Source organism: Caballeronia calidae (assembly GCF_900044055.2).
GTDB lineage: Bacteria > Pseudomonadota > Gammaproteobacteria > Burkholderiales > Burkholderiaceae > Caballeronia > Caballeronia calidae.
Map to the genome: position 1 here is coordinate 57,061 of NZ_FCOX02000028.1, position 53,659 is coordinate 110,719.

At 63.5% G+C, this 53,659-nt stretch carries 46 protein-coding genes, 1 tRNA gene and 2 pseudogenes; 17 read left to right on the plus strand and 32 right to left on the minus strand.

Going from position 1 to position 53,659, the window contains the following annotated elements; all coding sequences use genetic code 11:
* Positions 1 to 43 precede the first annotated feature (43 nt).
* The 6 genes from AWB78_RS23615 to AWB78_RS23640 all read left to right on the plus strand — a co-directional run bounded on the left by AWB78_RS23615 (position 44) and on the right by AWB78_RS23640 (position 6,923).
* A complete protein-coding gene (locus AWB78_RS23615; protein ID WP_062608409.1) occupies positions 44 to 1,108 on the plus strand; it encodes a tartrate dehydrogenase in 1,065 nt (354 codons plus the stop codon).
* 13 nt (positions 1,109 to 1,121) lie between these two features.
* Entirely contained in the window at positions 1,122 to 2,594 is a 1,473-nt protein-coding gene (locus AWB78_RS23620) for an NAD-dependent succinate-semialdehyde dehydrogenase (RefSeq protein WP_062608410.1), read from the plus strand.
* Entirely contained in the window at positions 2,591 to 3,559 is a 969-nt protein-coding gene (locus tag AWB78_RS23625) for a M14 family metallopeptidase (protein WP_062608411.1), read from the plus strand. Before AWB78_RS23620 ends, AWB78_RS23625 begins: the two co-directional genes overlap by 4 nt.
* A 10-nt stretch (positions 3,560 to 3,569) precedes the next feature.
* The gene (locus AWB78_RS23630; protein WP_062608412.1) at positions 3,570 to 3,914 is read left to right on the plus strand and encodes a cupin domain-containing protein; all 345 of its coding nucleotides are present in this window, start codon (positions 3,570 to 3,572) and stop codon (positions 3,912 to 3,914) included.
* A 198-nt stretch (positions 3,915 to 4,112) separates the two neighbouring features.
* Positions 4,113 to 5,174: an ABC transporter substrate-binding protein gene (locus tag AWB78_RS23635; RefSeq protein ID WP_062608413.1), complete on the plus strand. Its 1,062-nt coding sequence runs from the start codon at positions 4,113 to 4,115 to the stop codon at positions 5,172 to 5,174.
* A gap of 24 nt (positions 5,175 to 5,198) precedes the next feature.
* Positions 5,199 to 6,923, plus strand: coding sequence for a GMC family oxidoreductase (locus AWB78_RS23640; RefSeq protein ID WP_062608414.1), 1,725 nt, complete (start codon positions 5,199 to 5,201; stop codon positions 6,921 to 6,923).
* Here the strand turns inward: AWB78_RS23640 and AWB78_RS23645 are convergent.
* The 6 genes from AWB78_RS23645 to AWB78_RS23670 all read right to left on the minus strand — a co-directional run bounded on the left by AWB78_RS23645 (position 6,911) and on the right by AWB78_RS23670 (position 13,260).
* Positions 6,911 to 8,338 carry an aldehyde dehydrogenase family protein gene (locus AWB78_RS23645; RefSeq protein WP_062608415.1) on the minus strand — a complete coding sequence of 476 codons (1,428 nt, stop codon included), beginning with the start codon at positions 8,336 to 8,338 and terminating at the stop codon, positions 6,911 to 6,913. The genes AWB78_RS23640 and AWB78_RS23645 overlap by 13 nt on opposite strands.
* A gap of 20 nt (positions 8,339 to 8,358) precedes the next feature.
* Positions 8,359 to 9,156 carry an ABC transporter permease gene (locus AWB78_RS23650; protein ID WP_062608416.1) on the minus strand — a complete coding sequence of 266 codons (798 nt, stop codon included), beginning with the start codon at positions 9,154 to 9,156 and terminating at the stop codon, positions 8,359 to 8,361.
* The gene (locus AWB78_RS23655; RefSeq protein WP_232477842.1) at positions 9,153 to 10,022 is read right to left on the minus strand and encodes an ABC transporter permease; all 870 of its coding nucleotides are present in this window, start codon (positions 10,020 to 10,022) and stop codon (positions 9,153 to 9,155) included. The genes AWB78_RS23650 and AWB78_RS23655 overlap by 4 nt, the downstream gene beginning before the upstream one ends.
* A gap of 38 nt (positions 10,023 to 10,060) precedes the next feature.
* On the minus strand, positions 10,061 to 11,395 hold the full coding sequence (locus AWB78_RS23660; RefSeq protein WP_062608418.1) for an NAD(P)/FAD-dependent oxidoreductase: 1,335 nt from the start codon (positions 11,393 to 11,395) through the stop codon (positions 10,061 to 10,063).
* Between the two features lie 2 nt (positions 11,396 to 11,397).
* Positions 11,398 to 12,111: an HAD-IA family hydrolase gene (locus tag AWB78_RS23665; RefSeq protein ID WP_062608419.1), complete on the minus strand. Its 714-nt coding sequence runs from the start codon at positions 12,109 to 12,111 to the stop codon at positions 11,398 to 11,400.
* 72 nt (positions 12,112 to 12,183) lie between these two features.
* Positions 12,184 to 13,260: an ABC transporter ATP-binding protein gene (locus AWB78_RS23670; RefSeq protein ID WP_062608453.1), complete on the minus strand. Its 1,077-nt coding sequence runs from the start codon at positions 13,258 to 13,260 to the stop codon at positions 12,184 to 12,186.
* Positions 13,261 to 13,360: 100 nt separating this feature from the next.
* Between AWB78_RS23670 and AWB78_RS23675 the strand changes: the two genes are divergently transcribed.
* Positions 13,361 to 14,332, plus strand: coding sequence for a LysR family transcriptional regulator (locus AWB78_RS23675; RefSeq protein ID WP_062608420.1), 972 nt, complete (start codon positions 13,361 to 13,363; stop codon positions 14,330 to 14,332).
* Here the strand turns inward: AWB78_RS23675 and AWB78_RS23680 are convergent.
* From AWB78_RS23680 to AWB78_RS23730, 11 genes are all read right to left on the minus strand, one after another.
* Positions 14,246 to 14,662, minus strand: coding sequence for a helix-turn-helix domain-containing protein (locus AWB78_RS23680; RefSeq protein WP_062608421.1), 417 nt, complete (start codon positions 14,660 to 14,662; stop codon positions 14,246 to 14,248). The two genes, AWB78_RS23675 and AWB78_RS23680, sit on opposite strands and share 87 nt — an antisense overlap.
* Entirely contained in the window at positions 14,659 to 15,828 is a 1,170-nt protein-coding gene (locus tag AWB78_RS23685; protein WP_062608422.1) for an NAD(P)/FAD-dependent oxidoreductase, read from the minus strand. The genes AWB78_RS23680 and AWB78_RS23685 overlap by 4 nt, the downstream gene beginning before the upstream one ends.
* On the minus strand, positions 15,825 to 17,213 hold the full coding sequence (locus tag AWB78_RS23690; RefSeq protein ID WP_062608423.1) for an FAD/NAD(P)-dependent oxidoreductase: 1,389 nt from the start codon (positions 17,211 to 17,213) through the stop codon (positions 15,825 to 15,827). Before AWB78_RS23690 ends, AWB78_RS23685 begins: the two co-directional genes overlap by 4 nt.
* Entirely contained in the window at positions 17,198 to 17,512 is a 315-nt protein-coding gene (locus AWB78_RS23695) for a (2Fe-2S)-binding protein (RefSeq protein WP_062608424.1), read from the minus strand. The genes AWB78_RS23690 and AWB78_RS23695 overlap by 16 nt, the downstream gene beginning before the upstream one ends.
* Positions 17,509 to 19,332, minus strand: a complete 1,824-nt coding sequence (locus AWB78_RS23700) for an ABC transporter ATP-binding protein (RefSeq protein WP_062608454.1) — start codon at positions 19,330 to 19,332, stop codon at positions 17,509 to 17,511. The genes AWB78_RS23695 and AWB78_RS23700 overlap by 4 nt, the downstream gene beginning before the upstream one ends.
* An 8-nt stretch (positions 19,333 to 19,340) precedes the next feature.
* On the minus strand, positions 19,341 to 20,273 hold the full coding sequence (locus AWB78_RS23705) for an ABC transporter permease (RefSeq protein WP_062608425.1): 933 nt from the start codon (positions 20,271 to 20,273) through the stop codon (positions 19,341 to 19,343).
* A complete protein-coding gene (locus AWB78_RS23710) occupies positions 20,270 to 21,226 on the minus strand; it encodes an ABC transporter permease (protein WP_062608455.1) in 957 nt (318 codons plus the stop codon). The genes AWB78_RS23705 and AWB78_RS23710 overlap by 4 nt, the downstream gene beginning before the upstream one ends.
* 80 nt (positions 21,227 to 21,306) lie before the next feature.
* Positions 21,307 to 22,929, minus strand: a complete 1,623-nt coding sequence (locus AWB78_RS23715) for an ABC transporter substrate-binding protein (protein WP_062608426.1) — start codon at positions 22,927 to 22,929, stop codon at positions 21,307 to 21,309.
* An 80-nt stretch (positions 22,930 to 23,009) separates the two neighbouring features.
* Positions 23,010 to 24,284 (minus strand): NAD(P)/FAD-dependent oxidoreductase, encoded by a 1,275-nt coding sequence (locus AWB78_RS23720; RefSeq protein WP_062608456.1) that lies wholly within the window; start codon positions 24,282 to 24,284, stop codon positions 23,010 to 23,012.
* Positions 24,285 to 24,312: 28 nt separating this feature from the next.
* On the minus strand, positions 24,313 to 24,981 hold the full coding sequence (locus AWB78_RS23725; RefSeq protein ID WP_062608427.1) for a haloacid dehalogenase type II: 669 nt from the start codon (positions 24,979 to 24,981) through the stop codon (positions 24,313 to 24,315).
* Positions 24,982 to 25,188: 207 nt separating this feature from the next.
* Positions 25,189 to 26,667: an aldehyde dehydrogenase family protein gene (locus tag AWB78_RS23730; protein WP_062608428.1), complete on the minus strand. Its 1,479-nt coding sequence runs from the start codon at positions 26,665 to 26,667 to the stop codon at positions 25,189 to 25,191.
* Positions 26,668 to 26,857: 190 nt separating this feature from the next.
* Between AWB78_RS23730 and AWB78_RS23735 the strand changes: the two genes are divergently transcribed.
* On the plus strand, positions 26,858 to 27,787 hold the full coding sequence (locus AWB78_RS23735; RefSeq protein ID WP_082883407.1) for a GNAT family N-acetyltransferase: 930 nt from the start codon (positions 26,858 to 26,860) through the stop codon (positions 27,785 to 27,787).
* A 30-nt stretch (positions 27,788 to 27,817) separates the two neighbouring features.
* Here AWB78_RS23735 and AWB78_RS23740 read toward each other — a convergent pair whose 3' ends face one another.
* Entirely contained in the window at positions 27,818 to 29,395 is a 1,578-nt protein-coding gene (locus AWB78_RS23740) for an ABC transporter substrate-binding protein (protein ID WP_062608430.1), read from the minus strand.
* 50 nt (positions 29,396 to 29,445) lie between these two features.
* On the minus strand, positions 29,446 to 31,500 hold the full coding sequence (oye, locus tag AWB78_RS23745; protein ID WP_062608431.1) for a multifunctional alkene reductase/demethylase OYE: 2,055 nt from the start codon (positions 31,498 to 31,500) through the stop codon (positions 29,446 to 29,448).
* A 96-nt stretch (positions 31,501 to 31,596) separates the two neighbouring features.
* Here oye and AWB78_RS23750 point away from each other — a divergent pair, with 96 nt between their 5' ends.
* Positions 31,597 to 32,592 carry a LysR family transcriptional regulator gene (locus AWB78_RS23750; protein WP_062608432.1) on the plus strand — a complete coding sequence of 332 codons (996 nt, stop codon included), beginning with the start codon at positions 31,597 to 31,599 and terminating at the stop codon, positions 32,590 to 32,592.
* Here AWB78_RS23750 and AWB78_RS23755 read toward each other — a convergent pair.
* Positions 32,587 to 33,789, minus strand: a complete 1,203-nt coding sequence (locus AWB78_RS23755) for a mechanosensitive ion channel family protein (RefSeq protein WP_062608433.1) — start codon at positions 33,787 to 33,789, stop codon at positions 32,587 to 32,589. The two genes, AWB78_RS23750 and AWB78_RS23755, sit on opposite strands and share 6 nt — an antisense overlap.
* Positions 33,790 to 33,970: 181 nt before the next feature.
* On the opposite strand from AWB78_RS23755, the gene AWB78_RS23760 reads away from it, so the two are divergent.
* The 3 genes from AWB78_RS23760 to AWB78_RS23770 all read left to right on the plus strand — a co-directional run bounded on the left by AWB78_RS23760 (position 33,971) and on the right by AWB78_RS23770 (position 35,570).
* A tRNA-Leu gene (locus AWB78_RS23760) sits at positions 33,971 to 34,055 on the plus strand.
* A gap of 285 nt (positions 34,056 to 34,340) precedes the next feature.
* On the plus strand, positions 34,341 to 34,907 hold the full coding sequence (locus AWB78_RS23765; protein ID WP_157697605.1) for a hypothetical protein: 567 nt from the start codon (positions 34,341 to 34,343) through the stop codon (positions 34,905 to 34,907).
* A gap of 198 nt (positions 34,908 to 35,105) precedes the next feature.
* Entirely contained in the window at positions 35,106 to 35,570 is a 465-nt protein-coding gene (locus AWB78_RS23770; protein WP_062608435.1) for a hypothetical protein, read from the plus strand.
* An 18-nt stretch (positions 35,571 to 35,588) separates the two neighbouring features.
* On the opposite strand, the gene AWB78_RS23775 is transcribed toward AWB78_RS23770, so the two are convergent.
* Entirely contained in the window at positions 35,589 to 36,524 is a 936-nt protein-coding gene (locus AWB78_RS23775) for a LysR family transcriptional regulator (RefSeq protein ID WP_062608436.1), read from the minus strand.
* A gap of 139 nt (positions 36,525 to 36,663) precedes the next feature.
* Here AWB78_RS23775 and AWB78_RS23780 point away from each other — a divergent pair, with 139 nt between their 5' ends.
* Positions 36,664 to 38,016 carry an NAD(P)/FAD-dependent oxidoreductase gene (locus AWB78_RS23780; protein WP_062608437.1) on the plus strand — a complete coding sequence of 451 codons (1,353 nt, stop codon included), beginning with the start codon at positions 36,664 to 36,666 and terminating at the stop codon, positions 38,014 to 38,016.
* Positions 38,017 to 38,022: 6 nt separating this feature from the next.
* Here AWB78_RS23780 and AWB78_RS23785 read toward each other — a convergent pair whose 3' ends face one another.
* The 3 genes from AWB78_RS23785 to AWB78_RS23795 form a co-directional block, all read right to left on the minus strand.
* The gene (locus tag AWB78_RS23785) at positions 38,023 to 39,426 is read right to left on the minus strand and encodes an ATP-binding protein (RefSeq protein ID WP_062608438.1); all 1,404 of its coding nucleotides are present in this window, start codon (positions 39,424 to 39,426) and stop codon (positions 38,023 to 38,025) included.
* Complete coding sequence (locus AWB78_RS23790; protein ID WP_062608439.1) at positions 39,423 to 41,084, minus strand: FAD-dependent oxidoreductase; 1,662 nt, start codon at positions 41,082 to 41,084, stop codon at positions 39,423 to 39,425. The genes AWB78_RS23785 and AWB78_RS23790 overlap by 4 nt, the downstream gene beginning before the upstream one ends.
* A 91-nt stretch (positions 41,085 to 41,175) precedes the next feature.
* A complete protein-coding gene (locus AWB78_RS23795; protein ID WP_062608440.1) occupies positions 41,176 to 42,630 on the minus strand; it encodes an ATP-binding protein in 1,455 nt (484 codons plus the stop codon).
* Between the two features lie 361 nt (positions 42,631 to 42,991).
* Here AWB78_RS23795 and AWB78_RS23800 point away from each other — a divergent pair, with 361 nt between their 5' ends.
* Both AWB78_RS23800 and AWB78_RS23805 read left to right on the plus strand, forming a co-directional pair.
* Positions 42,992 to 44,299: a dicarboxylate/amino acid:cation symporter gene (locus AWB78_RS23800; protein WP_062608441.1), complete on the plus strand. Its 1,308-nt coding sequence runs from the start codon at positions 42,992 to 42,994 to the stop codon at positions 44,297 to 44,299.
* 12 nt (positions 44,300 to 44,311) lie between these two features.
* Complete coding sequence (locus tag AWB78_RS23805) at positions 44,312 to 45,259, plus strand: amino acid ABC transporter substrate-binding protein (protein ID WP_062608442.1); 948 nt, start codon at positions 44,312 to 44,314, stop codon at positions 45,257 to 45,259.
* 22 nt (positions 45,260 to 45,281) lie between these two features.
* Here the strand turns inward: AWB78_RS23805 and AWB78_RS23810 are convergent, their stop codons facing one another.
* Complete coding sequence (locus AWB78_RS23810) at positions 45,282 to 46,802, minus strand: sensor domain-containing diguanylate cyclase (RefSeq protein WP_062608457.1); 1,521 nt, start codon at positions 46,800 to 46,802, stop codon at positions 45,282 to 45,284.
* Between the two features lie 191 nt (positions 46,803 to 46,993).
* Here AWB78_RS23810 and AWB78_RS23815 point away from each other — a divergent pair, with 191 nt between their 5' ends.
* Positions 46,994 to 47,479 carry a helix-turn-helix domain-containing protein gene (locus AWB78_RS23815; protein ID WP_198399332.1) on the plus strand — a complete coding sequence of 162 codons (486 nt, stop codon included), beginning with the start codon at positions 46,994 to 46,996 and terminating at the stop codon, positions 47,477 to 47,479.
* Positions 47,480 to 47,600: 121 nt separating this feature from the next.
* On the plus strand, positions 47,601 to 47,804 hold the full coding sequence (locus AWB78_RS43810) for a SymE family type I addiction module toxin (protein WP_232477833.1): 204 nt from the start codon (positions 47,601 to 47,603) through the stop codon (positions 47,802 to 47,804).
* Positions 47,805 to 47,850: 46 nt separating this feature from the next.
* Here the strand turns inward: AWB78_RS43810 and AWB78_RS23820 are convergent, their stop codons facing one another.
* From AWB78_RS23820 to AWB78_RS45860, 7 genes and pseudogenes are all read right to left on the minus strand, one after another.
* A complete protein-coding gene (locus AWB78_RS23820) occupies positions 47,851 to 48,099 on the minus strand; it encodes a hypothetical protein (RefSeq protein WP_062608443.1) in 249 nt (82 codons plus the stop codon).
* Complete coding sequence (locus tag AWB78_RS23825; protein ID WP_198399333.1) at positions 48,096 to 49,985, minus strand: hypothetical protein; 1,890 nt, start codon at positions 49,983 to 49,985, stop codon at positions 48,096 to 48,098. Before AWB78_RS23825 ends, AWB78_RS23820 begins: the two co-directional genes overlap by 4 nt.
* 138 nt (positions 49,986 to 50,123) lie before the next feature.
* The gene (locus AWB78_RS43815) at positions 50,124 to 50,336 is read right to left on the minus strand and encodes a DUF4926 domain-containing protein (RefSeq protein ID WP_074173526.1); all 213 of its coding nucleotides are present in this window, start codon (positions 50,334 to 50,336) and stop codon (positions 50,124 to 50,126) included.
* A gap of 5 nt (positions 50,337 to 50,341) precedes the next feature.
* Positions 50,342 to 51,235: a DUF6883 domain-containing protein gene (locus AWB78_RS46705; RefSeq protein ID WP_157697607.1), complete on the minus strand. Its 894-nt coding sequence runs from the start codon at positions 51,233 to 51,235 to the stop codon at positions 50,342 to 50,344.
* A gap of 77 nt (positions 51,236 to 51,312) precedes the next feature.
* Positions 51,313 to 52,932, minus strand: a pseudogene (locus AWB78_RS45355) (two-partner secretion domain-containing protein); the annotation flags it as partial.
* A gap of 294 nt (positions 52,933 to 53,226) precedes the next feature.
* Positions 53,227 to 53,481, minus strand: a complete 255-nt coding sequence (locus tag AWB78_RS23835; protein ID WP_062608446.1) for a hypothetical protein — start codon at positions 53,479 to 53,481, stop codon at positions 53,227 to 53,229.
* A 49-nt stretch (positions 53,482 to 53,530) separates the two neighbouring features.
* Positions 53,531 to 53,659, minus strand: a pseudogene (locus AWB78_RS45860) (pimeloyl-CoA dehydrogenase small subunit); the annotation flags it as partial.

Genomic DNA, 53,659 nt, shown 5'->3' on the forward strand with positions numbered 1-53,659 from the left:
CGCGCGTGCTTTTTAACGTCCTTCGACTTTACCGGAGTAACCCATGTCCAGCACCTATCGTATTGCCGTGATTCCGGGCGACGGCATCGGCAAGGAAGTGATGCCCGAAGCCGTGCGCGCACTCGACGCCGTGAGCAAGCGGTTCAATATCGCGCTCGAATACCGGCATATCGAGTGGGCGAGCTGCGACTACTACGCGAAGCACGGCAAGATGATGCCCGACGACTGGAAGGCGCAACTGCAAGACGCCGACGCGATTCTGTTCGGCGCGGTCGGCTGGCCGGACACGGTGCCCGACCATATCTCGCTGTGGGGCTCGCTTTTGAAGTTCCGACGTGAGTTCGATCAGTACATCAATCTGCGCCCGGCGCGTCTCTTCGACGGCGTGCCCTCGCCCCTCGCGAATCGCAAGGCGGGCGACATCGACTTCATGATCGTGCGCGAGAACACCGAAGGCGAATACTCGTCGGTCGGCGGCGTGTCGTTCGAAGGCACCGAGCGCGAGTTCGTGTCGCAAACGTCGATTTTCACGCGCAAGGGCGCGGAACGCGTGTTGAAGTTCGCATTCGATCTCGCGCAGAAGCGTGAAAAGAAGATCACCGTCGCCACCAAGAGCAACGGCATTTCGATCAGCATGCCGTGGTGGGATGCACGCGCCGCCGAAATCGCCGCGCACTATCCCGAGATCAAGTGGGACAAACAGCACATCGATATTCTGTGCGCTCGTTTCGTGTTGAACCCCGACCGCTTCGATGTGGTCGTCGCGACCAATCTCTTCGGCGATATTCTTTCGGACCTCGGTCCGGCGTGTACCGGCACCATCGGCATTGCGCCTTCGGCTAACATGAATCCGGAGCGCAACTTCCCGTCGCTCTTCGAACCGGTGCACGGTTCCGCGCCGGATATCGCGGGCAAGGGCATCGCCAATCCGGTCGCGATGATCTGGTCCGCCGCGATGATGCTCGACTTCCTCGGCGAGCGCGACGCGCACGACGCGATGCTCGCCGCAATCTCCGCGGTATTGAAGGAAGGTCCGCGCACCGGCGATCTCGGCGGCAAGGCAAAGACCACGGAAGTCGGCGCGGCCATTGCGCAATTGCTCGCCTGACACGGAGTCCATCATGACCCAACGATACGAACTGCGCGATCTGATTCGCGCCGATAACTTCATCGACGGCAAATGGGTGCCTGCCGCGAACGGCAAGCGCTTCGCCGTCACCGATCCCGCAACGGGCGAAGTCATCACGCAAGTCGCCGACAGCGGCCCCGCCGATGCGCGCGCCGCCACCAACGCCGCCGCGCGTGCCTTCCCCGCATGGCGCGATACGCTGGCGAAGGATCGCGCGGCCGTGCTGCATCGCTGGCACGCGCTGATCGTCGAGAACGCCGATGCGCTCGGACGTCTCATCTCGCTCGAACAAGGCAAGCCCTTCGCGGAAGGACGCGGCGAAGTGATGTACGGCGCGTCCTATGTCGCGTGGTTCGCCGATGAAGCCACGCGCATCTACGGCGACATCATTCCGCAGCAGCAGCGCGGCAAGCGCATGAGCGCAGTGAAGGAACCGATCGGCATCGTCGCCGCGATCACGCCGTGGAATTTCCCGCTCGCGATGATCGCGCGCAAGATCGCGCCCGCGCTCGCGGCAGGCTGCACGGTCATCGGCAAGCCCGCGGAAGACACGCCGCTCACGGCGCTCGCGCTGGTGATGCTCGCGCATGAAGCGGGCGTGCCGGCGGGCGCGTTGAACCTCATCAGCGCATCGCGCGAGAACGCGCAGGAAGCCGTCGCCGACTGGCTCGAAGACGGCCGCGTGCGCAAGATCACCTTCACGGGCTCGACGCCGGTGGGCAAGTATCTCGCGCGCGAATCGGCGGGCACGTTGAAGAAGCTATCGCTGGAACTCGGCGGCAACGCGCCCTTCATCGTGTTCGACGACGCCGATCTCGATGCGGCTGTCACCGGCCTCATGGCATCGAAGTTCCGCAACGGCGGGCAGACGTGCGTGTGCCCGAATCGCGTGTATGTGCAGTCGTCCGTCTATGACAAGTTCGCCGACTTGCTGGCGAAGCGCGTCGGTGCATTGAAGGTCGCGCCCGCCACTGACTCCGACGCGCAAATCGGCCCGATGATCAACGCGCGCGCGGTCGAGAAGATCGAGCGTCACGTTAATGATGCGATGAAACGCGGCGCACGCGTGCTCACGGGCGGCAAGCGTCTTTCCGATCTCGGCCCGAACTATTACGCGCCCACGGTCCTCGCCGACGCCACGCCCGAGATGCAACTGAGCTGCGAGGAAACCTTCGGCCCGGTGGTGCCGCTCTTCCGTTTCGACGACGAAGCCGAAGTTATCCGCGCCGCGAACGACACGCCCTTCGGCCTCGCATCGTATTTCTATAGCGATAACCTGAAGCGCATCGACCGTGTGTCGCGTCTGCTGGAAACGGGGCTCGTCGGCATTAACGAAGGCGCGATCTCCAGCGAAGCCGCGCCGTTCGGCGGCGTGAAGGAATCGGGCTACGGACGCGAAGGCTCGAAGTACGGCCTCGACGATTACCTCTCGATCAAATATCTCTGCCAGGGCGGCCTCGAATGAACGCGTATCCGATCGAGATCGCGTTTCCCGATATAGGCGCGCATGCATCGGGCAATGCGGGCGTGCAGTATGTGCATACGTTCGATTCGGGCATCGACGGTCCGCATGTGATGATCAACGCGCTCACGCACGGCAACGAAGTGTGCGGCGCGATCGTCGTCGATGAACTGCTGCGTGCTCAATTGAAACCGAGGCGCGGCAGGCTCACGCTCGCTTTCGCCAACGTCGACGCCTATAACAGCTTCGATGCGAGCAAGCCCGATGCGTCGCGTTTCGTCGATCAGGACTTCAATCGCGTATGGACCGCGCAGACTCTCGATGACACGTCGCTTGATTCGAGCGAGCTGCGTCGCGCCCGCGCGATGCGGCCTGTCATCGATACCGTCGATCTGCTGCTCGACCTGCATTCGATGCATGAGAAGAGCAAGCCCCTGATCGTCGCGGGACCGCTCGATAAAGGCATCGAATTGTCGGCGAAGCTCGGCACGCCCGCGACCATCATCTGCGACGAAGGCCATCCCGAAGGCCGGCGCATGCGCGATTACGAAGGCTTCGGCGATCCGGCGAGCGCGAAGAACGCATTGCTCATCGAATGCGGACAGCATTGGGAAGCGGGCGCGGTGACGGTTGCGCGCGATGTGACGGCGCGTTTTCTCGTGCTGTCCGGCGTGCTGGACAAACACGACTTGCCGTCAGGCTGGATTCAGGAATCACCGCAGGAAATGCTCGTCGTGCGCGTGACGGAGCCCGTCGTCGCGAAGAGCATGGACTTCCGTTTCGCCGATGACTACACCGGCCTCGAAGTGTTTCCCGAGGCGGGCAGCGTGATCGCCTTTTCGGAAGGCGAGCCCATCGAGACACCCTACGACGACTGCATGCTCGTGATGCCCTCGCTGCGTCAGTTGCGGCCGGGCGTGACGGTCGTGCGGCTCGGCAAGATCGAAAGACGCATTCAATCCACATAAGGGCTAGCCCATGAAAGTTCAGCAGATCAGGCAGAGCATCGCGATACAAGGACTGGAAGACTGGGGCACGGCGGGCTTGCCGGGCACGCAGGAAATCAGGGTATCCGGCGTGCAGAAGGTGATTCCGGGCAGCGAGGCCATCGATACCGGCGTGTTCGAATGCACGCCCGGCACCTATCGCCGCGCGGTGAAACAGGCCGAAGTGATGCATTTTCTGGCGGGCAGCGGCCGCTTCACGCCCGACGGCGAAGACACGATTCACTTCACCGGCGGCGACACGCTCTTCTTCGCGGCGAACACCGAAGGCACATGGGAAGTCGATGAAACCATGCGCAAGGTCTACGTGATCTTCTGAGAGCGCGGCATCCGCGACCATTGCACTGACATAACATCAGGTCATGGTCACTCCAACAATTCCGGCGTTGCCGCCGCCTATTTGACTCGATATATTTTTAGTTATCCCCGCGCCGTCCCCGCTTGCGGCTGAAGCCGGGCGGGACCGCGCGACCTGCAAGACGTCCGCTGCTTCAATCTTGTCGAGGAAAACGCCGTGATGAAGATTGCAAGGTTCCGCTGTCCGCACTTCCCCGTTCGCCCGCTCGCCATGACTTTGCTGCTATCGATCGCGGGCACGGCGCCGGCGTTCGCCGCGGGCAAGATCACGTTCGTATCGCAAGGCGGCGCGTATCAGGAAGCGCAGACCAAAGCGATTCTCGATCCCGCCGCGAAAGAGCTCGGCATCACCATCAACCAGGACAGCATTCCGGATGCGTGGCCGCAGATCAAGGCGCAAGGCTCGACGGGCAAGCCGATCTGGGACGTAGTCGATACGCCGACATCGAACTGTCTGCGCGGCGGTCGCGAAGGCCTGCTGGAGAAGCTCGATTTCTCGAAGATCCCCAACGCGGCGGCTATCCCCGAGAAATACCGCACGCCGTATTCGGTGGCCTACGAGTTCTATTCGACCGTCATCGGCTATAACAAGAAGACGCTGAAGAAGGTGCCGCAAAGCTGGAAGGACTTCTGGGACGTGAAGAACTTCCCCGGCACGCGCGCGCTGCGCAACGACCCGATGACCGTGCTCGAAGCGGCGCTGCTCGCGGACGGCGTGCCGCGCGAGAAGCTCTATCCGCTCGACGTGGATCGCGCGTTCAAGAAGCTCGAGGAGATCAAGCCGAATGTCACCGTGTGGTGGACCTCGGGCGGCCAGTCGGCACAATTGCTGCACGACGGCGAAGTCGACATGACGATGATCTGGAATGGCCGCGCAAGCGCCGTGATGAAGGATGACCCGGACATCGCCTTCACGTTCAACGACGGCATTCTTCAGAACACGCAGCTTTGCATCCTGAAGAACGCGCCGAATCTGAACGATGCGGTGCGCTTCCTGAATGCAGCGGTGTCACCGCAATTGCAGGCGAATCTGCCGCTCTATATCGACTACGGTCCTGGCAATCCGGCCGCATTCAAGACCGGCAAGATCACCGACAAGCGCGCGGCGGAATTGCCGAGCGCGCCGGCGAATGCGGCGAAGCAGGCGCTGTTGTCGGAGGAATGGTGGGCGTCCGAGCCCGGCATTCAGGCGAAGGCGCGCTGGCTCAAGTTCATGCAATAAGAGCACGGCTTAGCGTTCGCTAACGTGTTCGACTATCTGATCCTGGGCGGCGGCTCGGCCGGCTGCGTGCTGGCCGCCCGCCTTTCCGAAGATGCACGCGCGAACGTCTGTCTCGTCGAAGCGGGCCGAGATATTTCCGCGCATACGATGCCCGATGCGATTCGCAGCCGCTATCCGGGCCGCGCGTATCTCGACACGCGCAATATCTGGCAACAACTGAAAGCGCGCATGAGCGCGAGCGCCACGTTGCGCCGCTATGAACAGGCGCGGCTCCTCGGCGGCGGCTCGGCGATCAATGCGCTGATGGCCAATCGCGGCTCGCCCGCCGACTACGATGAATGGGAAACGCTGGGCGCCGATGGCTGGAACTGGCGGACGTGCCTGCCCTACTTTCGCAAGCTCGAAACGGATTGCGATTTCAGCGGCCCCTTGCATGGCGATGAGGGTCCCGTGCGCGTTCAACGCACGCCGTGGCCGCGTATATCACCATTCGTGCATGCGGTGCTCGCTGCACTCGCCGATAGCGGCCATGCGTTGCACGACGATCAGAACGGCCCGTGGGAAGACGGCACGTTCATCGGTTCGATCGCCGTGAGCGCGAAGGGTGAACGCATCCCCACTTCCGTCTGCTATCTCGACGATGCCGCGCGTGCACGCGCCAATCTGAGCATCCGCACGGGTGACGTGGTCGAGCGCATTCTGTTCGACGGCAAGCGTGCAATTGGCGCGTGCATCGTGCGCGCTGACGGCACGCGTGAAGAACTGAAAGCGCATCGCGTGATCGTATCGGCCGGTGCGATTCATAGTCCCGCGCTGTTGATGAGAAGCGGCATCGGACCCGCCGATGAACTCGCCGCACTCGGTATCGATGTGCGCGCGGATCGGCCGGGCGTAGGGCGCAATCTGATGGAGCATCCGTCGATTGCCGTGTCCGCGTTTCTGCCGCGCAGCGCACGCACGCCGTTTGCGAACGAGCATCACGAGCAGGCGATCGTGCGCTTCTCGTCCAACTTGCCGAATACCGTTCAGGGCGATATGCACGGCGCGATCCTGTCGCGCTCGGGCTGGCATTCCGTTGGCTATCGGCTCGGCACGATCTTCTTCTGGGTCAACAAGTCGTATTCGCGCGGGCGCGTGACGCTGGCATCGGCGAATGCGTTCGATGAGCCCAAGGTCGATTTCGCGATGCTCTCCGATTCGCGCGATCTCGAACGCCTCAAGCTCGCGTTGCGCTTCGGCGCTTCGGCGCTGGCGTCGCCTGCGATGAACGCGCATCGCGATGTGATCTTTCCATCGAGCTATTCGCCGCGCGTGGCGGCCGTCGCGGTGCCGGGCATGTGGAACGCCGCGCAGCGCGGCGCGTTGAGCGCGATGCTCGATATCGCCGGGCCTTTGCGCCGCGCGTTGATCGAAAGGGTCGTGACGCAGGGCGTGACCATCGGCAGCCTGCTCGCCGACGATCAGGCGATGACCGAGTTCGTCATGCGTTCGGTCGGCGGGACGTGGCATCCTTCGGGGACGTGCCGCATGGGTTCATCGAACGATCCGCACGCCGTGACCGATGCGCGCGGCGCCGTCTATGGCGTCGAGGGGCTGCACGTATGCGACGCATCGCTGATGCCTTCCATTCCCTGCGCCAACACGAATGTGCCGACGATCATGATCGCGGAGCGCGTGGCGGATGCGTTGCGCGGCAGCGCGCATGACGCACGCGAAGCCGCCGCGCGCGCCGTGAACTACGCGCCGTAACCCACGATCCCCTTCACTTCGAGAAACGCCTCCAGCCCCCATTCGCCGTATTCGCGCCCATTGCCCGACTGCTTGTAACCGCCGAACGGCGAGCCGGGGTCCCACGCCGGATAGTTGACGTAGACGCTGCCCGCACGCATCCTCATCGCGACACGCCGCGCGTGCTCCTGATCCTTCGATTGCACATAGGCCGCCAGTCCATAAGGCGTGTCATTGGCAATGGCGACTGCTTCCTCTTCATCGCGATACGGCATGATCGCGAGCACCGGCCCGAAGATCTCCTCGCGCGCGATGGTCATCGACGGGACCACGTTCGCGAACACGGTCGGCTTCACGTAATAGCCGCGCGTGAGACCGTCGGGACGTCCGAGGCCGCCCGTCACCAGCGCGGCGCCTTCCTCGATGCCGATGCCGATCAGCCGCTGCACGCGACCGAACTGCACATCGCTGACGACGGGGCCCATCGTGGTGTCGGAAGCGTCGGCCGGTCCCACGCGATGCTTCTGCGCCGCGCGCAACGCGATCTCCACCGCCTCGTCGTGACGCGATGCAGGCACGAGCATGCGCGTCGGCGCATTGCACGATTGACCGCTGTTGCTGAAGCACGAGTTCACGCCCGCCGTCACGGCAGCCTCGAAATCGGCATCGTCGAGCAGAATGTTCGCCGACTTGCCGCCGAGCTCCTGATGCACGCGCTTCACGGTCGGCGCGGCGAGTTTCGCGATCTCGATGCCCGCGCGCGTCGATCCGGTGAACGACACCATATCGACATCCGGATGCGCGGACAGCGCCGCGCCGGCGGTCGGACCATCGCCGTTCACGAGATTGAAGACGCCTTTGGGCACGCCCGCCGCATCGACGATCTCCGCGAACAGCACCGCGTTCATCGGCGACACTTCACTGGGCTTCAGCACCACCGTGCATCCCGCGGCGAGCGCGGGCGCGACCTTGCAGACGATCTGATTGATCGGCCAGTTCCACGGCGTGATGAGCGCGGCCACGCCAACAGGCTCATGATTGACGAGCGTCGTGCCCTTCCTGCGCTGCCACTCGAATCGCTCGACCGTGCGCAGCGTTTCCTCGATATGCCGCTTGCCGAGCGCCGCTTGCCAGGCATGCGACAGCTTCTTCGGCGCGCCGATTTCGCGCGTGATGACATCGGCCATTTCGTCATAACGCGCGAGATAGGCTTCGAGCAAGCGCTGAAGCAATGCGACGCGCTCTTCCACACGCGTCTGCGAAAACGACGCGAACGCGTGCCGCGCAGCCGCCACGGCACGATCGACATCGCTTGCATCGCCGAGCGCGACTTCACCGATCGGCTGTTCCGTGCTCGGATCGATCACGGGCAAACGCGCGCTGCCGGACGGCTCGACCCATTCGCCGTCGATATAGAACTGCTGGAGATGTCGCATGGTTTCCGTTGTAAGAAGGTTCATCCGTGAGTCGCGGCGGAACGGCGGCGGCTCACGACGACGATCATCACGAGGCAAAGCGTCAACGCGGTAAGCATCGTGCTGATGGCGGCGATAGTCGGATCGATTTCATCGCGCAGCGTGACGAACATGCGACGCGTGAGCGTCTGATTATTGCCGCCGGAAATGAAGAGCGCAACGACGGTTTCGTCGAGCGCCTGAATGAACACGAACACCGCGCCTGAGATCACGCTCGCCTTGATCTGAGGCAAGGTCACCGCCATGAACGCGCGAAAGCGGTTCATGCCGAGACTGCGCGCGACCATTTCCTGCGTGCGATCGAACGTGCGCAGGTCCGCGCCGACGGAGATCAGCACATAGGGCAAGCCGAGCATCGTATCCGCGATGATGAGCCCGCCGAGCGTGTTCACATAGCCCATCTGCGTGAAGACGAAGAACACGCCCACCGCGACGATGATGATCGGCACCATCAGCGGCAGCATCAACAGCGGACGCAGATAGCGCAAGGACCAGTGCGATCCGTACTGGATGCCGTACGCCGCCGCGATGCCGAGCGGCGTCGCGATCAGCGCCGCGCATGACGAAGCCGCGAAGGTGGTTTTGGCGGCGTCGATCCACGCGGGGTTATCGAAGAACGCGTGATACCAGCGCAACGAATACGCGGGCGGCGGAAACGTGAGAAAGCGCGCATCGGAAAACGAAAGCGGCACGACGATCACCACCGGAATCATCAGGAACGCGAGAATCAGCATCACCGATGCACCCAGGGTCACGCGACCAAGCGATATCGAATTCATTTCGCCCCCAGCGTCTTTTCGAGCGGAATCACGCGGCTCACCGCATAGAAGATCGCGAACACGCAGATGAGCAGCACCACGCTCACCGAACTCGCCGCGCCCCAGCTGTTGTAGATTTCGACATTGCGGCTCACGATCATCGACACCATCATCGACTTGCCGCCGCCCATCAGCTCCGGCGTGATGTAGAAGCCGAGGCAGAGCACGAACACGAGCGTCACGCCCGCGAGCACGCCGCTCATCGACAGCGGCAGGAACACGCGCAGGAACACATGCACAGGCGATCCGCCGAGGCTCGCGCCGGCTTGCGAGAGATTCGGCGGAATCTTCTGCATCGCGGAATACAGCGGCAGCACCATGAACGGCAAGAGGATATGCACCATCGCGATGATCGTGCCGAACTGGTTATACGAAAGCTGCAACGGACGATCGATCAGGCCCATGCCGAGCAGCGTCTTGTTGATGAGACCCGTGCGCTGCAACAGCACGAGCCATGCATACGTGCGCACGAGCACGCTGGTCCAGAACGGCAGGATCACCATGCCGAGCACGAGCGCGCTCCATCGCGGGGATATAGAAGCCGCGAAATACGCGACCGGATAGCCGAGTAATAGCGTGATCACCGTCACGATCAGGCTGAGCTTGAACGTAAGAAGAAACGTGTCGAGATACGCACCCGTGAAGACGCGCTTGTAGTTCACGAGCGAGAACACGCCATCGTGATAGAACGACTGCCACGAAAGCCATGCGAGCGGCACGACGAGCAGCACGACCACCACCAGCAGCGCGGGCGCCATCAACAACAGCATCGTGCGGTCTTCGCGGCGTTGATGGCGCACCGAGGGGTCGATCGTGGCGGCTTGCATCACGGCGGTGTCCTGGAGAATCCGTTTGGCTATCGTCATCATGCACCCACGGCGTCGAGAAACTGATACCACGCGGCGACGAGCCTCACGCCCGGCGCGCGCAGCGCATGGAACGGCACGGGCCGCAAGCCGTCCTGCGCGAGCAGCGCAAGCTCGGGCCTTTCGCCGAGCGCGAGCGCCGCCGCGTGCTGGCCGACGAGACTCGCCATCGCGACGCCCGCGCCGTTGTAGCCGAGACAGAACGTCGTGGCATCGTCGCTGCGCCCGACATGCGGCAGCGCATTGAAGGTCATGCCGACATAACCCGACCAGCGATATTCCACCGGCACGTCCCTGAGTTGCGGAAAGAGCGCGACCATCGCGCGTTGCAGTGCATCGAAGCCGGTCGGCTCGCCTTCCTTGCCGAACGCATCGCGGCCGCCGAACAGCATGCGGCCATCGACCTTGCGAAACCACTTCATCATGCGCCGCGTTTCGGTGTAGCTGCGGCGATTGACCATGAGTTGCGCGTCCAGCTCGGGCGATAGAGGCGCGGTCGCGATCATCGCGCTTCGGAACGGCACGAGTTCGCGATGATACGAAGCCGTCGCATCGGTCAGATTCGAATACGCATTCGTTGCGACGATCACCTGCTTCGCGCGCACATTTCCACCGGGCGCTTTCAACAGCACGCGGCCGTCTTGCACGCGCGACATGTCGATGACAGGCGTCGCTTCGTAGATTGGCACGCCGCGCGAGACAAGACCCGCCGCGATGCCCCGCACATATTCGAGCGGCAGAATCGTGCCTGCGTCCGCGCTCAGCACGCCGCCGACGAAACCCTTCGAGCCCGTCTCATGCTCGACTTCGGCGCGCGATTGAACGGTCATCGACGTATCGTTGAGCGTCGTGCGCACCCAGTCCGCTTCGGCGCATATCGACGCAAGCGCGCGCTCCGTATGCGCGCAACGCAAGCTGCCCGTATGCTCGAAACGCGCGCGCGTGAGCTTGAACTCGTCGATGAACGCCTCGACGGTGCGCACGCCATCATGCGCGAGCCGATGCATGCGCTTCGCGACATCGATGCCATGCGCGCTCGCGATCGCCGGAAACGACAGCCGGAACTTCGACGACACCACGCCGCCATTGCGCCCGCTCGCGCCCCAGCCGACCGGATTCGCATCGAGCACCGCGCATTCGACGCCGCGCTTTTGCAGCGCATACGCGGCGCTCAAGCCCGAATAACCCGCGCCGATGATCGCCACTTCCACATCGATATCGCGTGCGAGCGGCGCGCCCGTGCTGACCGGCGCGTCCATCGTCGGCACGCGCGCGGCCATCGCCCGCCACAGCGATTCGGGTTGCGGGCGAAGCGGAGTGGTCGGGGCGCGCATCGTCACGCGGCGGCGCGAACTGCGTCGTCGACGGCATCCGCGAGCGCGGCGAGCGTCGCGAACTTCCAGGTGGGCGTCGTCACGCTTTCGGGCACCGGCGTCGCGCCGAAGCCCTTCATGCCCTGACGCCGCTCGATCCAGCACGTCGCATAGCCGAGCTTCGTCGCGATACCGATATCGTGATACTGGCTCTGCGCCGTATGCAGGATCTCCTCGAACTTGTAGCCGAACGCGGCCTGACGCCCGCGGTTATAGGCGAAGAATTGCGGATCGGGCTTCGCGACGCCGGTTTCATCGCAGCACACGGTATCGTCGAAGGGATTGCCGAGCGTGTGCGCGTATGCCGACAACGCGACACGATCCGCATTCGTCATCGCCACCAGACGGAAGTGCTTGCGCAGACGCTTCAACGCGGCAACGGAATCCTCGAACGCGGGCCATTCGAGCACGTCGCGCTGAAACGCAGCGGCGGATTGCGCGTCATCGGGCAGGCCGAGCTTCTTCGCGAGGTGCAGGTACACGTTCGCCATCTCATGGCTCGAACGTCCCGGATACTTCGCGCGCCCTTCCATGTACGGCTCGAAGATCTGGTCGTCGGTGAGGTCCTTCGCCTTCGGCCCGCCCAGACGGCGCACGGAATCCAGCACGCCCTTTTCGAAGTTGATCAGCGTGCCGACGACATCGAACGTCAGGACCTTGAAATCGGTGAGATTCATTGCTTCATCCTCTACGGGTTGCGCATCTACGTTTGCAGTCGGAATCGCCCGTGCACAGGCGGTGAGAAGAAATCAGGCCGACACGACGATCGTGTCTTGCGGATCGAGCGCGACGGTCATGAACGCACCCGGCGCGGGAATGCGCTTGCGCGCTTCATGGCTGCCGGGTTGCCGGAGACTGATCGCGGTGCCGTCGGCGAGCGCGGCGAACACACGCAGGCTTTCGCCTTGATAGAGCACTTCGGTCACGCGGCAGGAAAGGCGGTTGGCATTCGCATGACGATTCTCGCCGTCGATGACGAGCTTTTCCGTTTGCACCGCGAGAAGCAGCTTTTCGCCGCGCGGCAAGGGATGCGCGGTGCGAAGAACGGTATCGCCGAGGCGCACGGCATCGTCGCCGGCGCGCGTGACATCGAGCATCGTCGCTTCGCCGATGAAGCTCGCGACGAACGCATCGCAGGGACGGTCATACAGGCGCTCCGGCGTATCGATCTGCACGAGCCTGCCGTCCTTCAATACGGCGACGCGATCGCTCATCGTGAGCGCCTCGCGCTGATCGTGCGTCACGTTGACGATGGTCGCGCCAAGCTGGCGATGCAGCCTGCGCAATTCGATCTGCATGGTCTCGCGCAATTGCTTGTCGAGCGCGGAGAGCGGCTCGTCCATCAGGATCAGTTGCGGTTGAAACACGATTGCGCGCGCAAGCGCCACGCGTTGTTTCTGTCCGCCCGAAAGCTGATGAATGCTGCGGCTTTCATAACCTTTGAGCTCGACCATCGCGAGGGCATCCGCGACGCGCTTCGCCCACGTCGACTTCGGCTCACGACGCGCGCGCAACGAGAACGCGACGTTCTCGCCGACCGTCATGTGCGGAAAGAGCGCGTAGTTCTGAAACACGATGCCGATATCGCGCTTGTGTGGCGGCGCAAATGTAATGTCACGCTCGCCGACCCACACGCTGCCCGAGGACGGCTGAACGAAGCCGCCGAGAATGCCGAGCAGCGTCGTCTTGCCGGAACCCGAAGGCCCGAGCAGCGAGACGAACTCGCCGGGCGCGATATCGAGCGATACGTCCTCGAGCGCTGTCACCGCGCCGTAGCGCTTGGTGGCGGACCTGATCGACACTCCGGTTTTCGCGCGTACGTCCATGTCGTTCATCTCGTCAGAAAGAGAGCGGTTGGGAAAATACTAAGTCGCGATGTTTTTGACGGCAATTCCAAAATTGTTGGATCGGGCATAACATGAAGTCATGCCAAACCTTCGAAGAAAACTGCCCAGCGCGAATGCGCTTTTCGTATTCGAGGCCGCCGCGCGCTGCGGGAATTTCACACGCGCCGCACAAGAGCTTTATGTGAGTCAGCCGGCCGTCAGCCGCATGCTCGCGCGCATGGAAGACCATATCGGCGTGCGGCTCTTCGAGCGCGTGCGCGGCGGCATCGAACTCACGGAAAGCGGCGAGATTCTTTATCGCAAGATATCGGAAGGCTTCAGCGGCATCGAGAGCGCGATCCGCGAAATCGAGGCGCGCGCGACGGGCATCGAAACGGTCACGCTGTCGGTGTCCACGGGCTTCACCACGCATTGGCTGATGCCACGCATGAGCCGTCTGAATGAGGCGTTTCCTTCCGTCGATCTGCGGTTTCAACTGATATCGGGGCGTATCGGCGGGCCGCTCGTCGATGTCGATCTCGGCATGCGTTTTCTGCATGATGAAGAGATCGATGAAAACGCCGTGCTCGTGATGCCCGAAATGCTTTTGCCGCTTTGCAATCCGCGTTATCACGAACTCGCGCAAACCGATGCGGCGCGCGCGCATGGCGATACGGTCATCGTCATGGATGACGAGGAACGCGGCTGGCATGAACGCTTTCATGCGTTCGCCGAAAAGGAGCGTCATGCGGCGGGCATGTTGCGCTTCAACGATTACGCGATCGTCGTGCAGGCGGCGCTGCTCGGCCAGGGCATCGCGCTCGGATGGCTGAACGTGACATCGCACTGGCTCGCGCAAGGCGCGCTCGTGCCGACCGAAGAAGAGCTGATCGTCACGAGCCGGCGCTGTTGTCTGCTCACGCCGCCGAACCGGCCCGTGCGGCCCATCGTCGCCGATGTGCGCGAATGGATCATCCAGGAAGCGCTAAGCGACATGCGCGTCGTCGAGAGCAAATACCCGCGGCTCTGCTTGCGCGACGCGCTTCATCAGACCGGCATCGAACTCGGCTGAGCGCGCTTTCTTGCGCGTGCGCTCGACAAAGGCGCTCGGCGTCATGCCGCACAACCGCTTGAAATGCCGCGCCAGATGGCTTTGATCGAAGAAGCCCACTTCCGTCGCGACGACGGACCCCGGCACGCCCGCGAGCAACAAGGTCTGCGCGCGCCGCACGCGCAATTCGCACAGGTACTTGTAAGGCGAAAGCCCGAATTGCTCGCGAAACACGGTCGCAAAACGCGACACGCTCAGCGCCGAGAGATCCGCGAGTTGCGCAAGGCTCACGGTCTTGTCGAAATTGGCTTCGATATAGGCGAGCGCGTCGACGAGATTGGCTTGGCTCATGGCGAAGTCTCGGAGATGACCGATTCGGCGTGCGTCGACGGAGCGCGCTGAAATCGTCTGATGGAAAACGAAGCGAGATCGATGGGCGTGCTGCCGGTATCGAGCAATTCCGCGAGCGTTTCACCGACGCCCGGGCCGATCTGAAAGCCCGATCCGCTGAAGCCGAATGCATAGAAGAGACCATCGGCTTTCGAACTCGGGCCGATCACCGGCTCCGAATCCGGCAGATAACTTTCGACGCCGCTCCACACCCGAATCACATGGAGCGGGCGCATCGAGGGCACCATGCGGCGAAACTGCGCCATCTGCGCGACGGTGTTGTCGGGCAGCACGGAAGCGCGTCGCGTGCCTGCATCGGCGGGACCGGGCGGGCCACCGCCGAGCACGATATTGCCGCGCGGAATCTGCCGGAAATACACGCTCTCTTCCTTGATCGACGTGTACACGCCCATCGAGAACTTGAAGACGTAAGGCACGGGTTCCGTCACGGCCATCTGCGGGCCGCGTGCGGTGAGCGGCACGGGCTCGCCGAATTGCGTTGATAGCGCGTTGGCCCATGCGCCCGCGCAGATCAGCACTTGCTCCGCGCGATATACGCCGCCCGTTGCGGTGTCCACGCGAAAGCCTCCCGCCTCTTTCTCGACGCGCACCACGTCCACGTTCTCGACGATGTGCGCGCCGAGCCGCGCCGCCGCGCGTCCGAAAGCGGGCGCGGCGAGACGCGGATTCGCGTGACCATCGAGCGGCGAGATGGATGCGGCGAGCACGTCGCGGCCGAGAAACGGAAAGCGCCTGAACATCGCCACGCCTTCGAGCACTTCGAGATCGAGACCGTAGTCGCGCGCATCGGCGGCATAGCGGTGAAAATATTCCGCGTCATGCGCGTTATAGCACACGCGCGTATGACCCGATGGCAGGAACTCGACATCCTCGCCGAGCAATTCGCGCGAACGCCGCCATGTTTCGAGCGCGCGATTCGACATCGCGAGTTGTTCGAGCGCGCGTCCTTGCCGGCGCACGCCGCCGAAGTTCACGCCGCTCGCCTGCTGTCCGGTCAAACCGCGTTCGAGCACGATCACCGAGCGCTGGCGCCGGCGCAGAAAGAAGGCGGTCGTCGTGCCGACGATACCGCCGCCGATCACGATCACATCGGCGCGCTCGCTCATTCGCTCGTCTCCATGTCCTTGTGCGGCGCGAGCGCCATCGGCAGAGGTTTGACGGGTGCTTGCCCGCGCAGGCGACCCACCGCTTCGAGCGGCACGCGTGCTTCCGCCGCGATGACTTCCGCGCCCGCATGCGCGCAGAAACGGCCCTGGCATCGGCCCATGCCGACGCGTGAAAACGCCTTCGCGCGATTCGCTTCTTTCGCGCCCATTTCATTGACGACGTGTCTGAGCTCGCCAGCGGTAATCGCTTCGCAGCGGCACACGATCGTTTCATCCGGCAACGCGGCCGCGAAACGCGCGGGCCATGGGAACGCCGTACGCAAGCCCGCCGCGAAGCGCGTGAAGCGGTTTAGTTGCATGCGCAACTTGTCGGCTTCGGCGGCATCGTGCTTCATGCCGATGTCCTTCAACGCGGCCAGCGCCGCAAGCCGTCCCGCGCGTTCGGCCGCATCGGCGCCGCGCACGCGTGCGCCATCGCCCGCGAGATAGACGCCCTTGACGTTGCTGCGGCCGTCCATATCGGCAATGGGAAGCCATTGCTGCAACGCCTGATCGAAGCGGAATTCGCAGCCCGCGAGATCGGCGAGTTGCGTTTCGGAGCGCAAGTGATAGCCGAGCGCGACCGCATCGCAATCCACCTGAAGCGTGGCGCCGTTGGCCTGCTTCACGCGCACGCCTTGAACGCCGTGCTCCGGCGTTCCTTCGATCTCAACCGGCGTAATCCCGCGATGAACCGCCACGCGCGCGTCCTTCAGCACGCGCATCAACGCGATGCCTTTCTTAAGCGTCGAAGGAATCGCGAGCAATTGCGGCAACGCGCGGATACGTTGCGCGAATGTCGATGTATCGAGCACCGCGCTCACCGTCGCGCCCGCCTTCACATATTGCGCGGCGACGAGATAGAGCAACGGTCCGGTGCCCATCATCACGACGCGCGAGCCGATCGCGCAGCCCTGCGATTTCAACGCGACCTGTGCGCCGCCGAGGCTATACGTGCCTGCGTGGTGCCACCCGGGAACGGGCATCAGACGATCCGTCGCGCCGCTGCATATGACGAGCGCATCGAAAGCGATCTTGCGATGACGCGCGCCGCTCACCACATGCACCGCATTCGGCTCGATGTTCCACACGAGCGTATCGGGCACGTAGTCGATCTTCGCGCGCAACGCATCGAACGCATCATGCAATCCACGCGCGCGTTCTGCTTCGGTGCCGTACAAGGTCTCATACGTGCGCGTGAAACCTTCAGGCTGACGACGATAGATCTGCCCGCCATCGCGCCTGCCTTCATCGATGACCACAGGACGCAAGCCCGCCTCCACGAGCGCCTGCGCCGCGCGCACGCCCGCCGGCCCCGCGCCGATCACGATCACTGTCGCGGCCATACGCCCTCCTCGGCAACCGAAAGGCGCGTGACGATCGACATGCCTTCCACCGCCTGCGTCGTGCACGCGCGCAAGCGTTCGCCGCCCGCGGTCCACACCCAGCAGTCCTGGCACGCACCCATCACGCAGAAGCCCGCGCGGCGGCCGTCGCCGAACTCCGAATCGCGCAGGTCTTCTTGCGAGGTCAGCAACGCGACCATCAACGTGTCGCCTTCGGCTGCAAGCGCGCGCCTGCCGTCGATGACGATCTCGAACGTCCTGCGCCCTTTCTCTGCGACTCTGACGAAGCGTCCGCTCATGCCGTCACCGTTTCGATCGACTGCATGCGCGCGAGATCGTCGGCGCTGTGATGGCAGAGAATCTGCGCGCCCGATGGCAAAGTCTTCTTCTCGGGCGGCGTCACATTGCACTTGCCGTCGATGCGCGCCGCGCAGCGCGAACGGAAGCTGCACAGTTCGCGCGCATCGCTTTCCGGGCCGAGCGCGGGCAACGCGCCGAGCGCCATCGCGCGGCGCGAGTCGAGCCAGCCAGGACGCAGCGCGGGCACCGAATCGACCAGCAAACCCGTGTACGGGTGATACGGCGGATGCGAAAGCGCATCGCGCTGACCGGCTTCGACGCACTGGCCCGCATAGAGCACGATCACTTCATCGCAGATCGCGCGCACCGTCGATATGTCGTGGCTGATGAACATGTACGACACGTTCAGTTCGCGGCGCAGTTCCGCGAGCAGATCGAGGATCGCCGCGCCGACGACCGTATCGAGCGCGGACGTCACTTCATCGCAGAGAATGAGCTCGGGATTCGCCGCGAGCGCACGCGCAAGATTCACGCGCTGCTTTTGTCCGCCCGACAAGCCGCCCGGCTGCCGCTTCGCGATGGATGCCGGGAGCTTCACGAGATCCAGCAGCTCGAGCATGCGCTTTTGCGCTGGCGCACCACGCAGGCCGTGATAGAAGTTCATCGGGCGCGCGAGGATATCGGCGATCGTGCGGCTCGGGTTCAGCGCGGTATCGGCGTTCTGGAACACGATCTGCACGCGGCGATATTGATCGAGCGTGCGCTCCGATAGCTTCGCGGGCAGGGACTTTCCGTCCAGCAGCACATCGCCGCGCGCACGATCGACGAGGCCCGCGATCACGCGCGCGAGCGTCGTCTTGCCCGAGCCCGATTCGCCGATCACGCCGAGCGTGCTGCCGCGCGCGATCTTCAGGCTCACGTCGTCGAGCACGCGCACGGCGGGCACGCCGTTCGCGTCGATGCGGCCATAGCCCGCGCTCAGGTTGCGGATTTCGAGCAGCGGCGTTTCCTTCGCTGCATCGGCCGCGCACAGTTCGACTTCGGGCCGGCGCGTGGCCGCGAGCAATTGACGCGTGTAGTCGTCGACGGGCGCATCGAGCACTTGCGCGGTCGCGCCGTTTTCGCGCACGCGTCCGCCGTTCAATACGACGATGCGATCCGCCATCTGCGCGACGACAGCAAGATCGTGCGACACGTACACCGCTGTCGTGCCCAGCTCGCGCACGACGCCCTTGAACGCGGCGAGCACTTCGATTTGCGTGGTCACATCGAGCGCGGTGGTCGGTTCATCGAACACGACGACAGCGGGATCGGTGATCAACGCCATCGCCGCCATCAAGCGCTGCAACTGACCGCCCGACACCTGATGCGGATAACGGTCGCCGATGGTCTCGGGACTCGGCAACGCGAGCGAACGAAAGAGGCCGATGGCTTTCTCGCGTGCGGCGGCGGGCGTCATCAGCTTGTGCAGCAACGCGGGCTCGGTGACCTGATCCATGATCGTGCGCGCCGGATTGAAGCCCGCCGATGCGCTCTGCGCGACATACGCGATCGTGCGCGCACGCAATGCGCGCCGGCCCTTCGCATCGAGCGACAAGACATCCGTATCGCCGAGCCTGACCGAGCCGCCCGCGATGGAACAACCGCCGCGCGCATGCCCGAGCAGCGCCAGCGCGATCGTCGTCTTGCCCGATCCCGATTCGCCGATCAGCGCGAGCACTTCGCCCTTCTTCACTGTGAAGTCGACGCCCTTCACGATCTCGACCACCGGATCGGGCGCCGCGCCCGCAACGACGCGCAAGCCTCTCACTTCGATCATGTTCGTATTCACTGGCCGCCTCCATGCGAACGCGCGCCGTGACGACGCAGGCTGTCGATGAGCAGATTCACGCCGACGGTCAGCGTCGCGATGGCGACCGCGGGCATCAGCACGGCGGGCGCGCCTTCCGCGAGACCGCCGATGTTTTCGCGCACGAGCGAGCCCCAGTCCGCGTTCGGCGGCTGCACGCCGAGGCCGAGAAAGCTCAGGCCCGAAAGCAGCAGCACGATGAACACGAAGCGCAGGCCGAAGTCCGCGAGCATCGGATGAATCATGTTGGGCAGCACTTCGACACGCGCGATATAAAACAGCTTCTCGCCGCGCGCCTTCGCCACCTGCACGTATTCGAGCGTCATGATGTTCACCGCGAGCGAACGCGAGATGCGGAACGCGCCGGGGATATACGCGAGCGCGGCGACCATCATCAGCATCGGAATGGACGAGCCGAATGCCGCGATGACGACGAGCGCGAGAATCTTGCTCGGGATCGAGATGAGCGCATCGAAAAGGCGGCTCAGGACTTCATCGACCCAACGGCCTGAAACGGCTGCAACCAGACCGAAGAACGTGCCGATGACGCTCGCCGCCACCGTCGCTGCGAGCGCGAGGCCGACCGTGTATTGGGTGCCGTAGAGAATGCGGCTCAGCATGTCGCGGCCGAGATAATCGGTGCCCAGCAAATGCGCCGCGCTGTACGAGCCGAAGACTTCCGTCGACGTGAACGCGCCGCCCTTGTATGGCGCGATGACCGGCCCGATGAACGCGACCGCGAGCCAGAACACGACGATGAAAAGGCCGATCAGCCCCAGCACCGAAAAGCGGTGAACGAGGCGGCTCAACATGCCGCGCTTCGTGACGGCAGGCGCCTGCTCCTGCGGCGCATCGGCGGGTGGCTGGTCGTATAGCACGGTCGTGGCGTGAGAAGAGACGTTCCGATTCATCGTTGACGCAGCCTCGGGTTGGAGACGATCTGAGCCAGATCGGCGATGAGAACGAGCGCGAGATATGCCGCGCAGAACACCATCACGCAGCCCTGCACGAGCGGCATGTCGCGATTGGTGACGGCATCGACCATGAGGCTCGCGAGACCGGGATAGTTGAAGATCGATTCGACGATCACCACGCCGCCGAACAGATACGACAGCGAGAGCGCGACCGCGTTGGCAATCGGCCCGATGGTGTTGGGCAGCACGTGCCGCAACACCACACGCATCGGCGAAGCGCCTTTGAGCAAGGCCATTTCCACATACGAGGCGTTCAGCTGATCGAGCACCGCCGCGCGCGTCATGCGCGCCATCTGCGCGACGATCACGCAGCAGAGCGTCATCACGGGCATCGCATACGTTCGCACGAGCCCGCCGAACGACGACACGTCCGACAGATACGACAGCGCAGGCAGCCAGCGCAGCTTCACCGCGAAGATCAGCACGGCGATGGTCGCGACGAGAAACTCCGGCACGGCGACAGTGGAAAGCGTGAGCACGTTGAGCGTGCGATCGACGAGCGAGCCGCGATACATCGCCGAGAGAATGCCGATCAGGAGGGCGAGCGGCACGGACACGAGCGCCGTCAATCCCGCGAGCACGAGCGAATTCGGCAGGCGCGTCGCGATCAGTTCACTGACCGGCAGATTGTTCGACAGCGACGTGCCGAAGTTCCCCGTCACCACATGCACGAGCCATTGCACATAGCGCGTGATCGCGGGTTGATCGAGGCCGAACTGATGCCGCAGCGCTTCCACCTGCTCGGGCGTCGCGGCCTGGCCGAGCGCCTGTTGCGCGGCATCGCCCGGCAAGAGACCGGTGATGCCGAACACGACCATCGACACGATCCACAGCGTGAGCAGCGCGAGGCCGAGGCGCGCGGCGACGAGTCGTTGCGCATGAACTTTCATCGGATATCGCCTCTCGTTGAAGGGTTCGACAGCGCGCGCCGCCATGACAGGCACGGCGCGCGTCCGGTGTCAAAGCACGCTCATGCCTCGAGCCACACGTTCTCCGCGAACATCCAGCCCATCAGGCCCGCGAGCGGAATGCCGCCCAGGCCCTTCAGCTTCGACGTGTGCGCGTCGAGCGAGCTCTGGAACATCGGAATGCCGATGCCGCCATCCGTGTGCACGAGCTCCTGCATGTCGCCGTAGATCTTCTTGCGCTTCGCATCGTCCGGCTCGCCACGGGCGGCGACCAGCATCTGATCGAACTGCGCGCTCTTCCAGTTGGCTTCGTTCCACGGCGCGTCGGATTTGAAGAACTGCGTGAAGATCACATCGGCGCTCGGGCGCGCGTTGATGTTGCCGAAGCCGAGCGGATGCTTCATCCAGTGATTCGACCAGTAGCCATCGGAAGGCACGCGCACGACTTGCAGATTGATGCCCGCCTGCGGCGCGACCTGCTGCATCAGCACGGCCATTTCGACGGAGCCTTCCGCCGCCGGTGACGCATACAGCTGAATCGGCGTATTGCCGACCTTCGCCTTCTGGAAGTGGAACTTGGCCTTGTCGGGATCGAAGGCGCGTTGCGGCAGACCCGACATGTAGTACTTGTTGCTCGGATCGATCGGCTGATCATTGCCGATCGCGCCATAGCCGCGGAAAATCGTCTTGCGCATCTGCTCGCGGTCCATCAGATACGTCATGCCGCGGCGGAAGTCCGCGTTGCCCGTGATGCCGCCATCGTCGCGCATGATGAGATCGGTGTACTGGCCCGTCTTCGTTTCCAGCACCGCGAAGCCCGGCGTGCCCTTGATGCGCTCGGTCGAACGCGCGCTCACCGCGTTGATGAGTTGCACGTCGCCCGACATGAGCGCATTCACGCGTGCGGGTTCATCCGCAATGCCGATCAGCTCCACTTCGTCCAGATGCGGCATGCCCGGCTTCCAGTACTTCTCGTTGCGCACGCCCACGGTACGCACGCCCGGCGCAAACTCTTTCAGCTTGAACGGGCCCGTGCCGACGGCCGTCTTGAAGTCCGTGGTGCCATCCTTGATGATGAGGAAGTGCGAGTCCGCGAGAATCACCGGCAGGTCGGCATTCGCGCCCGTCAGCGTGATGGTCAGTTCGTTCGGGCCGGTCGCCTTGACCTCCTTGAACTGATCCGCGAGCGTCTTCGCTTTCGAGCCGACCGCCGGATCCTTATGGCGCATCAGCGAATAGATGACGTCCTGCGGCGTGAGCGACTTGCCGTCGTGGAACTGCACGCCGCTGCGCAGCTTCGCGACCCACACGATCGCGTCCTTCGTTTCCAGGGATTCGGCGAGCGCCATTTTCGCGCCGAGACGATTGTCGAGTTCCGTCAGGCCGCTATAGAACATGAACGCGCGTGCATAGTCGGTGCCGAGCGCGCCCTTGGCGGGATCGAGCGTATCGGCGGCGGACGAGGACTGCGTCGCCACGCGGATGCGTCCGCCCTGCTTCGGCTTGTCCTGCGCAAACGCGGCGCCGCTCGCGGTCAGAAGCCCCGCGCCCGTCACCGAGAGAAGTCCGCCCGCGGCCATCGCACGCAGTACGTTGCGCCGCGACGCGCCACGGCGCGTCAGTTCTTCGAGCCGTTTGCCGGCATCGGCATGGGCGAGTGCTTCAGGCGATTTGTCGATGCTCATGAACTTCTCCGCGATAGGGGCTGTAAATGTTCGACGGCTTGATCGTTATATGAAGGCCGCCTGTCTTTGCTTCCGATGCTTCAATAGAACACGTCTTTGATCGAGTAATACGCGCCGACGAGCGGCAGAAACCACGGCTTGCCCGTATGACCCGGAATCGCGGGCCAGTCGAAATCGCGCCAGGGGTTCGCGTCCGCGTTGCCGTTCATCACGTCGGCCATGACCTGGCCCATGTGCGTCGACATCTGCGTGCCGTGGCCGCTGTAGCCCATCGAGTAATAGATGCCGTCGTGCTGGCCCGCGCGCGGCAGGCGGTCGGCGGTGATATCGACGAGTCCGCCCCAGCAATAGTCGATGCGCGCATCGGCCAGACTCGGGAAGATCGATGCGAGATTCGCTTGCAGAATGCGCCCGCTCTTCGCATCCGATGGACGCTCCGATGCGGTGAAACGCGCGCGTCCGCCGAGCAGCAGGCGCGCATCGGGCGTGACGCGAAAGTAGTTGTGCATCAGACGGCTCGTCGTGTACGAGCGTCGATTCGGCATCAGTCGTTGCAGCTGATCCGCGGGCAACGGCTCCGTCACGATGATGAACGAGCCGACCGGCGCGAGCCTGCGCCGATACCACGCGAACGGGCCGTGCTTCGACGGACCCGTTGCGATCAACACCTGCTTCGCGTGCAACGTGCCGCGCTTCGAATCGATTCGATACGCGCCGCCTTCCTTCGCGATCGCAGTGACTTCAGCGTGCTCATAGAGACGCGCGCCTTGCTTCACCGCGGCCTGCGCGAGTCCGGCGGCGAACTTGCCCATATGCATCTGCCCGCCATGACGCTGCAACAGGCCGCCATGAAAGGCATCCGATTGCACTTCATTGCGGACCTGCTCGCGATCGAGCAGATCGATGTCGGGATCGACTTCGCGCCGGATCAACTCGGCGGTCTTCGCGATGTGTTCCAGATGATGCGGCTTCGCGGCGAGCTTCAGCTTGCCCGACGCGAGATAGTCGCAATCGATGTTCTCTTCACGGATCAAACGCTCGACGGTGCTCACGGCCGCCGCATACGCGCGATAGCAGCCTTGCGCGCGCTCTACGCCGAGTTGCGAGCGCAGCGCCGCATAATCCTGCGCGACGCCCGTATTGCACTGACCGCCGTTGCGTCCCGACGCGCCGCCGCCCATGCGCCCGGCATCGAGCACGACGACCGACGCGCCGCGTTTGCCCAATGCGAGCGCCGCCGACAAACCCGTGAACCCGCCGCCGATCACGGCGACATCGGTCTGACCATCGGCCGGGCCTTCGCACGTCGAGACCATCGCGGGCGTGGAGTCGAGCCAGTAGGAGTCGAGTTTCATCGGCATTGCTCGCGTGAAGTGGCGTTGATTACAGACCGAGTTGGCCGGCGAGATCGCCGATGGTGTCCACTTCGTAATACTCGTAGTACGGCGTGCCCGGCTCGTGGCCGCGCTTCACGAACGCCTTGTGCTTGACGCCCATGTCGTGTGCGGTCATCAGGTCATAGCGCAGGCTCGACGACACATGCAGCACGTCTTCCGGGTTGCAGTTCAGTTGATCGAACATGTACTCGAAGCCCTGCATGCGCGGCTTGTACGACTGCGCCTGCTGCGCCGTGAACACGCGATGGAACGGCGCGCCGAGCTTGTCGACGTTGCTTTGAATCTGATCGTTCGATGCGTTCGACAGAATCACGAGCTTGTACTTCTTCGCCAGGCGCGAGAGGCCTTCCGGCACGTCCGGATGCGGGCCCCACGTCGGCACGGCGAGGTAATACTTCTCGGCTTCGGCTTCGTTGAACTCGACGTTCATGCGCTCGCACGTGCGGCGCACCGCGTTGACGATCACGTCGCGGTACGGCTTCCATGCGCCGAGCACCTCATCGCGACGATAGCCCGAGAAGAACTTGACGAATTGCTCCAGGTCGTCGCCTTGCAGGCGGTCGGCGTACATCTCGCGCGCCATATCGGCCATGCGGAACTTCGTCAGCGTGCCGTAGCAGTCGAATGTGATGTACTTCGGCTCGAAATCGATCATGGTGTCAGTCCTGTCGTGTGATGAACCCGTCCGGAGTTCAGTGGTGAAAACAAGGAACAGCGATTCGTTATGAAAAATTTAAACAAGGCAAAAATGACTGATGGCGTTGAATGCGTGCCTCGCGACGATACAAGTCATGCGTTTTGAGGCATCGCCACAGCAGAAAATGCGGCGGCTTTTTCGAACGTTCGTGCTTGCTGGTCTGCCTTAGCCTTCGGTATCGATGAGCACGCTCTTGAAGCGCAGATTCGCTTCGTAAGCCTGCCGCCCGAGATCCTTGCCGATGCCCGAGCGCTTGTAGCCGCCCGTCGGAATCACGAAGTCGCTCGTGCGTCCATAACGGTTGACCCATACCGTGCCCGCTTCGATGCCGCGCACCATGCGCAATGCGCGGCCGATGTCCGCCGTATGCACGCCCGCCGCCAGACCGTATTCGGGATGCGCGGCGAGTTCGAGCGCTTCTTCTTCGGTGTCGAATGACTGCACCGTGAGCACCGGGCCGAAGATTTCGCTGCGCACGGCGTCGCTGTCCTGCGTGACGTCGCACAGCAAGGTCGGTGAATAGAACGCGCCGGGCGTCGCGGCATCCGCGCGTCTGCCGCCGCAACGCAAGGTCGCGCCGCCCGCGATGCTGCGTTGAACGATCGCGTCGATACGCTGCGCCTGCGGCTCGGAGATGATCGGCGGCAAGGTCGTGCCGGCTGCCCATGTCGGACCCGCCTTGAGCTCGCTGAAGGCTTGCGCGATGCGTTCGGTCAACTCATCCGCGATCGCGCGTTGCACGAGCAGCCGCGAGCCCGCGACGCACACTTGCCCCGCGTTGCCCGTGATCGCGCCCGCGATGCGCCGCGCCACTTCGTCGATGCGCGGTGCATCGGCGAAGACGATCTGCGGGCTCTTGCCGCCGAGTTCGAGCGTGACGGGCTTCGTGCCCGTCTCAGCGCACGCGGCCATGATCGCGGCGCCGGTGCGCGTCGATCCGGTGAAGGTGACCTTGCCGATGCGCGGATGACGCACGAGCGCATCGCCGGTCGTGCGGCCATCGCCCTGAACGACGTTGAAGATGCCCGGCGGCACGCCGGCTTCGAGCGCGAGTTCGGCGAGACGCAATGCGGAAAAAGGCGTCATCTCCGAAGGCTTCAGCACGACCGCGTTGCCCGCCGCGAGCGCGGGCGCGGTCTTCCATATGCCCATCACCAGCGGAAAATTCCACGGCGCAATCGCTCCGATCACGCCATACGGCTCGGCGATCGTCATGCCCAGATGCCGATGGTCCGTCGCCGCGACATCGCCGCCGATCTTGTCGGCGAACTCCGCATAGAAGCGGATGCTTTCGGCGGTGAACGGCACGTCCCAGTTGTAGGCATCGCGCACGGGACGCGTCGAGCCGAGCGCTTCGAGCGGCGCGAGATTCGCGGCATCGGCGGCGACGAGATCGGCGAACTTGCGCAGCACGCGTGCACGCTCGCGTGGCGCGCGGCGCGCCCAGTCGCTCTTCCTGAACGCGCTGTATGCGTTCTGCACGGCGTAGTCGATCATCGCGTCATCGGCGACGGGCACCGATGCATACGCGACGCCATCCGATGGCCGCGATACGTCGATGCGCGACGCGCCCGCATCGATCAATTCGCCGCCGATGAAGTGCCCGCTCCTGATGGCGATGCTGGCAGGATCGAACCGGTCCATATGCGTGAGTCCTCCTCCGGGATGTTGCGTTGACATGGCTTTATCGTAGGACCAGCGCACCGGCATATTTCGCTGACAAAATTGCCGATTCGGCACAGCGCGCGCGTTCTTGCCGCGATAACCTGCGGTTTTGCGTTGCACCACGCGCGCCGGCCCATGTGCCGCGCGGGACAGGAAGATCGTCCTAGCCATGCGCGCTGCGCGGTGTCACAGTCACGGTAAATGTCTTCAAAGTGAGGAGGCCGGCGTGCCCGACTCGAGCAAGAACGATGTGATCGAATACCGGGCTTTCACGCTCGATGACATCCCCGCAGCGCACGCGTTGACCACGTCCGTCAAATGGCGGCATCGTCCGGACGACCTGCGCTTCGCGGCGCGTCTCGGCCATGGCTTCGCCGCCGTCGACAGCCAGGGCCGGGTCGTCGGCACGGCGCTCGCGTGGCAATTCGGCGCGGATGCCGCAACGCTCGGCATGTTCATCGTGTCGCCGGAGCATCAGCGGCGCGGCATCGGACGCGGACTGCTCGATCGTCTGATCGCGACGCTCGGCTCGCGCATGCTGCTCATTCACGCATCGAATGAAGGCAAGCCGTTGTGCGAGGCACGCGGCTTCACGCACATCGACACGATTCATCAGCATCAGGGCGCGGCCTTTCAGCCGCCGCTCGTCTCGCTTCCGCCGGGCGAACGGCTGCGTCCGATCGGCGCGAAGGACACGCCGCGTCTCGCCGAACTCGCCTCGCGTGCGAGCGGAATGGATCGCACCGGGTTGCTGCCGGAACTGCTCGATGTCGCGAGCGGCATCGCGCTCGATCGCGATGGCGAACTCATCGGCTTCGCGCTCTTCCGCCGTTTCGGCGACGGCCATGTGATCGGCCCGGTGATCGCGCCCGAATCGCCGGACCAGAGCCGCGCGAAGGCGTTGATCAGCTATTGGCTCGCGCTGAACGCGGGCATGTTCGTGCGTGTCGATACACCGCTGCGCTACGGGCTTTCCGCGTGGCTCGAAGGGCTCGGGCTGCCGCTCGTCGATACCATCGAGCAGATGGCGCTGAACGGCACGCCATCCGCCGATGAATCGCTCACGCAATTCGCGCTGACGAGCCAGGCGTTGTGGTAACCCGGCCGTGAACATCGGTGCGACCGATGTTCACGCTTTCTCCAGCCACGCGAACTCCGCGAACCGATAGCCCATCACGCGGCCCGATGGCGTGCCCTTCAATCCGCGCAGCGTCGAGCTCTGCGCGTCGATGAAGTTGATGAACGCCGGAATCACGAGACTGTTCTTCTCGTAGATGATCGTCTGCATATCGCCGTATATCTGCTTGCGCTTCGCTTCGTCGCGTTCGCGGCGCGCCTGCACCAGCAGTTGATCGAACTGCTCGTTCTTCCAGCCCGACTCGTTCCAGTTCGCATTCGAGCGGAAGAACTGCGTGTACAGCAGATCGAGCGTCGGGCGCGGCAGAATCGAGCCGTAGGTCATCGGGTACTTCATCCAGTAGGTCGTCCAGTAGCCGTCGGCGGGCACGCGGCGCACGTTGATGTCGATGCCCGCCTGCTTCGCGGCCTGCTGGATCATCATCGCGGAATCGAGCGCGGTCTCGACCGATGGCGGCGCGATGATCTCTGCGCGCGCGCCCGGCGTGCCGGCCTTCTTGAAGTGGAACTGCGCCTTGTCGGGATCGTATGCGCGCTGCGGCAATCCCTTCATGAAATACGGATGCCACTCCGGCACCGGATGATCGTTCGCGAGCGTGCCGTGACCGCGCAGCATCACGGTCACGATGCGCTGCCGGTCGTGCAGATACTTGATGCCTTCGTTGAAGTCCGCGCTCTTCGTCGGCAGCATGTCCTGCCGCAATGCGAGGTCCGAATAAAGTTGCGACGGGCTTTCGAGCACCGTCACCTTGCCCGTCTGCTTGACGCGATCGACATCGCGCGCGGGCAGCGGCGAGATGAGCTGCACATCGCCCGCGAGCAGCGCATTGGTGCGCGCCGCATCGTCGCCGATGCCGATGATCTCGACCTCATCGAGATACGGACGACCCGGCTTCCAGAAGTTCGGATTGCGCGTGCCGATGCAGCGTTGCGCCGGCGTGAACTCCTTGCACACGAACGGGCCCGTGCCGTTGCCCTTCGAGAAATCCGTCGTGTTCGCGGCCACGATCACGAGATGCGGAATCGCGAGCAGCGCGGGAAGATCGACATTCGGTTCCGTCAACGTGATCTCCACCTTCAGCGGCCCGACCGCCTTCACCGAGCTGATGCCGTCCACGATCGACTTCGCCTTCGATGCCGTCGCCGGGTCCTTGTGGCGCATCAGCGAGAACACGACATCGTCGGAGGTGAAGGGCTTGCCGTCGTGGAAGTGCACGTTGGGCCGCAGCGTGACGGTCCATTTCACGAAGTCGTCGGATTCGAGCTTTTCCGCGAGCGCGTTTTGCGTCTTGAAGTCGGCGTCGAGTTCGGTGAGGCCGCTATAGAACATGTACGCGCGCGAATAGTCGCCGGTATGCGTGCCCTTCGAGGGATCGAGCGAATCCATCAGCGACTGGTTCGCCAGCGCCACACGGATGCGTCCGCCGCGTTGCGGCGTGGGCTCGGTCGCCGCGAACGCGAGTGTCGACGCGCCCGGCAGGATGAGGGTCGCCGCGCCCGCGGCGGCCAGCGTTTTCATCGCCTTGCGGCGGCCAGGATCGGCGACAACGAGTTCCTTCGGCAATGTCATGGTCAGTCTCGCTCGGTCATGTCGTCATGCGGATAGGATGGAACGTGCCTTCAGAGCGCCATGCAAAGTCTGTAGGCGTCGTAGATGGCCGTGTGGATGTCGCGCGACGCGCTCGCGTCGCCGATGCGATACAGATGGAACTGCCCTTCCTCGCCTTGTTGCGCCGCTGGCTGCGGCTTGCCCGTGGCGAATGCTTCGAGATCGGTATAGCCGTCGTTGATCGAATACATGCGCGCCGCCTCGAAGAGATCTTCGACCGCGAGCATGCCGCGCTCGACGACGACATGATCCGCCTCCATCTCCACGAGATCATTCGTCAGATGATGACGGAACACCGCGCGGCGCTTGCCGCTATCCGCCGTGCTCACTTCGATCAGTTCGATGTTCGTGCGCACCGGCACATCCCAGCGCGCGATGTTGCGCATCCAGACCTGATCGTCGCCGCGTCCGCCGGTTTCCTGCGCGGGCATGCTGTCGATGAGTGCGAGCGATACATCGAGGCCCGCATCGACATAGCGCTCGGCGCATAGGTACGCGTTGTGACGGCCCGTGCCGTCGTAGACGAGCACGCTGCCCTCGCGCGGCGCCGTTTCCGTGAGCGCGTCGAACACGGACTTGCATAGCTCGCCGCCCGGCAACGCATCGAGATTCGGCAGCCCGCCCGTCGCGATGATGACGACATCCGCGCCATGATCGAGCACGTCGCTCAATTCCGCGTAGTGGTTGTAGCGCACGTCGACGCCGAGCTTGTCGAGCTGCGACACGCGCCAGTCCACGATGCCGATGAGATCGCGCCGCCAGCTTCCCGTCGCTGCGAGCAGCATCTGTCCGCCCGCCGTCGAGTTCGCTTCGAGCACGGTGACGTCGTGGCCGCGCGTCGCGCTGATACGTGCCGCTTCGAGTCCCGCCGGTCCCGCGCCGACGATCAACACGCGCTTCTTCTGCGCGGCCTCCGCTATGTCATGCGTGAGATATGTCTCGCGCGATGTCGCCGGATTATGGATGCACGTCGCGCGGAAATTGCGGCAGAACGATGCGCCGACGCACGGCCGCGCCTCGTCCTCCTTGCCCGCTTCGACGAGCTTGACGAGATGCGGCTCCGCGATGTGCGCCCGCGTCATGCCGACCATGTCGAGCAGGCCCTCGCGGATCGCATAGCGCGCGGTGGCGAGATCGGCGATCTTGGCCGCATGAAACACGGGCAGATCGACCGCGCGCTTGAACGCGGCGGCCTTCGGCAGCCACGGCGCGGACGGCACGAACATCGCGGGCATCGAATTCAGCGCGAGCGACATCTTCGTGTCCATGCGCCCGAACGTGACATTGAAGAAATCGAAAAGGCCGGTGCCCTGCAGGATGCGCGACATCTCGAGCCCTTCCTCGAAGCTGCATCCGTCTTCGAGCGCGAAGCGAAAGCCGACGATGAAATCGTCGCCCACCTGCTTGCGAATCTCTTCGTGGACCTCGATCGCGAAGCGCACGCGATTGGCCGTCGAACCGCCGTATTTGTCGGTGCGCAGGTTCACGGTCGGGTCCATGAACTGGCCGATGAGATGCCCGCCCGCATGCGTTTCGATGCCGTCGAGGCCGCCATCGCGGCAGCGCTGCGCCGCGAGACCGAAATCGCGGATCACGCGTTTGATGTCCGCCTCGTGAATCGCCTGAGGCACCGCGCGATGCAGCGTTTCGCGCACGGGCGATGGCGCGATCATCGGCAGCCAGGGTTCCGTGTAGGCATCGCCGCGCCGCCCGAGATGCGTGATCTGGCACATCAGCGCCGCGCCGTGCGTATGCACGCGATCGGAGAAGCGCCGCAGATGCGGCACCACGGCATCGGTCCCGACGTTGATCTGCTGGAACGTGTTCGGGCTGTCGAGGCTCACGTTCGACGAGCCGCCGAACATCGTCAGCGCGATACCCCCTTTCGCCTTTTCCTCGTGATACCGTTGATAGACCTCTTGCGGGAATTCATCGCGTGTCAGGCGGCTTGCGTGACTCGTGCTCATCACGCGGTTCCTGAGCACGAGATGCTTGAGGGTGAACGGCTGAAGCAATGGATCCGATGAAGCAGGTGCGGCGGCGCGGTTATCGGTGTCGTGTGTCATGGCCTGCCAGATGAAGTGGGCGTCGGAGCCAAGGTAAGGAGGCCAATACGCGCCGTCAAATTACAAATGGATGCATGCCCCATAACATGGTGTTGTATGAGTCTCCGACTTCCATCGCTTCAGGCACTGCTGGTCTTCGAAACATCCGCGCGGCTTTTGAGCTTCACCAAGGCGGCCGGCGAACTGAACGTGACGCCCGTCGCGGTGAGCCGCATGGTGGCGCGGCTCGAAGACGCGCTCGGTTTCAAGCTCTTCGAGCGCACGAAGCTAGGGCTAACCCTGACTGATCGCGGCGCAACATTGCAGCGCGCCGTCGCGTCCGGCTTCGGGCAGATCGGCGATACCATCGACGAACTCAAGCGCGATCACGCGCAAGGCGAGATCGTCACGCTGTCGCTCGCGAGCGGATTCGCCGCGCTGTGGCTTTTGCCGCGTTATGCCGACTTTCGCCGTGCGTTTCCTTCCGTCAATCTGCGCTTGCAGGTGATGCCCGGCCGCCTGTATGGACCGCTCGAAGACGCGGACCTCGGCATCCGTCTGCATGGGCCAGGCTCGGAGAAAGATCCGCTTCTGATGTGCCCGGAGATCATCGTTCCTATCTGTAGTCCGAACTATCTCGCGGAGTTCGGTCCGCTCGATGCGCCGAAGAGCATCGAAGGTCACGCCTATATTCATCTCGACGTCACTACGCTTTCATGGGCGGATTTTCATCGTGCGACGGGTCTGTCCGATAGAGGCATCGGCGAGGCCGTGCATCACACGGACCCGGGGCTCGCCGTGCAGTGCGCGATGCTCGGCCAGGGCGTCGTGCTCGGCTGGCTGCTCGCGATCGCGGCGCCGCTCAACGAAGGCAAGGTCATTCCGGCGTGGGACCGTTATATCGAAACGGGCTGCAATTATGTGCTCGAACATCGCTCGTCGAACCCTTCGGAGAGCACGCGCGCGGTGGCGCAATGGCTCATCGACGAGATGAAGAAAGAGCTCGATGACGCTCGACGCGTGCTCGCTCCGTTGCGAGCGGTGCCGAAGCATCGTGTCGAACAGTCCGCGCGACGCGCCGAGCCCGCGGTCACGGATTCATCGCCGTCATGATGCCGCGGACGACGAGCGCTCTTTCTGCCAGCAGCGCAGGCCGAACAGCGGCACGACACCATAAGCGTGATCGAGCATGTCCGAGAGCAGACTCTCGTATCGCTCCCAGCGTATCTCGTTGATATAGACGCATATCTCCAGCGCGACGACGGGCGCAGCGGACTGCACATGACGAATCACGAGCGGAAGATCGCGTCGCACGGCGGGATGCTCGCGGAAATATCCGGCGAGATAGAGCCGATACAGGCCGAGATTCGTGCGGCGCTGGCCTTCGGGCGCCGCGAGCGGACCCTCGATCGCATCGCGCAGACGGGCGAGCAGCGCGTCGTCGGGAAAGCGAATGGTGTCGGCATCGATGTGAATCGCATGACGCATGCGCCGCCCGCCCGACTCGAACATGCCGCGCCAGTTCTTCACGCTGTGCGTCAGAAGGATCTGGCTCGGCAACATCACGATCGTGTTGTCGAAGTTGCGTATCTTGATCGTGTTGAGCGCGATATCGACCACGATGCCATCGGCGACATGTCCCGGCACTTCGATCCAGTCGCCGACGCGCAGCATGTCATACGCCGCGAGCTGAATGCTGGCGACGAAGCCGAGCAGCGAGTCGCGGAAGATGATGATGAGCAGCGCGGTGATGGCGGACAGACCTGTCAGCAGATAGAGCGGCGAGCGCTCCAGCAGCAACGACACCACCGCGATCAGCGCGACCAGATACACGACGATGGTGGCGATTTGCAGAAAGCTCTTGATCGGCCTTTCGTTGGCTGACGGAAAATGGCTGTAGCGCTCGTCGATGCTGTCACGCAGCGCGAGCGCCGCGCGCACCAGCGTGTAGACCATGTAGCAGGCCGCGAGAATCGCCAAAGGCCGGCCGAGCGCCGGGATCAGCGGGAACGTGAGGCCGGAGAGCATCGGCGCCGACAGGTAGACGATCGCCGCGGGCACGAGCGGCGCGAGCCGGTGAAACACGCGATGACGCTCCGCCGCGATCAGCCACTTGCGCCCTTCCTTGCGCGCGAGCCGGCTGACGATCATCAGCATGATCGAGCGCGTCACGTAGTAGCAGATCACGCTCGCCAGCAGAATCGCCAGCAGCAGGGCGGCCACGAGCAGGGTCGCGACGGCCCAGCTATCGGTGGAGACGTGGACTTGCCAGTCCGGTCCGACTTCGAAATGCAAGCTGTTGCCGAACATGGACGCTCCTGATCCGGGCGAACCGATGAGATTATTCAGTCGAATCGGCGGTGACACTTGCTACGCTGGGTATTGTAGTAGCGGTGCCTCGGGTAGTAGCGGGGCCTCGGTCTTCGAAATCGAAGCAATGTACACAGGCTCTTCGCATTTGCCGATTTTCCCGCTACAATGCGGTCCCCTTGCCCAGGTGGCGGAATTGGTAGACGCACTATCTTGAGGGGGTAGCGCCGAGAGGCGTGCGGGTTCGAGTCCCGCCCTGGGCACCAGATACATTTCGAACGTTCACCACGTTCGACCGAAACCCCGACGTCGAAAGGCTGTCGGGGTTTTTGCGTTTCGCCGTCGCTTGCGTTCGAGCGTGTCGGAAGATCGAAGTCGAAACGTGCGTCGTATGGCGCGCCATGCGGCTCGTGTCGATATGCTTCCCTGTTACGCGGACAGCGCGGGTCGCTGACGCGTGGTTGCGCAGACAGCGTCGCACAATCGCCTCACGTTGTTTTGTTATGCTAACTACTTGCGTTCGTTAGCAAGCGACGGAATGGAGGATGCGAGTGGGCAATGAAGTAAGACTGCGCCGACTATCGTTGACGCTGCGCAGGCGTCGCGATGTGCTCTTTACGAGCCGCGACGCAGAACAGCGTGCCACCGCCGGTGCGCGATGCTTCCTGGCCGACAAATTCAGTTGGTCGCACGATCGGCAGATCATGGCAGAGTTGCGCACACTGCTCGAACTGAGTGACGACGACGCTTCCGCTGCGTGGAAGATCGAGCGCGCGATTGAAACGGGCGAACTGGTAACGGTTCCGGATCAGCCCATGAAAGGCACATCGGTTCATCAGAACGCGGGCGGCGAGCGCCGCGGGCCCAAACCGCGCGACGTTGTCGCTGCGTTGCCGTTGTTCCGGCGCGCGGCGAGCGTCGCGGCCAGCGTGCGTTCGTTTGAACGGCCGAGACTTCCGAGACTGCCGGCGGAAGATTTTCCGGCCATCTGGGCCGCCGAGCCCGGCGACGTCCTGCCGGATGGAACGATCGCCACGGCGCTCAGCGATGCGCGGCCGTTCGAATATGTACCTGAGGATTTCAGCGACGACACGCTGGAAATCGCGCGCGCGGCGTGAGTATGAGGGGCAACGAACCGGGTGGTTTTCGTGTCAATGCGAATGGGTTGGACGTGGATTACTTCGATTCGGCGGGTAAGCTTTGCGCGCAATATCACGCCAGTCACGGCGAGCCGCACGGCCATAATTTTTTCGAAGGAAAGCGAGACAACGCGCACCTTCCCATGTCATCGATCAACTGTGAGTGAGTAGAACGCAATGAGCATTCCGGAAAAGACTTGGGGCTGGGAACTGGCGACCAATGCCGACGCACTGGTAAAGGTGCTGGGAGGCTACCCATCCTTTCACGATTCGGCAGTGCGATCCTTGTGTATGCGAAGGGGGCGCGAGACTCGCGAGGGACTGGACGGCCGGGAGCTGCCCGGTACGCAAACACGCGACGTGATCGACGTGCGCCTCGAAGTGCTCCATGACCGATATGGTCCGCCGCCTGTCCCTGGTCGCGCTGACCGTATCGTCGTGATCGACTGCCTGGATGTTCGCACGTCGGAAATCGACCTGAATGCCATGCTCGAAGAGGCGACGATCATGGAAATGACGCTGACGCAGGCTCCGGATAATCTGCTCGAGCTGGACCTGTTGCCGAATGTCGGACTCGACCTTCGGCTGACATGCGCCAAGGTCGTTATTAGCGATCTGCTCCCCTACGTGCGCCCGCGATGAAAACAGTCTGCCTTTCCCTCACTTCCCCCGCACCTTCCGCTTCTCCCCCACCGCCCCCACCTCGGCCCCCGACTGCACCAGAAACTCCCGAAACGCATTGGCCACCTGCGGCAAGCGCCGCTCCGACATGTGCACGACATGCCATGACCGCTCGATCGGTGTCGAGGGCACCGGCAGCGTCGCGAGCAGTCCCGCCTGCATCTCCAGCGCGCACGCGTGCAGCGAAAGAAACGCCACGCCGAGTCCCGCTTCGACGAGCTGCTTGATCGCTTCATTGCTCGACAGCTCCGACGCGGCATGCAGCTTCAATCCCGCCTCCTTGAAGAGCCCCTCGATCGCGACGCGCGTGCCCGAGCCGCGCTCCCTGACGAGCAGGTTCGCCGCCTCTAGATCGGTCAGATGCAGGCGCTTCGCGTGCATCAGCGGATGCGACGGCGCGGCGACGAACGCCATCGGATGCTTCGCGAATGCCGCCGCGCTCGTGCGCAGCTCGCGCGGTTGCCGTCCCATGATCGCGAGATCGATTTCGTTCGTCGCGAGCATGCGCACGATGTCATCGCGATTGCCGATGCGAAACTGCAGCTTCACGCCCGGCCTTTGCTTCGTGAATCGCACGAGCAGCGGTGGAACGAGATATTCCGCCGTCGTGATCGCGCCGATGCGCAGCGTGCCGCCCAGCTCGCCGCGCAGCGCCGCCACTTCCTCGCCGGCCTCGTTCCAGAGGCTCAGGATCTCGTTCGCATAACGCGCCATCACCTCGCCCGCGGCCGTGAGCTGAACCTCGCGGCCCACGCGCCGCAACAGCGGCGTGCCCGCCGCCTCGCCCAACAGCGAAATCTGCAGGGACACCGCCGGCTGCGTGAGATGCAGCTCCACGGCCGCGCCCGAAATGCTGCCCACGCGCGCCACGGTCTGCAGCGTCCTCAATTGCCGGAAGGTCGTCGTCTTTAACATTAGTGAAAACTTATGAGTCGGCGATAAATACTAAATAGCGCAAATGTTTTCGCGACCTTATATTTTTTCCAACGAGGTCGTCAAGCGAGGCCGCTGCGACACAAACGCATTCAATCGATGAAGCACCACCTGGAGAACCATGATGCTGAATACTTACGCGCAACACCAGGTTGATTCGCCCCACCGCATCGTCATCGTGGGCGGCGGCGCCGCCGGGCTGGAGCTCGCCACGCGCCTCGGCAATGGCGTCGGCAAGCGTCGCCGCGCCGAGGTGACCCTCATCGACCGCTTCCCGACGCACTTCTGGAAGCCGCTGCTGCACGAAGTCGCGTCAGGCCAGATCGACGCATCGAGCCATCAGATCGACTACGCCGCCCACGCGAAGTGGAACCACTTCCGCTTCGAGCAGGGCGCGCTTTCGGGCATCGACCGGGGGCGCCGCGAGATCGTCATCGACGAGACGACCGACATCGACGGCCGTCCGCTCCTGCCGAAGCGAACGCTCGCATTCGATACGCTCGTGCTCGCGCTCGGCAGCGTCACGAACTTCTTCTCCATTCCCGGCGCGGAGCAGCACGCGCTGACGCTGGAGACCGTGGAGCAGGCGGAGACCTTCAGGCGGCGTCTGCTGTCGAGCCTGCTGCGCTCGGGCCACGCGCGGCAAGCGACGCCCGGCGCCGTCAAGACGCCGGTTTCGGTGACGGTCATCGGCGGCGGCGCGACCGGCGTCGAGCTGGCGGCCGCGCTGCGCGGCTCGGCCGAGATGCTGCGCGACTATCACCTCGCGTCGCTCGATCCGGCCGACGACATCCGCATTCGTCTGCTGGAAGGCGCGCCGCGCGTGCTGCCCGCGCTGCCCGAGCGCATCTCCGCGCGCGCTCAGGACGTGCTCGCGGGCCTCGGCGTCGAAGTCCGGCTCGGCTGCCGCGTGCAGTCGGTCGATGCGAACGCCGTCGCGACAGCCGATGGCGAAACGCTCGCGAGCGACATCACTATCTGGGCCGCCGGCGTGGAAGGGCCGGCCGTCCTCCGCAAGCTCGAAGGATTGCCGTTGAACCGGCTCGGACAGGTCATCGTCGACGGAACGTTGCAGGTCGGACCCGACTCGGGCATCTACGCAATGGGCGACTGCGCCGCGTGCGCGGCATCGAAGGGCGACGCGCTCGTGCCGCCGCGCGCGCAGGCCGCGTATCAGCAGGCCGTCTATCTCGCCGATGCCCTCGCGCGCCGCCTCGATGCCCGCGCCGTGCCGCTCTTCGCCTACCGCGATCAGGGCACGCTGATTTCCTTCGGACGCGCGGGCGCGGCGGGCGCCCTGATGAGCGAGCTGCTGCGCCGGCCGCTCTTCATCGACGGATGGTTCGCGGCGTCGTGCTACCGGCACCTGTATCGCAGGCACATCATGGGGCTCACGGGCATCAAGCGCGCGGTGATGTACGCCGCGAGCCAATGGCTGCGCGAGCGTGTACGGCCCACGGTGAAGCTGAACTGAACGCCGTCAACGCGCCGCCGCATGCCGATGGGCAAGCGGCAGGCGCACCTGGAAGGTGGTGCCGCGATCGTTGGCGACGACATTGAGTCTTCCGTCGTGCCGATGCACCACCGTCCGGTACGCGATGTGCAGCCCGAGGCCATTGCCCTTGCCGGGCGGCTTCGTCGTGAAGAACGGCTCGAAGAGACGCGGCAGGATATCCGCCGGAATGCCGTGCCCGGTATCCGAGATTTCGATCACCGCGCAGTCGCCTTCGCGATGCGAGCGGATCATGAGCTCGCCGCTTTCGTCCATCGCGTCGATGGCGTTGTCGATCAGATTGGTCCACACCTGATTGAGCTCGCTGCCATACACCGGCACGGGCGGCAGCGCGCGATCGTAGTCCCTTCTCACGACGACCCCATGCTTCAGCCGATGCTGCATGATGGTCAACGTATCCTCGATGCCGTTGTGGATGTCCACTTCCTGAAGCGGCGCCTGATCCATGTAGGAATACGACTTCATCGCCTTCACGATCTCCGAGATGCGCCCGGCGCCGAGCCACGTCTGCTCGGACAGAAAGCGCATTTCGACAGTCGCGGCGAGCCACCGGATGGCCGCGCCGAACTGCTCGCGGTTCACGCGCGGCGTCAGGGAGTCGAGTTCGTCCGGCGCGAAGCCGGCCGCCACGAGCCGCGGCGCAATGAGCCAGGGCTTGTCCGTTCCGTGCGACGAAAGCCACTGCGCGAAGCGCTCTTCCGCTTCGCTCTGCCGCAATGCGCCCTGCGGCGTGGCATCGACGGCGGGCGGCGCGCGGCTCGCCCATGCGTCGAGCGTGTCCATGACATCGGCGGGCATCGCGCAAAGCACGAGCGAGCGCGTCGCGCGATGCAGGCTGTCGAGCGCATCGCGCATGCCGTCCGCCGCGCGCGCGACGGCCGCCGCCGGATTGTTCAGCTCATGCGCGAGCCCCGCCGACAGCCGCCCCAGCGCGGCCAGCTTCTCGCCGCTGAGAATGAAGGAATCGTAGGCGCTGATGCGGCCGTACATCGACCGGAAAATCTGCTTGCCGAACGACTCGCACTCGCTCAACAGCTTGCGCACGACGCTCTCGGGCAGCGAGACCAGATAGCAATCCGTGTTCGCGCTGAAGGTCAGCGGCAGCGGCATGCCCGAGAGCAGCGACGCCTCCGCGACCGAAACCGGCGCGGCGCGCGTGTCGTCGATCACCTGGCGGCCCGCGACGAGCTTTTCGGTCAGCAGCTCGCCTTCGAGCAGGATGAACTGATGCGTGACCGTCTGCCCTTCGTGCATCAGGATCTCGCCCTTCTTCAGGCGATGCTCGGTCAGACTCGCGGCGAGCCATTGCTTGCACTCGTCGGACAGGCCCGCGAAGAGCGGGATCTCGAAGAGCATCGACGGAACGCTCATGGGTTCGCGAGATATTGATGAATGAAGTGCACCGCGATCGAGCCTTCGCCGACCGCCGCCGCCACACGCTTGACCGAGTCGGCGCGCACGTCGCCCGCCGCGAAGATGCCGGGCACGCTCGTTTCCAGCAGGAACGGATCGCGTCCCGGCTCCCATCCCGCCGGCGCGCGCCCGCCCTTGATGAGCGCGCGGCCCGTCAGCAGGAAGCCGTGCTCGTCGCGCTCGACCACGCCGCGCAGCCACTCCGTGCACGGCGCCGCGCCGATGAACACGAAAAGCCCGCTCGCCGGAACGGTTTCCGAACGGCCGGTCTGCAAGTCGCGCAACGTGATCTCCGCGAGATGGCCCTCGCCGCTCACACTTTCGACCTCCGTATGCGGCCGCACGTGGATGTTCTCCGTCTCGTGAATCTGCTCGACGAGATAGTGCGACATGCCCACGCTCAGCGATGATCCCCGGCACAGGATCGTGACCGAACGCGCGTACTTCGACAGAAACATCGCGCCCTGGCCCGCGGAATTCGCGCCGCCCACGATAAACAAATCCTGATTCGAGCAGGCGACCGCCTCGACCAGCGCCGCGCCGTAATACACGCCGGCGCCCGTGAGCGCCTGCACGCCGCGCGCTTCCAGCTTGCGATACGACACGCCGCTCGCGACCATCAGCGCGAGACAGCTCACCTCCGATCCGTCGGAGAGCCGGACGAACTTGTACGGCGGCTCGATGCGCAGTCCCACCGCGTGCTGCGTGAGAATCATCTCGGCGCCGAAGCGCCGCGCCTGCGCGAGCGCGCGCCGCGACAGATCCGCGCCGCTCACGCCGGAGGGAAAGCCGAGATAGTTGTCGATATGCGAGCTCGTGCCCGCCTGCCCGCCGGGCGCATCGCATTCGATGATCGCGACATGCAGCCCTTCCGATGCGCCATACACCGCCGCCGCCAGTCCCGCCGGCCCGCCGCCGACGATGACGAGATCGTAGAACGGCGTCGTCGAGCGCGTGTGCAGCCCGACTTTCTCGGCGATCTGCGCGATCGTCGGACGGCTTTGCACGGTGCCGTCCTCGAACACGACGACCGGCAAATGGCGCTGCCCCGGCGCGAGCGCGCTCAGAAGCGTCTCGGCCTCGGCGTGACGCTCGACATCGAGCCAGCGGAACGGAATGTGATTGCGCGCCATGAAATCGCGCAGCTGATGCCCCTGCGGCGACCAGCGGTGATCGAGAATGCGGATGCCCTGGAACGCCGAACGCGAGGACGCGTGCCAGTCCGCGAGCAGATCGTCAAGGGCCGGATAGAAGTTCTGCTCGGGCGGATGCCAGGGCTTGAGCAGATATTGATCGAGATGCACCGTGTTGATCGCGCGGATGGCGGCATCGGTGTCGGCGTAAGCGGTCAGCAGCACGCGCTTGGCTTCGGGAAACAGTTCGATGGCCTGCTCGAGAAACTCGATGCCGCTCATCTTCGGCATGCGCTGATCCGCGATGAACAGCGCCACCGAGCGGTTCTGCAGGCGCAAATGCTGCGCCGCCTCCAGCGCCGCCGGCCCCGAGTCCATGCGCACGATCTGGTAATGCTCGCCGTACGCGACCTGCAGATCACGCGCGACCGCGCCGGCCACGATCGGGTCGTCGTCCACGGCGAGGATCACAGGCTTGTCCATGGTGGTCTCATGCGCCCATGCCTGAGGGCGCGGCATCCGTTGCAGACATTGTAGACGCTGCGGCGGCAAGGTTTCGCGCGGCTTGCATGTGCTACAGGACCGGGCCCGCGAGCGGCGCGTCGTCATGCGATGCGCCGTGCCTGCCCGCGAGCGGCAGCGTCACCCTAAAGACCGTTCCGTTCGCATCCGATCGCGCGCCGATCGTTCCGCCGTGCCGGTTCACCACGATGCGGTACGCGATATGCAGGCCGAGCCCCATGCTCGGGCCGTGCGCGTGCGGCCCGCGCTTCGACGTATAGAACGGCTCGAACACGTGCTCGACCGCATCCGCAGGAATGCCCGGGCCGTTGTCCGCGATTTCGACGACGGCATCGTCGCCGTCGCGATGCGTGCGGATCGCGATATGACCCCGGCCTTCCATCGCCTCGATCGCATTCTCGATGATGCTCGTCCACACCTGATTGAGCTCGCTTCCGTACGCCTGAAGCCGCGGCAGGCTGCGATCGTAGTCGCGCGCGAGTTCGATGCCGCGCTTCGTCTCGTGCGTCATCACCATCAGCGTGTCGTCGATGCCGTCGTGAAGATCGACCTCCTGTTGCGGCCCCTGATCCATGAACGAATAGGATTTCATCGCCGCCACGATGCCGGAGATGCGCTGCGCGCCCTGCATCGCGTCGTCCATGACCGTGCGAAGATCGAGCACGCGCGCGATCCAGCCGATGGCCGCATCGAGCTGGCCGGCGCTCAGCTCGTCCGCGTAAGGCGCGAGATCATCGGCCGCGATGCCGTGCGCCGCCAGCACCGGCGCGACGCGCCACGGCTTCGCGACGCGGCGCGCGCCGAGCCAGTCGGCGAGCCGCGACTCGCGCTCGCTTTGCGCGAAGGGCGCCGCCGCTTCGGCGCGTTCGTTCGATGCCTTGGCGATCACGAGCGCGTAGAGCCGGTCGAGCGTGTCCTCCGGCACCGCGTGGCGGCCGAGCGCGAGCGCCGAGCCTTCGAGCGCGTCGAGTTCCTTGCGCATGTATTGCAGCCCGCTCGCCAATGCCGATGCCGGATTGTTCAATTCATGCGCGAGCCCCGCCGCGAGCTTGCCCAGCGCGGCGAGGCGGCTTCGATTGAGCGCCGCTGTTTCGAGCGCGGTGAGCCAGTCGGTCATCACGCGCGCCACGGCCTGGCTGAACGAGCCGCATGAAACGAACAGTTCACGAAAAGCCGCTTCCGGCAAGTGCGCGAGCCGGCACGCGCTTTTCGCGGTGAGCGTCACCGGATAGGGAATCGACGCCATCACGCAGGGCGTGCCGAACGCCTCGGGCGCGCTGTAGCGCTCGACGTAGCGCTCCTCATCGCTCTCACCGCCGGCGCTTTGCGTCGCGTCGACTTCGCCGTCGAGCAGGATGGTCAGGCGCGCGGGCATGTCGCCTTCATGCAGCAACACGTCGCCGGCCGCGATGGAGAACTCGGACACGCGCTCGCCCAGCCATTCCAGACGATCGCGCGGGAGATCGGCGAATATGCGGATCCGGGCCAGCCTGTCGAGTTCGATCATCGTGCTCTCCGGCCATCGTCACGAGGACGTGGCACGCGCCTCGCTACCGTCGCAATGAAAACATCGCTTCATTCGTTGCGCGTTCGAACCTGTCGATTCAGTTTAGGCAATCCGTGCGGTGCATTCGAAGCGGACCTGTCGGCTCCGCGTTCCGTGCAACACCGAAGGGATTTATGATGGACATCTGTCACCGCCCTCATTCATGTTCGCATCGGAGAGATGCGCGCCGCGCTCAGCGAAGATCGGAAAGCAACGTTAACATCTGATGATTCGCGGGCATTCGCCGTCCCGTCTTGCATCGCCTGTTCCATCCGCAAGTTGAAGTGCAATCGTTCGATACGCAATCAATGGAGGCCTGGAGATGAACAAGAAGAATTCCGCAGCCATCTGGATCCTGGTCGCCATGGTCGTCGGCATCCTGGTCGGCTACATGATCTTCACGAGCTTTCCCGACAAGAAATCCGCCAGCGAGATAGCCGGTTACATCTCGCTCGTGTCCGATGTCTTTCTGCGGCTCATCAAGATGCTGATCGGGCCGCTCGTGTTTTCCACGCTGGTCGTCGGCATTGCGCACATGGGCGACGCGGCCTCGGTCGGACGCGTGTTCGCCAAGGCGCTGGGCTGGTTCATCACGGCTTCGCTCATTTCGCTGCTGCTCGGGCTGGTGATGTCGAATCTGCTCAGACCCGGCGACAATCTCGGATTGCCGCTGCCCGACATCGGCGCATCGGCGAATCTCGCGACGTCGAAGTTCACGCTGAAGGATTTCGTGAGCCACATGGTGCCGCGCTCGTTCGCCGAAGCGATGACCAACAACGAGATCCTGCAGATCGTCGTGTTCTCGATGTTCTTCGGCGTCGCGCTAGCCGCGCTCGGTGACAAAGGCAAGATCCTGCTCGCCGCGATCGATCAGCTTTCGCACGTGATGCTCAAGATCACCGGCTATGTGATGAAGCTCGCGCCGCTGGCCGTGTTCGCCGCGATGGCCGCCACCGTCGCGGTCAACGGCCTGACGATCCTGCTCAAGTTCGCCGTCTTCATGGCCGACTTCTATCTCAGCCTGTTTCTGCTGTGGGGCCTGCTCGTGCTTGCCGGCTATCTGTTTCTGCGGCGACGTGTCTTCCGGCTGCTCGTGCTCATCAAGGAAGCGTTCATGCTGTCGTTCGCGACCGCCAGTTCCGAAGCCGCGTACCCGAAGATCCTCGACGCGCTCGACCGTTTCGGCGTGAAGCGCAAGATATCCAGCTTCGTGATGCCGATGGGCTATTCGTTCAACCTCGACGGCTCGATGATGTACTGCACGTTCGCGACGCTTTTCATCGCGCAGGCGTACAACATCCATCTGCCGATCAGCACGCAGATCACCATGCTGCTGATCCTGATGCTGACGTCGAAGGGCATGGCCGGCGTGCCGCGCGCGTCGCTGGTCGTGATCGCGGCCACGCTCAATCACTTCAATATCCCCGAGGCGGGCCTGCTGCTGATCCTCGGTGTCGATACCTTCCTCGACATGGGCCGTTCCGCGACGAACGCGGTGGGCAACTCGATTGCGAGCGCGGTGGTCGCCAAGTGGGAAGGCGAACTGCTGTCGGAATCGGAAGCGGCGGCGAATGCGGCGCGCATCGAGGCCGAACAGGAAGCGTCGCTGGCGCATCCGGCGCAAGTCTGACGGAGGCGAGCCATGAAGATGCAGCGCTTCTGGGCGGCGCTGGCTCTGGCCAGCCTGATCGCCACGGCCTTCGGCGCGCGCGCGGCCGATGACGTGCAGACACCGCCGCCGAACAACGACGCCTATTCGCCCGCGACACTGACCGGCACGCTGGCGAAAGCGCGTGACACGGGCACGATCGCGCTCGGCTACCGCGACGCTTCGGTGCCTTTCTCTTATCTCGGTGCGCGCAAGGAGCCCATCGGCTATTCGATCGAACTGTGCACGTCGCTCGTCGCCGCGATCGGAAACGCGATTCACAAGAACCTGAATATCCAGTGGATTCACGTCACGCCGGAAGATCGCATCGATGCGGTCGTCGATGGAAAGGTCGATCTCGAATGCGGCTCGACCACGAGCAACGTCGAGCGCCAGAAGCGCGTGGCCTTCTCGCCGATCATCTTCGTGGCCGGCACGAAGGTGATGGTCAAGAAAGGCTCGCCGATCCGCTCGTTTCGCGATCTCGCGGGAAAGACGGTCGCGGTGACGGCCGGCACCACGAATGAAAAAGCCTTGCGCGATCTCGACAGGAAGTTCGCGCTCGGCATGCGCCTGCAGGTCGTGCCGGACCATGCTGATGGCTTCGCGCGCGTGGCGAACGGCCAGGCCGATGCATTCGCCACCGACGACGTGCTGCTATACGGCCTTATCGCCGAGAACGCGGCGAAAGGCGGCGCGTATCAGGTCGTGGGGGATTATCTGTCGTATGACCCGTACGGCATCATGTTCCGCAAGAACGATCCGCAACTCGCGCAGGTGGTGAGGGACACGTTCCAGGAGCTCGCCGCCGATGGCGAGATCGAGCGGCAATACAAGCGCTGGTTCCTGCAGCGTCTGCCGTCCGGAAAGAGCCTCGACATGCCGATGAGCGCGCAGCTCGAAAGCATCATCCAGACGATGGCGGGCGGCGAGGCTCAATGAGCGCAGACGCGCGACCGGCCGTTCAAACGGGGCCTGCCTGCATGACCCGGTTTCGTCCGGATGCCTTCGCGTCGTAGAGCGCTTCGTCGGCGGCGCGGATGAGCGTGCTCACGTCGTCGTCGCGTTCGGGGCGCCAGCTCGCGAGACCGATGCTCGCCGTCACGCGGCCGAACTCGCTGCCCGCGTGCTCGATCGACAGATCGCTGATGGCCGCGCGAATCCGCTCCGCGATGCGCGCCGCGCCTTCGGTCGGTGTATCGGGCAGCACGACGATGAACTCCTCGCCGCCATACCGTGCCGCGGTATCGGCGGGCCTGCGGATGTTGTCGCCGATGCAGCGCGCGACGGCCGCGAGCGCATCGTCGCCGGCCTGATGACCGTAGGCATCGTTGAAGGCCTTGAAGCGGTCGATATCGACGAAGAGCAGAGAAAAGAGACTGCGCGTGCGGCGCGCCCTGCGCCACTCCTGATCGAGAATCTCGCCGAGCGTGCGGCGATTGTGCAGCCCGGTCAGTCCGTCGGTGCGCGCGAGCAGTTGCAGCTCCGATTCCGCGCGCATGCGCCGCCGGAATTGCGCGGCGAGCACGAACGACAGGATGATGAAGCCGATCGCGAGCACGCCCATCGACGAGCCGATGATGACCGCGCGCCGATGCCATGCCGCATAGACGTCTTCTTCGCCCTCGGCCACCATGATGATGAGCGGCAGCTTGGGGAAATTGCGGAAATAGTAGAGCCGGCGCCTGCCGTCGAGCGACGATGTCTCGCTGAAGCTGCCTTGCGCGGCCTTGCGAAAGCGCTTGTAGGTATCGGCATGGGTGATGTCGCGGCCGATTATCTGCGCATCGAACGGTTGACGCATGATCATCATGCCGTCCTGGCTGATCAGCGACACGGCGCCGTGCGGCCCGAGCGAAAGCCCCGCGAAGAGCGTGCGAAAGTATTCGAGGTTGATCGCGAGCATCGCGACGCCCGCGAACGATCCATCGGGATTGGATAGCCTGCGGCTGAGCGCGATGCTCGGCGCGCCGCCTCGCAGCCGCGACGCGAAGGGGCTGCTGATGAAGAGCCCGGTGTCGGGATGATCGCGCTGAACGGTGAAATAGCGCCGGTCCGCGAAGTTGGCCGGGCGCGGCACGATGCTGCCCGAGTCGATGACGATATTGCCGTTCACGTCGAGCACGAGAATCGATCCGAGATCACGCGCGGTCGCGGCCCGGTCGAACAGCACGTCGTTGCGCAATTGAGGCGGCAGCGCGCTGACGTCGGCACGGTGCACGCCTTCGACGACGGCTTGCAAGGAGAGTTCGTACAGCTCGAAATTGCGCTCGATATCCCGCTCGGCGAGCAGTGCGAGATTGCGCGATGTGTCGCGCGCGCGTTCGAGTGCGTCGAGCCTGCCTTGATAAAGCACCAGCGCGCACAGTCCGACCATCGCGAGCGCGATGACGGTCCCGCAAAGCACGATGATGTTCGGCGCGGAGAATCGCGGACGCGATGGCGTCGGCGCGTTCGGACTTGGGTTGGTGCAGTTATTGTCGATGGCCACTATTTGGATATTCCGGAATCCTGGCTCGCGGGTTTTTCTTTGCTCTGCATGGTCCTCGGTCAGCGAGCTAGGACGATATTGTCGCTTATTTGGCTGATTCGGGTTGGTGGGGGCGGGGCGTGGTGGCGCTGCGCAGTTTGCGATTGACGCGCTCGTGCGCTTGGCAAACTGGCTGCACCTCTTCGATGAACACGGCCACACCGCCGATGCCGACCGTGCTCAAGCTGCCCATTTCATTTAATAGGAGCCGGGTTTGTTGCACGTTTCGTTCTTGCGCGCCTTTGAACGTCGAAGACATTCTGCAAGGCTGCCGAAAGGAATCGGGCCTTACCCAGCAACAGATCGCTGACAAGGTCGGCATGCACGTCTCCCAGTACAAGCGTTACGAAGCAGGGACGTCGCAGCCGACCATTGAGGTATTCCGGCGTATTGCCCTGGCCTTGAGCGTGAGCGCAGATACGTTGCTTTTTGAGGAGAGCGAGCGCGGGCCTGACGAGCGGCTCAAACTTCAGTTTGAAGCCGTCTCCAGACTGGACCCGAAGGAGCGGGAAGCGATTGAAACCGTGATCGCCGGCGTCCTGCATATGCACGACGCCAAACGTTGGGCGCAGCTTGCTGCCGCGCCAAGTACACCTGCACCAACGCAGACAAGCAGCAAGAGAAGCCGCTAAAGAAGGAAGTAACGCAGCACCGTAAACGAAGCGCGGGCCGCATGGGCGGCAACCCATACGACCCGCTGACCACCACCAACTCACCGAAGGAGTTGACCATGGCTGACGCCAATCTTAAGCATTGACCGTTCATAACGAGCGGCACATCAAGATTCAACAATCCGCACGCGAGCAGGCACGCTCCTTTCGAAACCGCTATCAGCCGCCCACGCTTTACCCTTGGCTCAAGCTCTCAGGACGGTGGCTCGAACAGGCAGGATTCCAAGCAGGGCAGAGCGTAAAAGTTGAAGTCCAACACGGCAGGCTCGTCATTACGCCTGCTTGAACGACGACACAAACAACAAACCCGGCCGCGGCCGGGTTTGTTGCTTCTACTGCTTCGATTCCTTTGATGCCGCTTCCTGCTCCTCACGCTTCAACGAACGCAACTCTTTGATGAATTGATAGCTCACAGCTACAAAGAAGGTTAGGTAAACCGGAGCGCCAACAAGAATTGGCTTCCAGCCCGCTCCCTGTGCAACAGAGAAAACTAGAGCAACAACCACCATACCTAAGATTCCAAGATAGCCCACAGCAAAGCGTCGGACGAGCTTTTTACGTTTGATCTCGTATTCCGTCATTTCTTGCCCCCGGCATTCCTCGAATTTTCAATGGCGGCCTGCATAGGGCCCGGTACGATTTGGAACAAATACCCCAGAGTTGTTCCCGTCGGGCCGGGAACCAGATTCTGTGCAAAGCTACCGGTTATGCCCGTTCCGATACCAATCCCCGCCGACAGATCTGGGCTGCTAGACGGGTTCGTAATCGCAGTCGTCCCAAACGCACCTGTTCCAGCCAGTAAAGCATTGTAAAAACTCACGACCGCCTTGCCCGCCGTTGACGTTCCCAAGGTATTCAGCGGCAATCCAAACGGCGCAAGACCTGCCGCAACCGCTCCCGCCGTCGCCGCATTCTGATAGCTCGGCTGATCCCTCGACAGCCCGCTCTGATAGCTGACTGCATCACCCATATAGGTAAACGCCGTGCCCGTTGACCAGGCTGCTGCCATATCGGCCAGCAGCGTTCCAGCGGCCGCTCCTCCTGTCACTGACCCCGCAAGAATCGTCGCGCCCGTGCGCGCGATCGTATTGCCATACGGATCCTTGTCGTAGTTCGACTTGACGAGCTGATCGTATGTTTTTCCCGTGTCGAGCTGTGTCCGACCCATTAGATTCGATGCCTGATTGTCAGCAATGTATTGGCTGTTGTAGTCGTGGTTCGCGTAGTTCGGATCGTTCTTGTACCCGTCGCAGTTCAGATTCCCACAACCAACGATGCTGCGCACTTCATAGTCATGCACGCCACCTGATGCTTGCGCTGTCTGCTGGTCCGAGTTGCGCATCATCTCTGCCACAATCCGCCCTTCGGCCTCGCTCTCGCTGATACCAAGCTGCTCGGCAACGGCCTTCGCGTACTTCTCGGCCTTGGCGTACTCATCCGGATGCAACTGCCGATTGTAAAGGTCGGCATTGGCCGCCGTCATCGCGCCCGTCGAGCCGCCAACCGCCGCACCCGCGCCCGCCGCAATGACGTTCGAGACGATCTGACCGAGCGCCTTGTCTGCGTCTGCGTTACCTGTCGGACTGGACGCCGCAATATCGTGACTCAAATCATTAAGTTTGCCCGCCGCAGCCGCCGAGATACCTGCACCCGCCGCTCCCGCTGCAACATTGCCACCACCCAGCCCCGCAATCGCCGCCCCACCCGCGATATGCATCGCAATCCGGTACTCACCGCCTTCCTGCCACTTGTCGGCCGTCGCCTGATCTCCCGATGCTTCAGCCTCACGCTGCTTGCTATCCGCATAATTCCCGATCTGCGTGGCCACCGTCTGCGCGACGATCGCCGCCGCCTGCTGCGTGCTCGCCTGCTGATTCAACAGATTCGCCAGGTCAGGCAGCTTGCTCACCTGACCGTTCAGGTCCGTCGTATCACGATTCAGACTCGCCACATCCTGCGCCTGGCGATCCGTATCCGTGATCGTAATCGTCCCCGCGCCGATCGCGCTCTTCGTCGTCGCCGTTTCATTGCCGCTGTCGTGCTGCGAGATCATCGGCGCCACGCCACCGCCATCCGACAACGACGTCACGCCGTTAGCCTTCGCGCTATTCGGCGCCCCCGTCGATCCACCTGCGCTAAACCCGCTGCTGCTCGCGCTGTAGTTCGAATTGTTCGTGATATCGCTAAACGTCAGCGTGCCGGTTGTGAGGCTGTTTTTCGTAGGATCGGCGTCACTCGCAATGACCCCGCCCTTCAGATCCGTATTCCCCTTCACGTTGATATCGAAGCCGCCCGCGCCCGCATGAATGCCGCTCTGCTCCTCGACGCCTGCATAGTCCCCGTGCGCATCGCCGTGCTGGCTGCTGAAGCTCGCGCTGCCGCCGCCCTGACTGATGCTCACGCCCGCGCTCTGGCTTCCCTGATGCGCCACGCTGTGGCTCGTGTCCTGCACGCTTGCGATGTTCAAGTCGCCGCCGATCAACGCCGACACCTGCCGCGTGTGCGTTCAGGTTGAAGAGGGGCGGCTTGCCATCACGCCCGCTTGAACAACGCTGCAACAACAAACCCAGCTCGTAGGCTGGGTTTGTTGTTTGTGGCTACCTCGTTAAGCTTTCCTCCAAATCACGCGAACCTGATGAGGAAGTAGTGCAAGCATGGCTGTAGTTTCGCCTTCATCATTGCAGAACTCAACTTCATACGCCAAGTTCGGAGTTTCATACACTTCAACTACTGTGCCTTTTGCTCCTGCAACTAGCCCGTCTTCAGGCAATTCTTCCAGTAGCTCAACGACATCTAAAAGTTTGATATCTGTATTCATAGCCGTCACTTCACAAACATCGTTGTAAGCCTCGGAGTTGATGAGCCCGGATCATAGATCCATCCAGTCCTAACCTGAACCGTGTTTCCATTCGGACCGGTCACTGGAATATCAACTGTAAAACGTTGACCGAATTGGTCCGCTTTACCGGGCGTAGCCGGGTACTTCGTAACTCCGTCTTGAATCTGACTAATAAGACCATCAGCGTTTGATTGGTTGAACCCTAACGCGGACTCAAACACGCGCGCTTTATTGCCACCAACCGGATGCTCTGGATCCAAGACGTAGCCAGTAATCTTGCGCGGATCAATCTGCGCATTTTCCGCATTTTGAATCGGCCCAGAATTATTGGTTGACGAGCCGGTTGAACCACTATTTGCCGACGATCCATCATTGTTCCCACTATTGAGCGTCGCATTACTCGGCACATACCCCGCCGATCCCGCCGTTATGCTCGCCGTCGAATCGGCCAACACCGCACCCGGATTCGCCATCGGCGGTTCACCGCCTTTGGAACCGATGATTGCGCTTATACCGTTCGCCGTACCTTGCGCAATCAGCGCCGCCGGCGATTCTCCCGCCTTCGCGGCCGCGTCCGAATTCATCAAACCGTTGAACTGGCTGATGCCATTATCCACCAGCGCATTCCACTTGCCCGGCAGCGAGGCCACGTTCGCAATCGTATCTCTCAGCAGTTGCCTTGTGCCACCCTTGCAACTCTCGTTCGTGCAATGCAGTTGGTCGTTATACAGGTTCGCCGCCGAGCTGGTTGCCGCGCCTGATGAACCGCCCACGAAAGCACCCGCGCCTGTCGCCAGCACATTGCCGAGGATATTGCCAAGTACCCGATCTGCATCCGCGTTTCCTGTCGGACTTGTGCCCTTCACCGCGTTGCTCACATCGTTGATGTTGCCCGCCAGTGCCGCTGAAACTCCTGCGCCTGCCGCTCCGCCCGCAACATTGCCGCCACCCAGAACGTGCCCGAGGTCGACGACAGCACGCCGTTCGCCTGCATCGTGCCGCCCTGGTTGTTCGTCGCGCCCGTGACGGTTTCCGTGAGCGCGCCACCCGACACGATCTGACCATTGCGGTTCGAGAGCGCGCCCGCCGTCACGGTCTGCGCACCGCCCGAGGACATCGCACCGTTATCGTTGGTGAGTGAGCCGCTTGCCCGCGCGTCGAGCGTCCCGCCGGCGGTCGTGGTCGCACCAGACAGGTTCAGGTCGCCGCTGCTTGCCGCCAGCACGAGCGCGCCGTTGGCCGAATTGATGCTGCCCGCGAGATTGACCGCGCCGCCATTGACGTTCGCATTGCCGCCCGCCACATTGCGGCCCGTCGCTGTGACGGCACCCGACGCGCCGACGTTCAGGTCACCGGACTGCGCCAGCGAACCATCGCCGTTGACGCCTGCGGCGAGCGTGCCCGTCGATGCGACGCTCCCCGCGTCGATCGTCGTGCTCTGTTGCGCGGCCAGCATGCCGCTGTTCGTGAGCGTGCCGCTCGTCGTCGCGCTGACATTGCCTTGCGCGTAGGTCGTGCCGCTGTTGCCGATGCCCTGGCTTGCGCTCGCGCTGATGGAACCGCTCGCGTTGGTCGTGCCGGCGAGCAAAAGCTGGCCGTTGGATTTGAGCGTCAGGTCGCCCGCTTGAGCAGCAATCACGCCCTTGGTCGAGACACCTACGCCGTATTCGTTCGAAGCGAGATAGATGCGATTGGCGTACATGCCACCCAACTGGCTCACGTCGATCGCGAGCGAAGGCGCCGGACCGCTACCCGCAATCGGCGTCGCGTTGAGCGTATCGTGATCGACATCGTTCGCGCCGGCGATCACGTTGAGACTCTTCGCGTAGATCGCGGCATTGACTTGAATCGCACGGGCGATCAGATCGACCTGGTCGATATTCGTTGCATTCAGGCCCGCGCCTTGGACAACGATGTTGCCGCCTGACACCGTGAAGCCCGCCAGATTGCCGCCCGGACCAAAGTTCGGCGTGCCGGTCGTCAGAATTCCACGCGATGTATTGATGAAACCGCCGCCATCGACGACGATCCCGTTGGGATTCGCGACGATGACCTCCGCGCGCGGCCCCGCAACTTCCAGATAACCGCGCAGCTGCGAAGGCGAATTCGACATCACCTGATTCACGATGATGCGCGCTTCCTGACCCGGCGTCAGATTCGCATTGCCGTTGATGTAGCCCGCCTGCTGCGTCTGCGTGAGGGTCGGCGAGTTGTTCAGGATCGCGCCCTTGCCGGGCACATCGAATTGCGAATAATTGTTGAGAGAGACGCCGGCCGCACTGGGTCTGGCGATATTCACCTGATCGAGCCCGTTCTGGGTCTGCAGCACCTGCGTTGCCGATCCCGGCTTCGCAACGATTTGTGATAAGGCCAACGTCGATGCGGTGCCAAGCATCAGCATCGCCGTCCATGCCATGCCGCGCAACGCTGGCGCGAGAATCGACGTGTCGGCGCCGCGGCGGGCGCCCCGCTCCCCTTTACCGCCCGCATTGCCGCGCGCCACCGCGAAATCTGCCGCCGCGACGACCATGTTGCGCACGCGGCTGTACACCAATCGGTATGAATTCTTGTTCATTACTAGAGCTTCTCTGACTGCAACAGACGGTCCGGAATAAAAGGTTCCGGAAAGCCCAGAATTCTCGGTACCTTGAGAATCCGTAACAGTCAGATAACTCCGAAATGAACACCGAGATGCGAGCGCTTTTCGTGCGATGCGTACGCACTCACGCCGCTCGGACGTCGAATTCGCGGTGAGGATCCCGTCTGCTTCGACATCGGCTCGAACGTCTCTCCAGTCAAAACTTGTTTCTTCGCGTTCCTTATTATTTAGCCGAATCAGACGATCGATCGCAATGCAGACACCCGCGCCTCAGCGACGAGCCTCGGCCCGCCTAAGTCTGCCGCTGAAATAGCGCTCGCGCGAAGCGCGGATCGCGGCGTCGAAGTCCGTCTCCGTCGCGAGGTGCTTGTGATCCACGCTGACGAGCCATCCTTGCGCGGAACGGCACCAGCGGATTCGTCCTTCGTCGTAGAGCTCGGAGAACCAGCGCCAGAGCGTGGCGTCTTCCTTGTCGGCGAGCATGGCCGCCTCGCTCCGAACCTTGTCGTGAATGATCGCCAGCATGGTTGTCGTGGCCTCCGGGCAGTTCGTTATCGCTATGGCGTGTACGCGCTCAAGACAACTCAGCGCGGCCCAATGCGATATATCGCGCGAGATGATGATCTTCATCGCCCAACTGATGATCGATCATCACGAGACGCTTCGCGTAGTGGGAAAGCGGCAGCTCCCACGTCATGCCGAT

What these genes read in the sequence shown, in the direction of transcription:
- AWB78_RS23705 (WP_062608425.1), bottom strand. Translation starts at nt 20,273, where the DNA reads ATGAATCGGAACGTCTCTTCTCACGCCACGACCGTGCTATACGACCAG.
- AWB78_RS23815 (WP_198399332.1), top strand. Translation starts at nt 46,994, where the DNA reads ATGAACACGGCCACACCGCCGATGCCGACCGTGCTCAAGCTGCCCATT.
- AWB78_RS23750 (WP_062608432.1), top strand. Translation starts at nt 31,597, where the DNA reads ATGAGTCTCCGACTTCCATCGCTTCAGGCACTGCTGGTCTTCGAAACA.
- AWB78_RS23795 (WP_062608440.1), bottom strand. Translation starts at nt 42,630, where the DNA reads ATGATCGAACTCGACAGGCTGGCCCGGATCCGCATATTCGCCGATCTC.
- AWB78_RS23805 (WP_062608442.1), top strand. Translation starts at nt 44,312, where the DNA reads ATGAAGATGCAGCGCTTCTGGGCGGCGCTGGCTCTGGCCAGCCTGATC.
- AWB78_RS23820 (WP_062608443.1), bottom strand. Translation starts at nt 48,099, where the DNA reads ATGACGGAATACGAGATCAAACGTAAAAAGCTCGTCCGACGCTTTGCT.
- AWB78_RS43815 (WP_074173526.1), bottom strand. Translation starts at nt 50,336, where the DNA reads ATGAATACAGATATCAAACTTTTAGATGTCGTTGAGCTACTGGAAGAA.
- AWB78_RS23625 (WP_062608411.1), top strand. Translation starts at nt 2,591, where the DNA reads ATGAACGCGTATCCGATCGAGATCGCGTTTCCCGATATAGGCGCGCAT.
- AWB78_RS23665 (WP_062608419.1), bottom strand. Translation starts at nt 12,111, where the DNA reads ATGAATCTCACCGATTTCAAGGTCCTGACGTTCGATGTCGTCGGCACG.
- AWB78_RS23740 (WP_062608430.1), bottom strand. Translation starts at nt 29,395, where the DNA reads ATGACATTGCCGAAGGAACTCGTTGTCGCCGATCCTGGCCGCCGCAAG.
- AWB78_RS23770 (WP_062608435.1), top strand. Translation starts at nt 35,106, where the DNA reads ATGAGCATTCCGGAAAAGACTTGGGGCTGGGAACTGGCGACCAATGCC.
- AWB78_RS23645 (WP_062608415.1), bottom strand. Translation starts at nt 8,338, where the DNA reads ATGCGACATCTCCAGCAGTTCTATATCGACGGCGAATGGGTCGAGCCG.
- AWB78_RS23650 (WP_062608416.1), bottom strand. Translation starts at nt 9,156, where the DNA reads ATGAATTCGATATCGCTTGGTCGCGTGACCCTGGGTGCATCGGTGATG.
- AWB78_RS23660 (WP_062608418.1), bottom strand. Translation starts at nt 11,395, where the DNA reads ATGCGCGCCCCGACCACTCCGCTTCGCCCGCAACCCGAATCGCTGTGG.
- AWB78_RS23790 (WP_062608439.1), bottom strand. Translation starts at nt 41,084, where the DNA reads ATGGACAAGCCTGTGATCCTCGCCGTGGACGACGACCCGATCGTGGCC.
- AWB78_RS23780 (WP_062608437.1), top strand. Translation starts at nt 36,664, where the DNA reads ATGATGCTGAATACTTACGCGCAACACCAGGTTGATTCGCCCCACCGC.
- AWB78_RS23620 (WP_062608410.1), top strand. Translation starts at nt 1,122, where the DNA reads ATGACCCAACGATACGAACTGCGCGATCTGATTCGCGCCGATAACTTC.
- AWB78_RS23695 (WP_062608424.1), bottom strand. Translation starts at nt 17,512, where the DNA reads ATGAGCGGACGCTTCGTCAGAGTCGCAGAGAAAGGGCGCAGGACGTTC.
- AWB78_RS23670 (WP_062608453.1), bottom strand. Translation starts at nt 13,260, where the DNA reads ATGGACGTACGCGCGAAAACCGGAGTGTCGATCAGGTCCGCCACCAAG.
- AWB78_RS23800 (WP_062608441.1), top strand. Translation starts at nt 42,992, where the DNA reads ATGAACAAGAAGAATTCCGCAGCCATCTGGATCCTGGTCGCCATGGTC.
- AWB78_RS23680 (WP_062608421.1), bottom strand. Translation starts at nt 14,662, where the DNA reads ATGAGCCAAGCCAATCTCGTCGACGCGCTCGCCTATATCGAAGCCAAT.
- AWB78_RS23630 (WP_062608412.1), top strand. Translation starts at nt 3,570, where the DNA reads ATGAAAGTTCAGCAGATCAGGCAGAGCATCGCGATACAAGGACTGGAA.
- AWB78_RS23755 (WP_062608433.1), bottom strand. Translation starts at nt 33,789, where the DNA reads ATGTTCGGCAACAGCTTGCATTTCGAAGTCGGACCGGACTGGCAAGTC.
- AWB78_RS23615 (WP_062608409.1), top strand. Translation starts at nt 44, where the DNA reads ATGTCCAGCACCTATCGTATTGCCGTGATTCCGGGCGACGGCATCGGC.
- AWB78_RS23690 (WP_062608423.1), bottom strand. Translation starts at nt 17,213, where the DNA reads ATGGCCGCGACAGTGATCGTGATCGGCGCGGGGCCGGCGGGCGTGCGC.
- AWB78_RS23700 (WP_062608454.1), bottom strand. Translation starts at nt 19,332, where the DNA reads ATGATCGAAGTGAGAGGCTTGCGCGTCGTTGCGGGCGCGGCGCCCGAT.
- AWB78_RS23835 (WP_062608446.1), bottom strand. Translation starts at nt 53,481, where the DNA reads ATGCTGGCGATCATTCACGACAAGGTTCGGAGCGAGGCGGCCATGCTC.
- AWB78_RS23730 (WP_062608428.1), bottom strand. Translation starts at nt 26,667, where the DNA reads ATGGACCGGTTCGATCCTGCCAGCATCGCCATCAGGAGCGGGCACTTC.
- AWB78_RS23710 (WP_062608455.1), bottom strand. Translation starts at nt 21,226, where the DNA reads ATGAAAGTTCATGCGCAACGACTCGTCGCCGCGCGCCTCGGCCTCGCG.
- AWB78_RS23725 (WP_062608427.1), bottom strand. Translation starts at nt 24,981, where the DNA reads ATGATCGATTTCGAGCCGAAGTACATCACATTCGACTGCTACGGCACG.
- AWB78_RS23685 (WP_062608422.1), bottom strand. Translation starts at nt 15,828, where the DNA reads ATGAGCGAGCGCGCCGATGTGATCGTGATCGGCGGCGGTATCGTCGGC.
- AWB78_RS23635 (WP_062608413.1), top strand. Translation starts at nt 4,113, where the DNA reads ATGAAGATTGCAAGGTTCCGCTGTCCGCACTTCCCCGTTCGCCCGCTC.
- oye (WP_062608431.1), bottom strand. Translation starts at nt 31,500, where the DNA reads ATGACACACGACACCGATAACCGCGCCGCCGCACCTGCTTCATCGGAT.
- AWB78_RS23735 (WP_082883407.1), top strand. Translation starts at nt 26,858, where the DNA reads ATGCGCGCTGCGCGGTGTCACAGTCACGGTAAATGTCTTCAAAGTGAG.
- AWB78_RS23675 (WP_062608420.1), top strand. Translation starts at nt 13,361, where the DNA reads ATGCCAAACCTTCGAAGAAAACTGCCCAGCGCGAATGCGCTTTTCGTA.
- AWB78_RS23715 (WP_062608426.1), bottom strand. Translation starts at nt 22,929, where the DNA reads ATGAGCATCGACAAATCGCCTGAAGCACTCGCCCATGCCGATGCCGGC.
- AWB78_RS23655 (WP_232477842.1), bottom strand. Translation starts at nt 10,022, where the DNA reads ATGCAAGCCGCCACGATCGACCCCTCGGTGCGCCATCAACGCCGCGAA.
- AWB78_RS23785 (WP_062608438.1), bottom strand. Translation starts at nt 39,426, where the DNA reads ATGAGCGTTCCGTCGATGCTCTTCGAGATCCCGCTCTTCGCGGGCCTG.
- AWB78_RS23720 (WP_062608456.1), bottom strand. Translation starts at nt 24,284, where the DNA reads ATGAAACTCGACTCCTACTGGCTCGACTCCACGCCCGCGATGGTCTCG.
- AWB78_RS23775 (WP_062608436.1), bottom strand. Translation starts at nt 36,524, where the DNA reads ATGTTAAAGACGACGACCTTCCGGCAATTGAGGACGCTGCAGACCGTG.